General features: G+C 45.5%; 36 protein-coding genes and 1 tRNA gene. 10 read left to right on the forward strand and 27 right to left on the reverse strand.

The features are described 5' to 3' along the window. Nucleotides 1-222: 222 nt before the first annotated feature. The 3 genes from bicA to QUA90_RS22850 all read right to left on the reverse strand — a co-directional run bounded on the left by bicA (nucleotide 223) and on the right by QUA90_RS22850 (nucleotide 3,782). Complete coding sequence (bicA, locus tag QUA90_RS22840) at nucleotides 223-1,896, reverse strand: bicarbonate transporter BicA (protein WP_333447893.1); 1,674 nt, start codon at nucleotides 1,894-1,896, stop codon at nucleotides 223-225. 371 nt (nucleotides 1,897-2,267) lie between these two features. Further along, the gene (locus QUA90_RS22845; protein ID WP_333447929.1) at nucleotides 2,268-3,215 is read right to left on the reverse strand and encodes a glycosyltransferase; all 948 of its coding nucleotides are present in this window, start codon (nucleotides 3,213-3,215) and stop codon (nucleotides 2,268-2,270) included. Between the two features lie 96 nt (nucleotides 3,216-3,311). Beyond that, the gene (locus tag QUA90_RS22850) at nucleotides 3,312-3,782 is read right to left on the reverse strand and encodes a tetratricopeptide repeat protein (protein ID WP_333447895.1); all 471 of its coding nucleotides are present in this window, start codon (nucleotides 3,780-3,782) and stop codon (nucleotides 3,312-3,314) included. A gap of 76 nt (nucleotides 3,783-3,858) precedes the next feature. Between QUA90_RS22850 and QUA90_RS22855 the strand changes: the two genes are divergently transcribed. Further along, nucleotides 3,859-5,202: a glycosyltransferase family 4 protein gene (locus tag QUA90_RS22855; RefSeq protein ID WP_333447897.1), complete on the forward strand. Its 1,344-nt coding sequence runs from the start codon at nucleotides 3,859-3,861 to the stop codon at nucleotides 5,200-5,202. A 34-nt stretch (nucleotides 5,203-5,236) separates the two neighbouring features. Next, entirely contained in the window at nucleotides 5,237-7,159 is a 1,923-nt protein-coding gene (locus QUA90_RS22860) for a hypothetical protein (protein ID WP_333447899.1), read from the forward strand. Nucleotides 7,160-7,522: 363 nt separating this feature from the next. Here the strand turns inward: QUA90_RS22860 and QUA90_RS22865 are convergent, their stop codons facing one another. Next, nucleotides 7,523-7,669 (reverse strand): hypothetical protein, encoded by a 147-nt coding sequence (locus tag QUA90_RS22865; RefSeq protein WP_332946242.1) that lies wholly within the window; start codon nucleotides 7,667-7,669, stop codon nucleotides 7,523-7,525. Nucleotides 7,670-7,990: 321 nt separating this feature from the next. Then, entirely contained in the window at nucleotides 7,991-8,626 is a 636-nt protein-coding gene (gene upp, locus QUA90_RS22870; RefSeq protein WP_333084012.1) for a uracil phosphoribosyltransferase, read from the reverse strand. A gap of 610 nt (nucleotides 8,627-9,236) precedes the next feature. Here upp and QUA90_RS22875 point away from each other — a divergent pair. Then, nucleotides 9,237-9,809, forward strand: a complete 573-nt coding sequence (locus QUA90_RS22875) for a DUF4360 domain-containing protein (RefSeq protein ID WP_333447901.1) — start codon at nucleotides 9,237-9,239, stop codon at nucleotides 9,807-9,809. A 269-nt stretch (nucleotides 9,810-10,078) separates the two neighbouring features. Here the strand turns inward: QUA90_RS22875 and QUA90_RS22880 are convergent, their stop codons facing one another. The 5 genes from QUA90_RS22880 to QUA90_RS22900 form a co-directional block, all read right to left on the reverse strand. Continuing rightward, nucleotides 10,079-10,348 carry a hypothetical protein gene (locus QUA90_RS22880; RefSeq protein WP_333447903.1) on the reverse strand — a complete coding sequence of 90 codons (270 nt, stop codon included), beginning with the start codon at nucleotides 10,346-10,348 and terminating at the stop codon, nucleotides 10,079-10,081. Then, nucleotides 10,329-11,576 carry a URC4/urg3 family protein gene (locus QUA90_RS22885; protein ID WP_333447905.1) on the reverse strand — a complete coding sequence of 416 codons (1,248 nt, stop codon included), beginning with the start codon at nucleotides 11,574-11,576 and terminating at the stop codon, nucleotides 10,329-10,331. Before QUA90_RS22885 ends, QUA90_RS22880 begins: the two co-directional genes overlap by 20 nt. Then, nucleotides 11,573-12,655, reverse strand: a complete 1,083-nt coding sequence (locus tag QUA90_RS22890) for an adenylate/guanylate cyclase domain-containing protein (protein WP_333084008.1) — start codon at nucleotides 12,653-12,655, stop codon at nucleotides 11,573-11,575. Before QUA90_RS22890 ends, QUA90_RS22885 begins: the two co-directional genes overlap by 4 nt. A gap of 89 nt (nucleotides 12,656-12,744) precedes the next feature. Further along, the gene (locus QUA90_RS22895) at nucleotides 12,745-13,992 is read right to left on the reverse strand and encodes a GTP cyclohydrolase II (RefSeq protein ID WP_333390037.1); all 1,248 of its coding nucleotides are present in this window, start codon (nucleotides 13,990-13,992) and stop codon (nucleotides 12,745-12,747) included. 358 nt (nucleotides 13,993-14,350) lie between these two features. Then, complete coding sequence (locus QUA90_RS22900; RefSeq protein WP_333390039.1) at nucleotides 14,351-15,259, reverse strand: class I SAM-dependent methyltransferase; 909 nt, start codon at nucleotides 15,257-15,259, stop codon at nucleotides 14,351-14,353. 318 nt (nucleotides 15,260-15,577) lie between these two features. Between QUA90_RS22900 and QUA90_RS22905 the strand changes: the two genes are divergently transcribed. Both QUA90_RS22905 and queC read left to right on the forward strand, forming a co-directional pair. Beyond that, nucleotides 15,578-16,912: a cytosine deaminase gene (locus QUA90_RS22905; RefSeq protein WP_333447907.1), complete on the forward strand. Its 1,335-nt coding sequence runs from the start codon at nucleotides 15,578-15,580 to the stop codon at nucleotides 16,910-16,912. Between the two features lie 458 nt (nucleotides 16,913-17,370). Next, complete coding sequence (queC, locus tag QUA90_RS22910) at nucleotides 17,371-18,045, forward strand: 7-cyano-7-deazaguanine synthase QueC (protein ID WP_333447909.1); 675 nt, start codon at nucleotides 17,371-17,373, stop codon at nucleotides 18,043-18,045. Between the two features lie 140 nt (nucleotides 18,046-18,185). Here queC and QUA90_RS22915 read toward each other — a convergent pair whose 3' ends face one another. Both QUA90_RS22915 and QUA90_RS22920 read right to left on the reverse strand, forming a co-directional pair. Continuing rightward, nucleotides 18,186-19,664, reverse strand: a complete 1,479-nt coding sequence (locus tag QUA90_RS22915; RefSeq protein WP_333447911.1) for a hemolysin family protein — start codon at nucleotides 19,662-19,664, stop codon at nucleotides 18,186-18,188. A gap of 67 nt (nucleotides 19,665-19,731) precedes the next feature. Further along, on the reverse strand, nucleotides 19,732-20,421 hold the full coding sequence (locus tag QUA90_RS22920; RefSeq protein ID WP_333083996.1) for a hypothetical protein: 690 nt from the start codon (nucleotides 20,419-20,421) through the stop codon (nucleotides 19,732-19,734). Between the two features lie 185 nt (nucleotides 20,422-20,606). Between QUA90_RS22920 and QUA90_RS22925 the strand changes: the two genes are divergently transcribed. Then, a tRNA-Ile gene (locus QUA90_RS22925) sits at nucleotides 20,607-20,679 on the forward strand. Between the two features lie 392 nt (nucleotides 20,680-21,071). Here the strand turns inward: QUA90_RS22925 and pyrR are convergent. The 4 genes from pyrR to QUA90_RS22945 all read right to left on the reverse strand — a co-directional run bounded on the left by pyrR (nucleotide 21,072) and on the right by QUA90_RS22945 (nucleotide 23,943). Beyond that, nucleotides 21,072-21,605: a bifunctional pyr operon transcriptional regulator/uracil phosphoribosyltransferase PyrR gene (gene pyrR / locus QUA90_RS22930; protein WP_333083995.1), complete on the reverse strand. Its 534-nt coding sequence runs from the start codon at nucleotides 21,603-21,605 to the stop codon at nucleotides 21,072-21,074. Nucleotides 21,606-21,872: 267 nt separating this feature from the next. Then, the gene (gene cbiB, locus QUA90_RS22935) at nucleotides 21,873-22,952 is read right to left on the reverse strand and encodes an adenosylcobinamide-phosphate synthase CbiB (RefSeq protein ID WP_333329208.1); all 1,080 of its coding nucleotides are present in this window, start codon (nucleotides 22,950-22,952) and stop codon (nucleotides 21,873-21,875) included. Between the two features lie 108 nt (nucleotides 22,953-23,060). Next, a complete protein-coding gene (locus QUA90_RS22940) occupies nucleotides 23,061-23,462 on the reverse strand; it encodes a GFA family protein (protein ID WP_333329136.1) in 402 nt (133 codons plus the stop codon). Between the two features lie 37 nt (nucleotides 23,463-23,499). Beyond that, nucleotides 23,500-23,943: an Rrf2 family transcriptional regulator gene (locus QUA90_RS22945; protein WP_333077293.1), complete on the reverse strand. Its 444-nt coding sequence runs from the start codon at nucleotides 23,941-23,943 to the stop codon at nucleotides 23,500-23,502. 265 nt (nucleotides 23,944-24,208) lie between these two features. On the opposite strand from QUA90_RS22945, the gene QUA90_RS22950 reads away from it, so the two are divergent. From QUA90_RS22950 to QUA90_RS22960, 3 genes are all read left to right on the forward strand, one after another. Continuing rightward, entirely contained in the window at nucleotides 24,209-24,598 is a 390-nt protein-coding gene (locus QUA90_RS22950; protein ID WP_333060228.1) for an AbrB family transcriptional regulator, read from the forward strand. A gap of 108 nt (nucleotides 24,599-24,706) precedes the next feature. Beyond that, entirely contained in the window at nucleotides 24,707-24,871 is a 165-nt protein-coding gene (locus QUA90_RS22955; protein ID WP_333215706.1) for a hypothetical protein, read from the forward strand. A 406-nt stretch (nucleotides 24,872-25,277) separates the two neighbouring features. Next, a complete protein-coding gene (locus QUA90_RS22960) occupies nucleotides 25,278-28,943 on the forward strand; it encodes a PAS domain S-box protein (RefSeq protein ID WP_333329139.1) in 3,666 nt (1,221 codons plus the stop codon). A gap of 285 nt (nucleotides 28,944-29,228) precedes the next feature. Here QUA90_RS22960 and QUA90_RS22965 read toward each other — a convergent pair whose 3' ends face one another. Continuing rightward, the gene (locus tag QUA90_RS22965) at nucleotides 29,229-30,332 is read right to left on the reverse strand and encodes a site-2 protease family protein (RefSeq protein ID WP_333329142.1); all 1,104 of its coding nucleotides are present in this window, start codon (nucleotides 30,330-30,332) and stop codon (nucleotides 29,229-29,231) included. Between the two features lie 634 nt (nucleotides 30,333-30,966). On the opposite strand from QUA90_RS22965, the gene QUA90_RS22970 reads away from it, so the two are divergent. After that, complete coding sequence (locus QUA90_RS22970) at nucleotides 30,967-32,043, forward strand: DUF3616 domain-containing protein (RefSeq protein ID WP_333329145.1); 1,077 nt, start codon at nucleotides 30,967-30,969, stop codon at nucleotides 32,041-32,043. 140 nt (nucleotides 32,044-32,183) lie between these two features. On the opposite strand, the gene QUA90_RS22975 is transcribed toward QUA90_RS22970, so the two are convergent. The 10 genes from QUA90_RS22975 to QUA90_RS23020 all read right to left on the reverse strand — a co-directional run bounded on the left by QUA90_RS22975 (nucleotide 32,184) and on the right by QUA90_RS23020 (nucleotide 48,646). Then, nucleotides 32,184-33,821: an AAA family ATPase gene (locus QUA90_RS22975; protein ID WP_333447913.1), complete on the reverse strand. Its 1,638-nt coding sequence runs from the start codon at nucleotides 33,819-33,821 to the stop codon at nucleotides 32,184-32,186. A 188-nt stretch (nucleotides 33,822-34,009) separates the two neighbouring features. After that, the gene (locus QUA90_RS22980) at nucleotides 34,010-34,294 is read right to left on the reverse strand and encodes a DUF2470 domain-containing protein (protein ID WP_333447915.1); all 285 of its coding nucleotides are present in this window, start codon (nucleotides 34,292-34,294) and stop codon (nucleotides 34,010-34,012) included. 194 nt (nucleotides 34,295-34,488) lie between these two features. After that, nucleotides 34,489-35,853: a WD40 repeat domain-containing protein gene (locus tag QUA90_RS22985; protein ID WP_333447917.1), complete on the reverse strand. Its 1,365-nt coding sequence runs from the start codon at nucleotides 35,851-35,853 to the stop codon at nucleotides 34,489-34,491. Between the two features lie 102 nt (nucleotides 35,854-35,955). Continuing rightward, on the reverse strand, nucleotides 35,956-36,534 hold the full coding sequence (locus tag QUA90_RS22990; protein WP_333447919.1) for a ferric reductase-like transmembrane domain-containing protein: 579 nt from the start codon (nucleotides 36,532-36,534) through the stop codon (nucleotides 35,956-35,958). A 273-nt stretch (nucleotides 36,535-36,807) separates the two neighbouring features. Then, nucleotides 36,808-38,976, reverse strand: a complete 2,169-nt coding sequence (locus QUA90_RS22995; protein ID WP_333447921.1) for a flotillin family protein — start codon at nucleotides 38,974-38,976, stop codon at nucleotides 36,808-36,810. Between the two features lie 244 nt (nucleotides 38,977-39,220). Then, nucleotides 39,221-39,850: a response regulator transcription factor gene (locus tag QUA90_RS23000; protein WP_333329211.1), complete on the reverse strand. Its 630-nt coding sequence runs from the start codon at nucleotides 39,848-39,850 to the stop codon at nucleotides 39,221-39,223. A gap of 186 nt (nucleotides 39,851-40,036) precedes the next feature. After that, nucleotides 40,037-41,068 (reverse strand): response regulator, encoded by a 1,032-nt coding sequence (locus tag QUA90_RS23005; protein WP_333447923.1) that lies wholly within the window; start codon nucleotides 41,066-41,068, stop codon nucleotides 40,037-40,039. After that, a complete protein-coding gene (locus QUA90_RS23010; RefSeq protein ID WP_333447924.1) occupies nucleotides 41,065-47,547 on the reverse strand; it encodes an AAA family ATPase in 6,483 nt (2,160 codons plus the stop codon). Before QUA90_RS23010 ends, QUA90_RS23005 begins: the two co-directional genes overlap by 4 nt. 180 nt (nucleotides 47,548-47,727) lie before the next feature. Then, nucleotides 47,728-48,120: a hypothetical protein gene (locus QUA90_RS23015; protein WP_333447926.1), complete on the reverse strand. Its 393-nt coding sequence runs from the start codon at nucleotides 48,118-48,120 to the stop codon at nucleotides 47,728-47,730. Nucleotides 48,121-48,265: 145 nt separating this feature from the next. Beyond that, complete coding sequence (locus tag QUA90_RS23020) at nucleotides 48,266-48,646, reverse strand: CVNH domain-containing protein (protein WP_333447927.1); 381 nt, start codon at nucleotides 48,644-48,646, stop codon at nucleotides 48,266-48,268. Nucleotides 48,647-49,120: the final 474 nt, after the last annotated feature.

A 49,120-nucleotide genomic window follows, 5' to 3' on the forward strand; every position in this document is an offset into this window, starting at 1 on the left:
GCCGTTTTTATCAACAAGGTATGCGGGCCGCAACCCTTATACAGTCTATCTCGTAGACCTCTTTGTCACCCCCCCAGGCTTTCGGGACAACTGACTGTTTGGATACTTGAACAATACTGATGCAACCGGAAACGATAGGAAAGGGGCTATCGAGCCATAGAAATAGCAGGAGAAACGGACACTCCTGCTAAACCACTACTATTTTGGCGAATTCGCGCCTTGTTACGCCGGCACTCCCAAGGGAATTCCTTTCTTGTCAGCCACAGCGACCGCTTGTCGCAAGGCTGCGGTACGATCGCTCATGACATGCTCTGGCGCGATCAGATCCAACAATCCCAACTTCTGCAAGCGCTGCTGAATTTTCTCGCTGGCACCGACAATGTAAACCTGCAAACCCTTATCACAGGCATCGCGAATCGCATTTTCGATCGCTAGCGAAGCCGTCACCCCCAGCATGGGCACAGCACTCAAATCCATCACCAAAGCATCCGCATCCTTCATAGCATTGTGTTCGCGGGAGATCGCCTTTGACAACCCAAAAATCATCGGGCCGCTCAAGCAGAACAGCAACACGCGCCCCTTACCCTGATCCAAGAGTTGCTTCTCCTCCTGACTGAGGAGAACCTCATCATCCGTATCGGAAATCAGCTTCACTCCTGCAGACTGCAAACTACTCAACCGTTCGATAGTCAGGATATTGGCAATAAAGACGCCCACACCCACCGCCACAATCAGATCCACAAACACCGTCAAAAACAGCACCCCGTACATGATCAAGGAACCCTTAACAGATACTTTGTGCGATCGTTTCAGGAAACTCCAGTCAAGGATATCAATCCCCACCTTCAGCGCAATCCCCGCCAACACCGCCATCGGAATCGGTTCAGTTAACTTCGCCGCCCCCAAAACCACCACCAGCAACACCAACGCCCGAGTTAAACCCGACAACGCCGAAGTCGCGCCTGTTTGGATATTGACCACAGTTCCCATCGTTGCCCCGGCGCCCGGTAAGCCACCGCAGATACCCGATACGATGTTGCCAATTCCTTGACCGATCAATTCCTTATCGGACTTGTGCTCCGTCCGCGTCAGACTGTCCGCCACCACCGCCGTCAGCAAGGTATCGATACAGCCCAGCATCCCCAGCATCACCGCATCCACAAACATCACCGTGATTTGACCGGCGGAAAAAGTCGGCAATTGCAAGGGGGGCAGTCCCACCGGAATTTCCCCAATCCGGCGAATATCCGCGCCCTGAAACACAGTCATGGAAATTACCGTGCCGACAATCAGCGCTATCAATTGCGGGGGCACGATTTTCTTCAGCTTTTTGGGCATCAGGAAAATAATTGCCACCGTCAAGGCACCCAGAATTGCTTCCGGCGGATTTACGTTTGCCAGCAACTGCGGAATTGCCATAAAAGTGCCCAAAACACCGCCCTTGGGAGGGGCTTGACCCAGAAACGGTGCAATTTGCAGAATGATCAAAATCACGCCAATTCCCGACATAAAGCCGGAAATCACGCTGTAGGGCATCAGGGTGACGTATTTACCTAGCTTGAAAATACCAAAGATGATTTGAAACAGCCCCGCCAGCATCACAACGGTAAATGACATTGCTAGCCCTTGTTCGGGATTGCTGGCGGTGAGGGATGCGACGATCGCAGTCATCACCACAGTCATCGGCCCTGTGGGTTCAGAAATCAGTGTTGGGGTGCCACCAAACAGCGCCGCAAAGAAGCCAACGCAAATGGCACCGTACAGTCCCCCGATCGGCCCGACTCCCGAGGCGACCCCGAAGGCGAGGGCCAGGGGCAGCGAGACGATGGCAGCCGTGACACCGCCGAAGATGTCGCCCTGGAGATTATTAAAACTAATCCGATTAGTGATTGACATGAGTGGTGCATTAATAAACTAGACAGAATTTAACAATGCTGACTTTGAGCCCTTCACCAAGTCTCAGGGCCAAAGTTTTCTCGAATGGCATGATCGATAACACAAGCAGGGCAGACCCAAAAAAAGGTCTGTACTCGTGCCCGATCAATGTCAAACTCGTAAATACTTAATTTTTCAGTATTTCTTAATTTCTTAATTTAATGTAAAACGTGTCATATCGAATTTTTATTTTTTGCCAACTCTCGGAACAATCCCCGGCAAGTTCTTGCTCTAGCACAATCTGAGCAAATCTCAAGGCCAGACAAAACCCCGTACTGTAATTAAAATTAATATATTATCCGCTGGTGAGAATTAATAACTCTTATTGATAGTTATTTCATCAACTCTCGCACAAGCTCAAACGCCCTGGGACGCAACTCGACGGGCAGCAACGACAATCCCAAACCCGCCCACATTTTCGCCGCAGAAACAGACTTTCCCGCCCGCACCATCAGGCGCCCTTTTGCAGTTTCACCCACCTCAATCAGCCGCAAGCCTAACGCTAATTGAGTTTCGGCAATCCTTTTGAGCCTGACAGTTTCCAACTTCTCCGACTCAAACTCGTAGCCGGTCAAATAGCGCAATTTATCGCTTAAATACGGAATTGCCCGATCGACTCCTTGCTGTCCTGCATGAACTCGATACTCCATCAACAGCTCCGGCAAGTAATAGCATTTTTTGCCCGCAATCGCAAGTCTCACAAACAAATCGTTATCTTCGCAATTTTGCAAATTCGGCCGCAGAAATCCGACTTCTTCCAGGGCGCAGCGGCGAAACAAAGTTGCCCCTATTTGCAAACTCTGTCTCAGAAAAACTGTGGAGAGCAAATCTTCAATAATTCCAGCCGACAACTCGGTGCGGCCCCACCGCTGCGAATTGAGTTTCGTCTGGTTTTCGTCAATATAATTGTTAATGTCAATCACCCAGTGATCTGTACTGACAAAATCGATGCTGTGGTCTTTATCTAAAATAGCAGATGTCCGCTCTAGAAATTGCGCGCTCAGGCGATCGTCATCGTCAAACTTAATAAAATACTCACCCCTTGCTGCCGCAAAGCCCGATCGCATATTATTACTCTTGCCGATATTCTGCGGGTGGCGAATGTAGCGAATCCCGCGATCGACAAATTCCGACATCAACAGAGGAGTGCTGTCAGTAGAACCGTCATCACAGATAATTAATTCAAAATCTGTATAAGTTTGATCTAGCACGCTGGCGATCGCACTTGCCAACAAATGCACTCGATTGTAAGTAGGAATGCAAACGCTAATTTTCGGCACTACGACTATTTTCAATTTTAAATTGTGGAAAAAATTCGCACTTCAGTCCAGGAAAATAAACCACCAATGCCCAATGCCCTGTTTGGCCAATGTATTTTAACTCAAACGAGCCGTACACTCCAGAATTAACTTTTGATTCACCAAAGCAAAAGGTTGAATTTCCAAAGCGCGACGAAAAGCTTGAATAGCATTTAGGTATTCTCCCAAGGCAGCGTAGCACAAACCCAGACCGTGCAACGCCCCAAAATGTACCGGGTTGAGTTTGAGGACAATTTCGCAGTCGTCGATCGACTTTTTATAATTTCCTTGAGTATAGTGGAGTACGGCGCGTCGGTTCCAAGCTTCCGCAAAATCCGGCGCTTCCGCAATCAATTTCGTCAGCAAATCCAAAGCGTGGTGAACATCGCCTGCATCCAGCGAAACTTGCGCTCGCCTGAGAATTTGCATCCCATACTCACCCTTCTGGTTAAACCAAGTGCGCCAGAGTTCTGTAGTTGCCCGATCTCGCACGGTTTCGTCGGACTTTTTCAAGTCTTCGAGCAGCGCCTTAACAGATAATTCGTCCATAGGTGCGAAGATTGTTAAAAAGATTTTATCAATCAATTTTATCGCGCAAGCGGCAACTTTATTTCTTCCACATCCCATGAAGATTTTGATGCTTTCCTCGACTTTTCCCTATCCGCCAAGCCGCGGAGGAACTCAGGTGAGGACGTTTAATTTATTACAATACTTGAGCCAGCGACATGAGGTAATTCTCGGCACTGTACGATCGCCCGATGTCACCGATTCACAAATCGACACATTGCGCCAGCAAGTCACAGAATTGGCAGTTTTTCCCAACCCGCGAGAACCCCCCCAACCCCCCCTTGCTAAGGGGGGGCTAAGACTCCACCAGGAGACTGAGGAAGGATTCTTACCTCCCCCCCTTAACAAGGGGGGGACTGAGGGGGGGTTCTCTGAAATAATAGGAAAATTCCACAGATTCAGTCGATTTTTGTTGTCCGGGACACCTCCAAACGTACTCTCAAGCTACTCCCAAGCAATGCAGAATTGGGCCGACGAATTGGTAACAGCAGGCAAATGCGATGCTGTCACCTGCGAACACAGCGTTAACGAGATTTACGTGCGTCCAGAATGGCGGCAAAAACTGCTGACAGTGGCAAACATTCACAGTTCCGTTTGGGGAACTTGCAGGGAAATGTTAGCAACCGGCACCTCCGAAAAACCCCTGCGCGATCGACTAAATTTACCGCTACTCGCCCGCTACGAAAAACGCTACTGTTCCAAATTCTCCCGCATTGTTGCGACAACATCCACAGACAGAGAGCAACTCCTCGAATTACTGTTGCCTCCGGTTCGAGTGCGAGGAAAACAAGATTTTTTTGTACCTCCCATAGATGTAATTCCTAACGGCGTGGATTTAACTCAATTTCCCTATAGGCCGATCGATCCGGGAGGACACACCTTAATTTTTGCAGGCGCAATGAACAATTTGCCCAATATTGACGCGGCGCGGTTTCTCAGTTTGCAAATACTGCCACCTTTGCAGCAGCGCTATCCTGATGCTACCCTCACCCTAGTAGGGGCTTCGCCAGTCCCGGAAGTGCTCGCCTTGGGGGAACTTCCCGGAATTCAAGTAGTAGGCCGGGTGCAAAGGGTGGCAGAATATTTGCATCAAGCTGCTGTTTGTGTGGTGCCGATGCGGATTGGTTTTGGGATTAAAAATAAAACTTTGGAGGCGATGGCTGCGGGAACTCCCGTGGTTGCTAGCGATCGAGGTTTGGAGGGTTTAGCCGTCGATGGCGGCCCACAACTGATAAGGGCCTTGCGGGCGAACAAAGTTCACGAGTATGTTGAGGCGATCGCCAGTTTGTTTGAAAATCAGCAGCTAAGACAGGAGCTCTCTGTCAACGCTCGATCGCTCGTTGAAAGCCAATACACTTGGGATATCATAGGTCGGCAGTACGATCGGCTATTGCAATTTTAAACTCTAAATTCTAAAATCTAAATTCTAAAATGGCATGATGGAACACAAAATTAACCCCTCAAAAAATCGAGCCAAACCCCCAGAAAATCCCAAAGTTGCTCCTCCTCCGACAAGACGCCGGCGCCAAACCAGACGCCCCAAAAATCTTCAAGAGTCCCAGCGTCCAATACCTACTCCCCGAACTCGCGCCAGATATCCCTGGAAAAGACTGATAGCTAATTTGACAGCCCTCAGCGTCTTGGCTGGCTGTGCTGCTTTAATGGGAGGCGGCGCTTGGCTGAGTTATCAGCTCATCGTCGATCCCAATGGCAACAAGTTGATCTCTCAGTTTGTGCCTGAATGGTCGCGCCTGCCTACAGGTAGCAGAGATTCGATCCAAACTCTCGATCAAATCAAAGCCAGCATCCGCAAATTGGGATTCGTAACCGGAGAACCCCTGCCGCTTCCCGTCGATCAATCCCGCGATAATTCTATTTCCGATTTGCTATTGCCGGTGATGGTAGAAAGAACTGTTAAGGCTTCTACTGTTTGCAAAAATCCTTGTCGTCAAATTGTCGAACTTCGGGTGTACAAGCGGGTGCAGCTTCCCGATCGCAGTTCCGATAAAGAGCAGTATTTTCAGCTAGCAAGTTCTGTGAATCTAGAAGGCCCTGCGGAATCTTTTGTCATTGCTTCTTTAGCTGACTCTACATCTAACAATCAAGCCTCCAATCAGTCCCTACCCCTAACAGAACTGCGGCGATTTGACGGAAAGCCCCCCGCCTCCGGCATTTGGTTTAATGTCAGTGGTCAACTAAAGCAGGGCGAAAAGAAAATTCCCTACGGACAAGTCGTTCGCTACAACCCCAGCCAAAATCATTTAATGCCGCTGTTGGAGTGGGCGAGTGCGGCCGGACAACCGCCGAATTGGCAGCAAATTGTTAAGGGCGAAAACCCGCAGTTGGCGATCGACCAAACAGTTGGTTTAGAGCCACAATTTACCCTTTATCAAATTGGCCCGCGCAAATTTTTGCCGAACCCAGTTCAGTTAACGGCGATTTCTTTAGAAGAATTTGCTGTCAATGACGAGACTTACAAAAATGGGCTGCGACTTGCCAAAAGCGGCCTGTGGTCTCCAGCATTAAATGTCATGCGTGTGGCGAAGGGGAAAGCGGGTAAAAATTGGCCTGCTGTCGCGCAAGCTCAGCTAGAAACGATCGAATTTCACGCTAAAATTACTCGGGCTCAAGCGATCGCATCTTGGGCCAGTCCCGGTCAACAAGTTCTCGCAGAATTGATCGACGGCCGCTGGACCGAAGCTTTGCAAGTATTTGAAGCCGATCCGAGTAACAGTCACGAAATAGCTACCACCCTCAAAAATGACAGCGGGCGGATCTGGAACCGCATAGACGCCGCCTTGAGAGTGAATGCCGCTGACGCCGATGTCAAGGCTTGGGGCGCCCTGATTGTAGCGTCTCAAGACGGAACTCGCGAGGCGATGAATTGGCTCGACCAGCAATCAGATACTGACAGCGAAACAAGAACTCGAATTCGGAATTTGGTCAACAAACTTCAGGAAGCAGTTTCTCAGGCGGAAAGTTTAGAAGACCACAAGAGTCAAATTATGGGTTCTGCTACTTTAATTAACAGTGTCAATCCCGCTGAGTGGCTGGAACCAGAACCGAACAATGAGTTAAAATTGGCCGGAGAACAAGTTTGGTATCAGGTGCAGGTAGCGAGTTTTTACGATGGTAGTCGCTGGGTTAATTCGCCATTTTCTGATGTAGAAGTGAGCTCTTTTCCTGCTACTCAAGTCAAGTGGCTCTGGGGGCGGTTAGGATTACAGGCTGACCCCAAGATTAAAATTGAGGTAGCGATGGCTAACGGTCAACAAAGAGTTGCTGTAGGAACGGTGAAAGCAGTGCAGATTCAAGACGGAAGTCTGCGCTTGCTGGCGGCGGTTGACAAGCGATCGTAATCTGGCAGAAAGCATTCGGCAGATTGAACAGTCCCGGAGGCACTCTTGACACAAAGAAACCGGGGTTTTTTACCATAGATTGAACAGTCCCGGAGGCACTCTTGACACAAAGAAACCGGGGTTTTTTACCATTTCTGCCGATCGCAACAGAAGTATTTTCGTAAAAAAACCCGGCTTCCTTCCACCTGTACGTCCAAAACTAGGAAAAAGGAAAATTCTTTCTTTTGCCCCTCCCGCAACTCCGAAAGCAGCGCAATCTCAAAACTCTTCCCCTTACTCCTCTCGAACTCGGACAACAATGCAGACAAAAATTTTGTTAATTTAATTAATTAACACAACCTGTGCACAAAAAACCCAGAGATGTCAAATCGCGCCCTTTTTGGAGAGTGCTGCAATCATCTGCCGTTTCACTGCTTTAGCCCAAAGCTCAAACTCCAAACTGTTGATATTCTGAATTTTCACTTCCTCAACAGGCTGAGTTGGGGCTTCTTTCTGTGCTGTAGTCTCCATTGTTTTTTTCCCTCGTCAAAAAAATGTTAGTAGTTGATCGCAAACAGTTAGCATCATACATCTATTTTAATAACTAATTCTGTCAATAAATTAAACTAAAGGCATAGAATTTAACCATCAAATGCAGTAAATACATCTAGATCATGCAATTTACGAATTTAATGTAAGAAAACCCTACAACCATTGTTATATATAGGCTTTTCCTGACATTAAAATTTTACAATTTACATTGTATGGCACTATCAAACCAATGATTATGTTAGTAAACTTATTTTGAAATGAATGTATTGGCATATACAGCAGAAAATAATTTGATTGAATTCACATAGTGCCGTAAAGTCGATCGCCCGCATCTCCGAGTCCGGGTACAATATACCCGTGCTCGTCCAAACACTGGTCAACAGCAGCCGTATAAATCTGCACGTCAGGGTGTTGTTCGTGAAAGTGCCCCACTCCCTCCGGTGCCGCCAGCAAGCACAAAAATTTAATAGACTTCGGATTAACTTCTTTCAGCCTATCCACTGCCGCCACTGCTGAATTACCAGTAGCCAGCATCGGATCGACAATTAAAACATCTCGCTGTTCGATATCCTGGGGAACTTTGAAATAATATTCGATCACCATCCGAGTTGTCGGATCGCGGTACAAACCAATATGTCCTACCCTCGCAGACGGAATCAGCTCTAAAATACTATCTAACAGTCCCTGACCAGCGCGCATAATCGAAATAATCACAATTTTCTTTTCTGCAGCCAGCACCGGTGCATTCATTTTGGCGATCGGCGTTTCTATTAGTTCGTATTTTAGCGGCAAATCTCGCGTCACTTCATAGGCTAGCAGCATTCCAATCTCTTTCAGCAATTGACGAAATTTGGCCGTGCTCGTTTGAGTTTGCCGCATCAGAGTTAACTTGTGCTGTATCAAAGGATGGTCAATGACAGTAACTTTAGCACTCATTTTTTTGAATAATTAATTAGCTTTATTCTAACTTATCAGCCATCAACGCCTTCTTGACGAAAAAAAAATCGGTTTCTGTGACCCCTGCATCCAGGACTACTTATATCAAACCTGTATTGAGAACAGGAATACCGCGCGAATAAAATTCGCTTCTACACTTGCCTTTTTTCCGCGCAGCGCGACACTAAATATGCGAGGTTTGAAAATACACAAATATGTCATTCTCTCGTTTCCTCTCCTTCCGGCCCTCTGCCTGGGAACGCATATCCGGGGACAAAAGCCTCCCGACTTGTCTCGCTCGCTTTCTCGCGAGCCGTCCAAGCCTGTGAACACAGATCCGGAGTTTCGCACCGAAATCTTCCGGAACTTTTAGGAGCAGACATGAATCATAGAAAGTATCAGCAGAAAACCTATTTTTTCGATTAATTCACTAATTGAAAAAACCTGAGAAGGAACTTCACATAAGGTCATAAGCTTAGCTGTAATGGCTTTTCATCTTTCCACATGAAAGCCGTTACATCCCCGTCTAAAAAACATTACCTAAATTCAGTTCCAATTTTTTAGGGTGCTCCTAACACACAACTTTACTTATGAAGTAAGGAGAACATCCATGAAGTTTGTAAAACTATTGCTAGCTACGGCATTAATGACTGCTTCTATCAGCCCCGCCTTGGCTAATCCTGCCGTTCAAATTTTAGGTGCAAGCTACGGCGGTAGCGGTTGCCCAGATCGCTCCGCCAGCGTCAGCGTCAGCCCAGATGGTCAAGAACTGACCATCCTATTTGACAAGTTTGCAGCCCTGGGAAATGTCTCAGCAGAAAGCCGAAAAAGCTGCAATCTGAGCATTCCCATCAAAGTACCCCAAGGCTTCCAAATTTCTATCTACGATGCTGATTATCGCGGCTACGTGGCTCCTAAAACCACAGGCAACCTGCGAGCCGAATACTTTTTCGCTGGAACTCGCGGCCCAGTTTTTAATCGGAATCTCAGTGGCGAAACTAACTACAATGTTCGAGATAGCTTAGCCACTATAGCGAATGTTTGGTCTCGCTGTGGTGATAGTGTAAATATGAGAGTAAATGCTGCAATGACAGCCCGCGGTGCCGGCATGGCCACCGTTGACTCTTTCGATTTGGCTCATCGCGGTTTAGTTTATCACGTCAAATATCGCACTTGTCGCTAAGCAGCTTGTTGGGAGTGTAGTGTGAGGTATAGTTTTCAGGCTTGAATTTTGAATTTTAAGTAGGAAGAGGGGATAATTTTCCCTCTTCCTTCTTGCTTCTTCCCTCTTCCTTCTTCCCTCTTCTTGACATCCGTTACATCTGATATTTTGCACCATTGTCAGCAACAGGCTTTCCGGCCTGTTCCACAAGAAAACTTATATTTTGTGGAACAGGCCGGAAAGCCTGTTCATAAAAAGCTAATTGAGAATGGTGCAACATATGAGTTACATCAGTTACATCCGTGGAGCGAATCCGTTGCCGAACTTCCCTCTTCCCTCTTCCTGACATCCGTTACATCAGTTACATCCGTGGAGCGAATCCGTTGCCGAACTTCCCTCTTCCCTCTTCCTTCTTCCTTCTTCCTGACATCCGTTACATCCGTTACATCCGTTACATCCGTTACATCCGTTACATCCGTTACATCCGTTACATCCGTTACATCCGTCGAGCGAATCCGTTGCCGAACTTCCTTCTTCCCCCTAAAACACAGTGCCGTCACTTTCAATCTGAATTGGTGGCACTCCACCAGCCCTCAATTCGCCCGCAATTTTCCGCCCCGCCGCCCAAGTTCCTCCTTGCAAAATCTTCACCAGCGGCAATTCTGTCGCAGTCAAGTGCAGCTTTTCTCGAATAGCTGCGGCAATTTTATCTAAAAGATTCACAGTCAGCGATCGCCATTCTACTATAACTTCCGAACCAGGCAAGTAACTCTGCTCAAAAATAGCCGAATCTTTTGCCCGCAGCAGCCCGATATCCAAACATAAACCGCCGTTGCGGTACTCCGGTAATCCCGTTAACTCATCCAATCCCGCGACTTCTAAACCAAGTTCTTGCAGCGGTTCCAACAGCGAATAAGTCAACCACTGCGACAGTTTGTGAAACGGCACGAATTCATCTCCCAGATTTTCTCCTGTTAAAGCCGGATGCCGCCAAACATCGCCTAAATTAACGCCACCAATTGCATATCTTCCCGGCCAAATTTCCCCAAAACCTGTCAAAACAGCGCTCAATACTTCAGAAGCATTCACAGTTTTGCCTCTCGAAACCCCACTGTTGAGCAAGTATGTTGCCAAATTGCCTGGACGCGGGTTTTCGCTGCCAAATAATAATGGATGCTGGCAAATCGCATTTCCCAAACGCTGCAGTAATTCTAATCTGCCTGTTAAACCAACTAGCGGATTGTCTCGACTTACCTGAAATCCAGCAGCTAAGGTTTCTAGTTTTAATTGAGAAAGCCCCCGATAATCAGCTTGCCAAGGAAAATCGGGATTGCTGGAAAAAACACCTTGACAAAACATCCGCAAGCTGGCTATTGCTAACCCTTCAGAACGGCGGTAAACCTGCCCGGTTTCTGGTTCACAATACTGCCAATCTGCACCAGCACCGGCATCGAGCAAAACGCTGACAATTGCTAAATCAAATTTTATCTTAGCTTTTTCAACCGGTGCAAATTCTGCTAAAGCTGCATCTAATTCGGGGAGTCGCGACAAGTTGCCAGCTTCAAAATGTCGCCAGCGACTGTGAAAGGGAATGTTAAAATCGGGATAGTGTTGGCGCGTTGTCTCAATTACATAATTTGCTGCTTTGTCGAGTTGGGATAAATCGACGCGGAAGTAGCGAAGTTTGTCTTGGCTGGCTAAATCAAAAAGCCGATCGCACTTTTGGCGAATAGCAGCCGGCGTTCTCAGATATTCTACAATCTCAAGTTCAATATTGTGCAACTTCATACAACCAAACAGCGGTAAACATCGTTTTCTTGAAAAAAGTCAAACTGACTGTAATCTAAAAGATTATCTAAAATCGCATTTTTATCGATTTTGATCAGCTTATATTCCCACTTCGACCCACTGACTTCGCGTTTTATTTGATCGGAAACTATCACCGAGTTTTTTTCTTTCCCCGGAGATACTATTTTACTTAAATCTTCCAGCCTGTCGGCTATGTGAATATCTTTTCCGTAAGTGCAAGACCTAAATATATATAGATTTCCTTTCGCAACTCCCACGGACAAGCCACAAGGTATTTGATTGGCGTCAATAAAAAGTTTCCAATTCTCGCACAGACTTTCCATTGCCGCTAAGGCTGAGTGAGCTTCCGGGAAAGTCAACAAATGCGAATCCCCAACAATACTGCGAATTGTGCCACCGTATTCTTCACAAATTGTTTTTTCAAAAGTATCAAAGTTGGTGAGCAAATATTCCACATCTTTGATAGAATTAGATTCTTGATAAGCAATAAAACCTCTCAAATCTGCTTTAATTATTGCTTGATTCTTGATGATTCGCGTTTTGTAACTTTGGTCAACTTTGTATACTTTTTCAGGTTCGCTCATCCCTTTCAAAGAAAACTCGTTGACAAAAGACGTTTGCACTTCTGCTTTGTTGAGCGCCAGCCAGGCTGCTTGGGACAAATATATTTCATCCGGCGGAGTTACTGATTCTATGCGCGCTGTTAAATTCACCGTATCGCCAAAGATATCTTTATCTTGATGCAAGACATCTCCTAATGTAATAGACACGCGAATAGCCAATCGTTCGTCGTTCGCCTTGCTAGATTGTTGCGCTCTCAATTCTTGCTGCATTTCTATGGCTGCTACCGCCGCTGCTGTGACGCTGGGAAAAATTATCCAAAATGAATCACCTTCCCCTTTGATCACGCTGCCTTCATTTCTGGCGCTAATATCTGAAACAAAAGTTTTATGCTCGTTTAACAAACTACTTAAGTCCGACTGAGATAATTTTTTGACTCTGGCGGTATATCCACAAATATCTGTTTTTACGATCACACTAGAACGCAAATTAGCCATAACCTACCCTGACTGATCAAAAACCAGCAATAAATTTCATTTAGCAAAGACGCGATTGTTCGCGTCCCATCGGTCGCGTCTTTGCCCTCTTAATCTCCTAAATCGCGTCCGATCGCTTCTGCAAGAATTGTAGCATCTGGCACAGGGTCAGGCGTGTAGTAGCCGGCGGCTTTTTTGGCGACGATTTCGACTTGTGCATCTGCGGGAATCCAATCTTCAGGAATAGGGATGCGATCGACCACCTGAATGCCAGAATTGATAATCGCATTGTATTTCATATCGCTCATCGAAACTAAACTGTCTATTCGAGAGATCCCCAACCAGTGCAGCACGTCTGGCATTAGTTCTTGAAACCGCATATCTTGAACTCCCGCCACACATTCAGTGCGTGTAAAATAGGCATTAGCGCGATCGCCGCCTTCCTGCCGTTTTCTGGCATTGTACACCAAAAACTTAGTCACTTCCCCCAAAGCTCTCCCTTCCTTACGGAAGTAAACAATTACCCCAGAACCGCCTGATTGTGCCGTTTGGATGCAAATTTCCATCCCGTGTACCAAATAAGGGCGACAAGTGCAGATATCGGAACTGAAGACATCAGAACCGTTGCATTCGTCGTGTACCCGTACCGCCAACTGCTTATCCGGGTCAGAAATATTCGCGACATCGCCAATAATATAAACCGTAGTTCCGCCAATTGGTGGCAAGAAAACGTGTAAGTCTGGCCGGGTCACTAAATCCGAGAACATTCCCCCTGTTTGCTCGAACAGGACACGGCGGAGAACGCTTTCTTGAGCCCCAATCCGCCGAGCAATTCCCGGCAAATACCACACCGGATCGATCGCAACTTTAGTTACTGCTAAATTGCCACCTGCTTTGACTATTTTGCCATCAATTTGCACTCGCCCCTTAGCGATGGCATCTTGCAATTCCGGCATATTAATGTGAGCTTTAGTGACAGCAATTGTCGGTCGAATATCATATCCCTGCTGGATAAATGAAGTATAAACTTCGCTGACCAAACCCCCAAAGGGATCGAGAGAAACAATCAAATTGCGATCGCCCCAACTCGCGTGCGGCCCGATGTGTGCGGCCGGAGAGGTGTTGGTAAAATCGGGGCGGTGATCTGCTTGGAGTGCGCCGGAAGCAACTGCTAGCGCGCGATAAACAGAGTAGGAACCCGAATGAGTGCCGATCGCATTCCGGTGAGACGATTTGGTAAGGCTGCCAATCACAGGCCCCCGTTTCAGCGGATCGATTTCTCCCCAGTGGATGGGATGAGGTTTTGTGCCGGATCTGTCGGGATGGGATGTTAAAACTATATGCTTGGGTTTTGACACAGTTGTTTTTGGCTCTTACTATGGATGCTGCTGTTAGTTGAAAGTGAAATTGCAATTTGAAGCAGTGATTTATGATACCAACAGTACACACCTCCAGGGTTGAAACAATCGCGCTACCCACACACAACCTTTTCTCAGCTTGGGTTTCACGATAACAGGAGGTTTTCGTCGGATTTGATATAAGTCCAGAGTTCAATCTTTCCCAGTATAGCCAACACCAAAGCCAGCACAACTGCCAAACGCCAACTTTGAAGTTTTAAGATATGTGCGAGAAAAAAAGATTTGAGATTCTGAGCCGCCGACGTGCACTCAATCTCAAATCTCAAATCTCAAATCAAATACTTTTGGTAAAAACGTCTTAATCCAGGCTTTGAGGGTGACAGAATTCCATTATAATTCCCTCACCTTCGCCGCGCGAGTCCAATTCCTTCGCCATGCGATCAACACGTTCTTCAGAAAGGAAGAAGCGGGTAACTTTGTGCGGTACAAACCACCGATAGCGCAGCCACAAACAGATAGAGTAACGAAGGCTATCCGGCAAAGAGTATGTGTAATTTCGCTGAATTGCCAAACCTGCCTTTTCGCCGGCTAGAGCCAAGGTTTTTGGAGTGTAACCGATCAGATTGTAAGGATAATCGGTGCTGTGCCAGCGCCAGCCCAGTTGCCGCGCGTATGGGCTGTCTGCGTTCGGTACAGCCACCCAAATGTAACCGTTTGGAGCCAGCAATTGCCTCATGCAGTCGAGTGTTTCTGCAGGCAAAGGCGTTGCTCCCAAAACGTGTGAACAGAGTATGACATCAAACTTTTCGTCAGTACCTTTTTCTGCAACGTATTCTTCTACAGTGCCAGTGAAAACATCGATACCGCATTCCCTGGCTGCTGCTGCTGCTGAGGAGCTAGGCTCAATTCCTGCCACCTCAACTCCGAGTTTTTTGAAGACTTGGATAATGGAACCTCCCCCGCATCCTACGTCTAACAGCCGCTTGCCTACAGGGATAGGAATGTGTCGGTATTCATTGAGTTTTTTGGCTTCTTTTACTACGTCTTCTTCGTCTGGTACGTAAGTATTGTAGCACTGCCAGCCCTCGGGGTAATAATCGCTCAGTTCATCCCATGTCGGGCGGGGATTTACGAATACTAAGCCACAATCTTCGCATCCGTAAACTGACCATTTAGGAGCCTCTTTAGGGTGGCGTGCTGTCCCCGCTGTGTACAGGAAGCTGATTTTTTGGGAGCTGCAAACTGGGCAATTTGTAAATTTTTGCATGGTTCAGTTTCACGATTTGTACAGTTGCTAAGGGCAGTGGAACGACCACAATTTATTACCATTAGCTGAGCTGGTAGAGTACACCCATGCAAGCAGATCGAAAACTAGGTTTATTGGCAAATCAGTGTTTGTAGATGCTCGGCTTGTTGGCGCTCGACCCCCGATCGATCGGCGCTGTACAATTTTATGTCTAAATGGTTAGACTGAGAAGGTAGCATTTGTTACCGATAAGAAAACTGACGATCAACAGACAATGATTGTCGGTAGCGTTTTTGCGGTTGCGCTAAATTCTTAGGAAAATACTAACTCACAAAATTAATGTTGCCAAGTACATCTAATTATTTGCTCAAAAATGCTCGCGTGCCCGCGTCTCTTCTAGAGATGAAATCGATCGCGCCCTCAGCTTCTACTGTGGCGACAACGGGGAGTGAGAACAATTTTTGTTTGGTGGATTTGGAAATTGCAGCAGGGACGATCACCCACATTACTCCAGCAGGTACAAAACCTGTATCCTCCTCTGGAGATATCCCAGTTATAGATTTGCAGGGCGGCTTAATCTGGCCTTGTTTTGTGGATATGCACACCCATTTAGACAAAGGTCACATTTGGGAACGATCGCCCAATCCCGATGGAACTTTTGCCAGCGCGATCGAAGCGGTAGGCGCTGACGCTCAAAAAAACTGGAATGCAGACGATGTTTACCGGCGAATGGAGTTCGGACTAAAGTGCAGCTACGCCCACGGAACCAAGGCTATCCGCACTCACATCGACAGCGCGGGCGAACAGGGAACTGTTAGTTTGGGAGTATTGGAAGCGCTGCAAGCCGAATGGGGCGATCGGCTGATCTTGCAAGCAGTTTCCCTGGTTTCCCTCGACTATTACCTGACACCCGCCGGCGAAAAATTAGCCGATCGCATAGCCGAAATCGGCGGTATACTCGGTGGCGTCGCCTATATGAATCCCGACTTAGACAAACAACTCGATCGAGTTTTTGCCTTAGCCAAAGAACGAAATTTAAACCTCGACTTCCACACCGACGAAAACGACGATCCAGAATCAGTCACATTGCGGGAAGTCGCAAAAACCGCCATCCGCCATGAATTTGGGGGTCAAATAATCTGCGGACACTGCTGTAGTTTAGCGGTACAACCCTCAGATTTAGTAACAGAAACTCTGGAATTAGTCAAGGAAGCAAATATTGGCGTTGTCAGCTTACCGATGTGCAACCTTTACCTGCAAGACCGAGAATCTCAGCATACACCGCGCTGGCGGGGAGTGACGCTAGTGCACGAACTCAAAGCAGCCGGAATTCCCGTTGCAGTTGCTAGCGACAATTGCCGCGATCCGTTTTACGGATTTGGCGATCACGATGTTTTGGAAGTTTTTAATATGGCAGTCCGCATCGCTCATTTAGATAGGCCTTATGGAGACTGGCCATGTGCAGTGACAAAGACTCCAGCAGATTTAATGGGATTGCCGAATTTAGGGAAAATTGCCGTTGGTTTACCTGCTGATTTGATTTTGTTTAAGGCGCGGAATTTCAGCGAATTGTTATCTAGATCGCAGGGCGATCGCACAGTTTTGCGGCAGGGCATTAAAATTGATACAACTTTGCCCGATTACCGAGAACTAGACGACTTGTTAGCAACTTAAATGTCCGTAAGGTGCGCATTGCGCACCCTACATTGTCAGTTAGCAACTTAAATGTCCGTAAGGTGCGCATTTCGCACCCTACCTTGTCAGTTAGCAACTTAAATGTCCGTAAGGTGCGCATTTCGCACCCTACATTGTTAACAGGCTTCTCTTCTCTTCTCTTCTCTTCTCTTCTCTTCTCTTCTCTTTTCTTCCTTCGCATCCTTGGCGTCTTCGCGGTTCGTTAAGTAAGGTGCGCATTGCGCACCCTACATTGTCAGTTAGCAACTTAAATTTCCGTAAGGTGCGCATTGCGCACCCTACATTTTCAGGCTTCTCTTCTCTTTTCTTCCTTCGCGTCCTTGGCGTCTTCGCGGTTCGTTAAATATTTTTTTAACAAGCATTTAGCATTGCTATCTTGTCAATTAACAATAGATTTGATATAAATATAAAAGCTAATTTTATTGAGGATGTTTTAAGTGAAAGCAGTTATTTTATTGTCGGGAGGGCTGGATTCCTCAACAGTTTTATATCAAGCCAAAGCCGACGGCTGCGAGTGTTACGCTATTTCCTTTGACTACAAGCAAAGACATCGGCGGGAGTTGGAATCAGCAAGGGCGATCGCACTTGCTGCAGGTGTTAAGGCACATCAGATAGTAAACTTTGACTTAACACTGTGGGGCGGTTCGGCTTTGACGGATAATGAGATGAAATTACCGATCGATCGCACTCTGGGAGAAATGTCGCAAAACATTCCCATTACCTACGTTCCTGCTAGAAATACGATTTTTCTCAGCTTTGCCCTCGCCTACGCAGAAACTCTAGAAGCCGATCGCATTTACATCGGTGTCAACGCTTTAGATTATTCCGGCTATCCCGACTGTCGCCTCGATTACATCCAAGCCATGCAGGAAGTATTTCGGTTAGGAACAAAGCAGGGAAGGGAAGGAAATGCTATTAATATTGTCACACCTTTGATCGAACTTAAAAAAACCGAAATTATTGAATTGGGTAACAAATTGGGAGTGCCTTGGGAGCAAACTTGGTCTTGCTATGCAGGCGGAGAAAATGCCTGCGGCGTTTGCGATTCTTGTCGGCTGAGGCTGGCGGCTTTTGAGGAATTGGAATTGAAAGATCCGGTGTCTTACGCTTAAACAGTATTCCGACTCGGCGGTTGAAAGCGATCCTCCATAAACTCTCGTCCCTCTCTAAAAAACTCAAGAATAAACGGGGTTGCTAACTCAGATTTGGGAGAAAAAGTTGCGCTATTTTGAGCGCCCTTTTCATCCAAATCTTAATGAGAAAATTTTGCCACACTACTCACCCCGCTATTCTTTCGCCCTTTCCCCACAACTTCCTCATCCGCTGCTGCAACTTCACCTAAAGCTCGATCGCCCGCCGCCTCTGACAACAAGTGAATTTGAATTTGATCCAACCGCGGCCCGCACACAGAAACAACCGTAAGTTCCACATTTTCTCCGCGCCAAACTTCCCCCACTGCCGGCATTCTTTGCAACTGATAACTCAGAAAACCTCCGATTGTCTGATATTCGTCAGTTACTGGCAGATCCACATTCAATATTTGATTCACATCATCTAAATTTAACTGCGCTTGAACTAAATAAGTGCGATCGTCCAATACTTGCAAAGCAATTTCTTTGCTGTCGGGTGACTCGTAGCTGCGGCCGATAATTTCGGCTATCAAATCCCGCAATGTCACTAACCCGGAAATGCCGCCAAATTCATCAACTACGATCGCAATTTCTTCCGACGAACTTTGCATCAAAGGCAGCAGTTCCCCCAGCAGCATCATCTCTGGCACAAACCTCACCGAACCCATCCAAGGTAAAATTGGCGTGTCGGGAGATAGCAAACCTTCAGCTAGGGGTTTTGCAAGTTGTTTGAAGCCAATAATCCCAATAATGTCGTCTAAAGAATCTCCCGTCACGGGATAGCGGGAATGGTGAGAAATAGCCATTTCGTCGAGCAAAGTTTGAAAGGTTGCTGTCTTGGGAAGTGCGACAATGCTAGGCCTCGGTACCATTACTTCTTCTACCCAAACTTCGCCAAATTCAAACACGTTGTTGAGCAATTCTCGCTTTTCTGCTTCCAAGCCGCTGGATTCGCTGGAAGTAGCTATAATTAATTGCAGTTCTTCGGGAGTAACCGGGCGATGCCTTAGATCGTATTCGATGCCCGCAAACCGCAAAAGCGATCGAGTAGATTGATTGAGAAACGAGACAAAGGGCTTGAACACACGGGCAATCAATAAACTCGGAGGCCCTAAACTTCTGGCTAGTTGTTCGGAATGCAGCAACGCTACAGATTTGGGAAAAAGTTCGCCCAGTACGATTTGCACGTAAGCTAGCAACAAAAAAGTTACTATTGATATGCTAAAAGAATGGGCGATCGCCGACTTGATGTAAATTGGCAGTGGCAAATAGCCGATCGACATTCGGACTAGCACGGCGATCGTACTTTCCCCAATCCAGCCGAGAGCTAAACTAGAAAGAGTGATTCCCAACTGCATTGTTGAGAGCAATCGCTCGATACTTTGCTGCAAAGATTGCACAGTTAAAGCTGCAACGTCGCCAGCATCCACTAACTGATTGATGCGCGATCGGCGTACCGTCACCATCGAAAACTCAGCCGCCACAAAAAAAGCATTGATCGCAATCAGCAACAGCACTGACAGCAACCGCGACAGCACCTCTGTCCAACTCATCGCGGGTAAATCAGATATCTCCTGCACTCTCGCCCCTAAAAGTGACACAATGCTCCCTAAAAAAACTTTCTCGATCAAACGTGAGAATCCCTTTCGAGGTTTTGCTCCTTTTGTTTTACTTCGCCACTGGAATGCCAGATATTTGCAACTGAAGTTTTTGACCTGGATAATCTGTCAGCGTCAGTGAAACTTCTTTAGCGTTTTCCAGCAAAGCTGTGGGAATACTCACCGTACCGTAAAACACCTGCCCGTTGGGGGGCAGTTCCGACGGCAAATCCTCGGCAGTCGCGCTCAGGGCCCGGCCACGATCGTCAGTGACGTTCAAGAAACTGTAGAGAAACCTCACAGCTTGCGAGCCTTCATTTTTCATGCTCACGTCTAGCAGCATGGAATTGTTGCGCTGACTGGCCGCGCTCACTTCCAGGGTTATTCCTCCGTCGCGACTGTTCAGGGGAAACTTGGCGCTAGCATTTTGTGCAGCCGGTTTTTTGGCCGCGGCTGGTTTAGAGCTTGCCTTCTCTGTTTTAGTATTTGCCCCGGCCGTTTTTTCGGGATCGCGACCTTCTACCCGTGCTTTGACGGTTGTGAGAATGTCTTTTTCTTTCAAAATGCTCACTTGGTCTTTACTAGCCGTCTTTCCAGGCTTGCCGCTGCCAGCATTGTTGCTGGGACGAACATCGGGTTGAGTCGTTCCTTGCAAGGCTTCGCGACCTATAGTAAATCCCCAAACAGAACTCGTCACGCCTGCTCCAAACATGAGAGCGAGCAGAATTAGAGTCAGAACTACCGTCGAATTCACTGCCATTGCCTATAAGTTTATGCCGAGTCCTAGAAACTGCTTTGCCCGGTCGATCGGCTTGCCTAACATTGGCTAACAGGCGATCGGGACTCAGCAGATCTAAAGATTTTGATTTTTGTTCTCTAGTTCTAGCACGGACTGAGAAATTATGTTATAATTCATTTTCAGTTAGGTCGAACAAATCGATTTAACGGCAGTTGGCCGAGCGGTTTAGGCAGCGAACTCATAATTCGCCCCAGGCAGGTTCAACTCCTGCACTGCCGATTTAAAATCAATCACGACGCTCCCCCCGTGAACCCAAAACCGGGTTGCTTCCCTCGACGCATGGGAGGCGAGAAACCTGGTTTCTCCGAATTTTTACGTTGAGTAACGATAAATATACGTAGAAACCAGGTTTCTGAGGTCGCAAGTGCGATCGCTGCAAACTAGACATTCGATCGATCGACTCCTTGTGGAGATATCTTGGCTCCGCGCGCGTCGATCGCACTTGCGACCTCAGAAAATTATGATTCCGATGCCAACGGAAACGATAAGTAGATCCACCTAATTAAACGAAAAATACGGATCGCGCTCAAGCTTGCTGTGTAAGTCTTCTTCCTTCTTCCTTCTTCCTTCTTCCTTCTTCCTTCTTCCTTCTTCCTTCTTCCTTCTACTTATCAACCCTTAATTAACTCCACTCCGTCGCGCCCGTCCAGATCTTGAACGTAAACCTTAACTTGTTCTTCCTTTGCAGTCGGCAACTTTTTACCCGTAAAATCCGGCTGAATCGGTACTTCTCGGTGGCCACGATCGACTAATACCGCTAACCAAATTTTCTCCGGCCGCCCGTAATCGTTTACCGCATTCAAAGCCGCTCGACTCGTTCTGCCTTTATATATAACGTCATCTACCAACACCACAGTTTTGCCCGTTAAATCGAAAGGAATTTCGGTTTTAGCCGGTGTCCGCATCGCAACTCGATCCAAGTCATCTCGGTAAAAGGTAATATCCAAAGCGCCCACGGGTACTTTGACTTGTTCGAGGACTTCAATTTGATCTGCCAAAATTTGAGCTAAAGGCACTCCTCTACTATGAATGCCCAACAGCACTAACTCCGAGGGATTCCCTGATTTTTCGACAATCTGGGAAGCGACGCGGGTGAGAGTGCGCCTCACTTCATCAGGGGATAAAATTTCGATAATTTTAGTCATGGGTTGCTGCGAGCTAATTGTTGGCTGTTGGCATATCGAACAATTGGAGATTTGAGATTTGAGATTTGAGATTGACTTGACAGAGGAATCTGGGGGTTTGAACAAAGGTCAAAACTTTTTTTTGCTTTTGTCGGTGGCTGATCTCTGTCTTCTGCTGGACTTAGCCCGAATGGATGAAAAGCAGATGCTGCGATTGCTTGCAAGCGGGCGAACAATGACAGAAATACGTTATTTATGTCTCCTGGACTGTTCGGGTGAGGTCATCAGTTAGCGGCTCAAACATAAGAAGGTATAAAAAAGCAATGATAGTCCCAACCAAATCAGAAAGCAATACCGAGTTAATTGCAATGCTTGGCAAATTAGCGGCGCTGTGATAGGGTGATCCGGCTCGCCTAACAGCGGTTTGTGTTTGAGAACTCCGCGATAGGAATTAGTACCTCCTAGTTGTACTCCCAAGATGGCGGCGTAAACGCACTCGCTCCAACCGGAATTGGGGCTGGCATCTTTAACAGCATCTCTCTGACAAATTTGCCAAATGTAAATCGGTTTGCCCGATATAACGGCTAAAGTAATCACTGTTAGCCGACAAGGAATCCACGTCAGCACGTCTTCTAGTTTGGCGCTAAACCATCCTAAATCTGTGTATGGGGCTTCTTTGTAGCCGATCGTAGAATCTAATGTGCTGGCTGCTTTGTAAGCGATCGCCAAGGGGACTATAGCAGTCGCCCACATCGAGTTAGGATCGATCGGCGAACCGGTAACACTTAATAATAGATGCGGCAGAGCGAACCCAAGTAAGGCATAAAATAGCGGTGCTGTCACGCCATCGACTGCATTCTCTGTTACAGTTTCTAACAATGCTCGCAGAATTTCTGGCTCGGATAAGTTTTCGGTATCCCGGCCGACGTAAAGGCTCAACCTTTCTCGCGCCTTGACTAAATCTCCAACATTTAAAGGTGCTAGCACATCCTCTGCAGCCGCCCTCAAACTGCGACCGGCAAAACAGCTTGCCAGCAAAATGGTCTGTATGGCAATACCTAAAAGAGGATGTACCCAACTAGCAGCTTGGGCGATCGACCAACTGACAGTATAACTGCCTACAATCAGCCCGATCGCTAGTATTGTACCAGCACATCGTAGCAGCAGTTTGTGCCGCTCGCCAGCGGGACGATTCTCTGCTTCAGGCATTTTGCCTGCGGGATTATTCCATATATTAAAGACAAGTCGAGTATAGCGGTCGATCGCCCAACCCATCGCCTGCACCGGATGTGGCCAACCCCAAGGATCGCCGATCGAATAATCCAACACCGCAGCTAAAATCAAAACAGGAAATTCATCCGGCATCATTATATATTTTGTCAAACTTGATAGTCCGTCCGACCAGGAGCGATCGCAATGGTAGCGCAGGTTTTAACTGCTGCTACCTTTGGGGACTTTAATTTTTTAGCAGCAATTTTAACTGCTGAGATTACTTTCGTCGCGGAGCAAGTGTACGTTCTCCTCCCAATTAACACCGTCAAAGGGTAGTATCTGAAAGTGTTTGATGGCATCGTCGTCAAGACAGCGGACGTTGACATCGAAATGATCGGGATGCGATCGGGGGCGATAGAACGAGTGAATGCCGCAAATTCCGCAGAAAGTATGTTGAGCAGTTCCTGTATTAAATGTATAGGTGGTCAAAACATCTTGGCCACTGAGCAAGGTAAAACGTTCCGGCGGCACAATGAGGTGCAAAAATCCCTTCTTTTTGCAGATAGAGCAGTTGCAATCTGATGCTTCGTGTTTGTCAACGGCGACACGGAAGCGGACAGCTCCGCAGTGACAGCCACCAAAGTAAGTAACAAGTGTTGCGTCCATGTGTGCTTGCTGGCGATCGAATGAATGAACTTACCATTTAAATGATAAAGCTAGTTTCTTCCCCAAGAGCCGCTTGCCAACTGCGGACATCATAGTATAAGTCTTCGAGGGAAATACTGTACAGCGCTTCGGCAAGTTTTTTGTGCAATCGGTTCCACAAACTGAATGTTACCCAGTCCTCTGCTTGCGTCGCGTCGGGAAAATGTCGAGGTAAAGGTTCAATAGTTTCACCTACAGCCTCTAAGATTTGTCCTAAAGAGATTTGAGCGGGCTGGCGGGCCAATTGATATCCTCCTTGGGAACCCCGAACAGATTGGACTAAACCGGCTCGTCGCATTTCAATCAGCAATTTTTCTAGATACGGAGCAGGTAACTCCTGTCGCTTCGCTATCGATTTCACCGATGTCGGGCCATAGCGAGGTTGCAAACTTAGATCCAGTAATGCTTTGACACTGTAGTGTCCGCGTGTGGTTAACTTCATGGGATTTTAAGAGCGGGGCAAATATTCAGCTAGCTGATAGCTGATAGCTTATGCTACCGAGTTTAGAGATTGCTCGCATCGGTTGCAGCTACTCCTCAAGAAATACTGCAGGTTGTTAAAAATATTTAGATAATAGTGGTTAACAATTGAGCCGATCGGTGTAATATAGTTTTACGACCAGCTATAAAGCTAAAGTTTCTTGGTCAAACCAAAAACCAACCGAGAAAAAATCCGTACACCAGTTGAATATTTCAGGACTCAGTAAATGGCTAAAAAGAAAAATATCGAACCCCTTGAAGGCGAAGATCTGATCAAAAAGGTCAAAGACCTAGAGAACCTTACCAAGGAAGAAAAAGCTAGAGCCTGTGGCTACTACACCGTTACCAAGAACGGCGTAGAACGGGTCAACATGATGAAATTCCTGAATGCGCTGATTGATGCAGAAGGCATTCAGCTAGACGGGAAGCAAAACGGCAATGGACGTGGCGGACGCTCTGCCAGCTATCGGATTAGCGTTCAATCTAACGGCAACTTACTGATTGGAGCTGCCTACACCAAACAGATGGAACTCCAGCCAGGAGATGAATTTGAAATCTCTCTGGGACGCAAGCACATTCACCTGCGCCAAATTGATCGAGAAGAAGAAGTAGCCTAGGCCTTTACGACTTGCTTTGACTTCTTGCTTGAACAGGTTGGTTTGACTTCAAGCATTGACTGCAAGCAGACAATTGGCTCTGAAATCTTTCTGTGAGCCTCAAACAGTATGGCTTCTATAGATGGCAATGGCTCGACAACAGCCACTGCCACTACTTTATATTTTCCGAGAATACCTATTCTCGCCCCTCGCTCTATCCGTTTGGACAAGCGGGGGATTTTCCGCGTAGCTGTTAAAGAGAAGTTCGGCAACGGATTGTGCTACCGGATGTAATGGATGTAAGGCATGGATGTTCACCAAGGGATTGTATAGCGGATTTAACGGATGAATGTTGAGTTTCGATGGTCGAGGTTCCAGGCAAGAAGCAGGTTTGGTTGAGCTAGGAAACTCACGAAAGCAAGAAAATGGCGGAGGTATTCTCAGCTAACAGTGCGTCATACCCGTTGAAAACAAGAGTGCAACTGTAGCGAAGCTCGAAAGCAAGAGCTTCATCATTCATTCGGAATTATTTAATCTAAAATCTAAAATCTAAAATCTAAAATTGTATAAGTCTCGTGCTTGCTCCTGATTTGTGTCTGTATGCGAGGGGTTTTGAGGGCAAGGAAACACCTCGATCGCCCGTGAGTGAAATTACAGGCTGGAACAGTTAAAGTGTTAGGGAGCAATTAGTCATCAGCCTATGCCGTTGCCCCGATTCGCGAGTAAAACTTCTCAACACCAAACAAAAATCTCCCTGCGTCGCCTTCTAGTTGCCTCTTTTGTGCTGCAAATTGTCGCCGTAGTCGGGATTGTCGGGTATCTGTCCTTTCGCAACGGAGACAAAGCAGTCGAAGAACTCGCCGATAAATTGATCGCGGAGACGGGAAAGAGAGTTGAAGAAAAGCTGATTTCTTTTCTCGAACCTACCCAGTGGGTAAATAAACTTAACGCTGAAGCGATCGAGCGCGGTGAATTAAACTTACAGTTAGAAAAGCCGCAGCCTCGGGGAGAGAAGTTCCTTTGGCAGCAAATGCGATCTTTTAAAAGCATTCAATGGATATCCTTCGGTGCTGCAAAATCAGGAGAATATCTCGGCATTTGGCGCAACCCCACGGATAACAGCTTGCAAATTGTCGCGGCGAACAAGTCTAGCAAGTCTCAGAACATATACTACGCTACAGACGGCCTAGGAACTCGCACCGCTAAATTAAAGGTAGAACCCGGAACCTACGATGCCCGTCTCCGCCCCTGGTACAAAGAAGCTGTCGCAGCTAACAAACCGATTTGGACGAGCATTTATCCAGGTTTTACTCCTGGGACTGTTTTTATTGCTGCCAGCCAACCGATTCGCGATCGAAATGGTAAATTGCTGGGAGTTAGTGCAGTAAACTTTTCGCTCTTGGAACTTCAGCAATATCTCCATCGCATCAAGTTTAGCAAAACGGGACAAATTTTCGCGATCGAACGATCGGGCTTGCTGGTTGCCAGTTCGAGTCAAGAATCACCCTTTAGAAAGATGTCGGGAAAGCAGCAACTGCAGCGGGTGAATGTTTTAGACAGCCAAACTCCTGTCATTCGCACCGCAGCTAAATATTTGTACCAACACTTCGGGGGCTTTGGCGACATTAAGCAGCGGCAGCAACTGAAATTTAGCCGAGACGGGCAGGAATATTTTGTGGAAGTGCTGCCGTTTTCTGATGTTTACGGTTTGAACTGGCTGATTGCGATCGCAGTTCCCGAATCCGATTTCATGGGGCAAATTAACAAAAATACGCGCACTACAATTTTACTTTGTTTGGTGGCGCTACTGCTATCGACAATTGCTGGAGTGCTGACAGCGAGGTGGGTAACGCTGCCGCTGCTGCGGCTCAACGAAGCAGCTAAAGATATTGCCGCCAGAGACTTCGATCGCGCTGTTAGTGTCAGTAGGCTGGAGGAAGTCGGCGAATTAGCCGAGTCTTTCAACGAAATGGCAGCTCAACTGAAACAGTCTTTTCAAGCTTTGGCAGAAAGTGAAGAAAAATTTGCCCAACTGGTAGAAAATTTGCCTGTTGGAGTCTCGGCGATGACTCCGGGCGGCGCAGTTATTTTCATGAATTCGGCGGGTGAGCAGATATTGGGTAGGGGAGAAATGCCCGATGCTACTGCAACAGAGCTAGCAGAAGCTTATCAAACTTATATAACAGGAACCGATCAACTTTACCCGGCCGATCAAATGCCGTTTGCACGGGCGTTGAGTGGCTTCGAGGTGATTGCGGAAGATATGGATATTCGCCGAGACGGGAAAAATATTCGTTTGGAAGTGCGAGCACTGCCGGTGTTTGACGGTGCGGGGAATATCCTTTATGTTCTTACTGTTTTTAAAGATATTACGGCTCGCAAACAGGCAGAGCAAATATTGGCTGACTACAACCGTACTCTGGAAATTGAAGTAGTCGATCGCACGATCGAGCTAGCCTCGATCAATGCCCGCTTGCAGCTCGAAATTGAGGAACGCAAGCAAGCTGAAAAAATTATCCGTCAAGAGCGCGACTTTAACTTAAAGATTATCGAAAATTCTCCGATTTTTTTTGTGGCGATCGACTCTGAGGGTAAAATCCTGCTGGCGAATAACAGTATCCTGGAAGCGGTGGGCTATACTGCCACAGAAGTTGTAGGCAAGGATTACTTAGCGACATTTGTACCCCCAAGCGATCGAGCCGGATTACATTCAATTTTTACGGGCGTAACAGCGCGGGAGCAAACGGTTAACGAACATCGCATTCTCACTTCTGACGATCGGACTTTGTTAGTCGAGTGGCACGGCACACCGGTTCTCGACGAAGGTGGCCGCCTGGATTTCTTGTTTGGATTTGGGATTGATATTGGCGAGCGCAAACAAGCACAATTAGCCTTGCAAAAAAGCGAAGCTCTGTTTCACAAATTAGCGAGCACTGTTCCCGGAGAACTTTACATATTCGTGCAGCATCCCGACGGCTCAGTCAAGATGGAATATATCAGTCCTCGATGCCGAGAAATTCAAGAATTAGAGCCGGAGGAAATCCTGAACAACTCTGCTTTACTCTACGAACAAATGCACCCGGACGATCGATCCAGTCACTTCGAGGCAATTGTCAAAAGTGCCACTGATCTAGAACTATTTTCCCACGAGTGGCGGATTGTGACAGCATCGGGAAAACTCAAATGGCTGCAAGGTTATTCTCGACCAGAATTGCGCGAAAATGGAGATATTGTCTGGCACGGCATAATCATTGATACGAGCGATCGCAAACAAGCAGAACAAGAACTCAAACAAGCCAAAGAAGCCGCAGAAGTTGCCAACAAAACTAAAAGCATCTTTCTCGCCAACATGAGCCACGAATTGCGAACCCCCCTCAACGCCATTCTCGGCTTCGCTCAATTAATGGAACCCAGCGCTAATTTAACTTTGCCGGAAAAAGAAAATATCACAATTATTCGCCGCAGCGGAGAGCACCTGCTTCAGGTGATCAATCAAATCTTAGACTTATCTAAAATTGAAGCTGGGCGCATGACACTCAACGCCAAACTTTTTGACTTGTACCGCTTGCTGGGGGACGTGCAAAATATGTTCCAAATTCCGGCAAAAAATAAAGGATTGCAATTAATTATTGACTGCTCTCCCGATGTTTCCCAATACGTGGAATGTGATGATATTAAGTTGCGACAAGTGCTGATTAATTTATTAGATAATGCGGTTAAATTTACCGAAACTGGTTCAATTTCAGTCACAGTAGGGCAAAAGCAATCAGGAATAATTAAGCCTACAACAAACGCTGTTTTAAATGTTGGAAAACCTCAAAAAACAGTTTTTATTTGCTTTGAAATCTCCGATACAGGAGTGGGAATTCCCCCGGAACAATTAGAAAGCATATTTGAATTATTGGTGCAAACTTCATCCGAAAAGAAAGTTCAAACAGGTACGGGTTTAGGATTAAACATCAGCCGCGAGTTCATAAGATTAATGGGCGGCGACATTACCGTCGAGAGCGAAGTGGGACACGGTACAGTCTTCAAGTTTGACATTCCAGTTGTTATCGCAGCGGGTGCTGGTGAAGTCATCAATAAATATGTTGAAGTTAATGATTTATCGAAGAGTTCAAGTATGGTACAAGAAAAACTATCTGATAGTGCTGCAATATTTACGCTGAACTCCAAGCCGAAAGTTTCCCCAGAATGGACGATCAATCTAAAACAGGCAGTTCGTGAGGCTGACTTCGACTTGATTGCCACAACTATTGAGGAAATCGGCAGCGATAATGATGTTTTTGCGGAAGTTCTGAGGAATCATCTATATAATTTTGATTATCAAAAAATACTAGATTTGATTGCTGAAATTGAGCTGTAGATTGCTGAGTTTTCGGGTGCGGCTAAGCTCACCTTATCTATAAACTAGCTGTTCTGCATTGATGCTCCCAGAACAGTTATTTGAGCGACTGCCACAATAGTCATGATAGGGCATAAAATCCTCGCTCAGATGCTCAATACACTCCGATAATTATCATGCTTGATTTGCTGCTAATAATTGAGTGTTTGACTTGACTTTTTTCAAGCTAGAGTTAACCCCCCCGATCGCCCTTTTGGTAAGGGAAATCGAGGGGGTTAACTGTTATTTGTCAAGTATCTGAGGATATCAAGCAGGGTTGGCTTCGGCTCGTCTTTGTAACAGGCGGGCAATTTCAGCTTTTTCTACAAGTCCTACGAGAACGCCGTTTTCGCGAATGACGGGGAGTTCTTGTACTTTGAGTTGTTCTAGGAGGGTGACGACTTCGAGGAGGGATAATTCCGGTTTGACGGTGGTGGAAAATTCGATCGGCTTCAGGAGTTCTTTGACGAAAACTTGGGGCCAAGTTCCGGTAGGAATGGTTTTGAGGTCGTCTAGGTCGATCGCCCCTACCAATTGTCCGGCATCATCTGTTGCCAGGAACCTGCGCCAGGTTTGAGTGCTACCGATCACGTAGTTGTTGGCAAATTCTCTGAGGGACAAGTCTTGGGAGACGATCGGACTTTCGGGGGTAACAGCATCTGCGGCTGTCAGGCCTGCCAGTTGATTTTGGACTGTGGCATATTGGGCAGATTGACCGGCATTTTGTAGTAAGAACCAACCGATTACTAGATTCCAAATGTTGCCGAATACGCCTGTAGCAATGGCAATCCAACCAATTATTTGACCGACGCGGCTAGCAAAAATTACACCTTTGTAAGGGTTGCCAGTAATTTTCCAGACAATTGCTTTGAGGATGTTGCCGCCGTCGAGGGGCAAACCGGGAATTAAGTTAAATAAGGCTAAAACTAAGTTGATGGAAGCTAAAAGTCCGACGATGGCCGCTGCGGGGCCTGTGAGACCAGCACCGATGCCGATCGCTGTTAACAAACCGGATAACAATAAGCTGACCAACGGGCCTGCAATGGCTACCCAAAATGCTTCTGCGGGGGTTTTAGATTCTCTTTCTAAATTAGCCAGTCCGCCAAACAGAAATAGCGAAATCGATTTCACGCCAATTCCCTGTTTAATGGCTACCCAACTGTGTCCTAATTCGTGGGCTAAGACGGAAGCAAATAACAGTAACGCTGTGAATAATCCCAGCATCCAGGGCGCTACGGGGCCCAACGTGGGGAACAGGGCAGCTAGTGCACCGCCGTACTGCCAGGTTACTAAACCCAGAACTAAAAACCAAGATGCGTTGACAAAGAAGGGAATCCCAAACAGGTTGCCGACGCGAAATGTACCGTTCATAATGGCTACCTCTGATTTTACGAATGAGAGGTTTTTCTCTCTGTCTCCTTATCGTAACGAAACGTAACGGCGATGTTAATGCTTCCATTAGGGTGTTATCCGTCTGTGGAGGTTCGGTTTGCGGAATAATCACCGGTGACTGCGGTTGGGGCCGCCTGGGGTGAAAAATCCCTATCTGAAAGCGGAATCCCTCGCTATCAGGCATGAGGAGGATATTTTTTTAATTTTATGTTTTAGTTTTGAGTCGGTTTTAACTAAAATGTTGCACTTCTTTCATGAACAGGCAAGATGCCTGTTCCACGACAGATGAATTTTCTTTTTGCACCTCTGTCATGAACAGGCAAGATGCCTGTTCCACAACAGATGAATTTTCTTTCTTGTGGGGTGGGTACGCGAACAGGCAAGATGCCTGTTCCACAAAAATTAAATTTTCTTGTGGGGAGTAGGGGTTGGGCTTCTAGCCCGCCCATAAAAGCTTTATTGAGAATGGTGCAACATCTCAGTTTTAACTGAATGCAAGCTTTGAGACGGAAAATTAATTCCCGGCGGACTATTACACCTGTAGCAAGATATCAGTTTCAAGCAGCTTTAGCTATAATGACTGACCATAACAATACTTTTGATTCTAATAATTATGCCAGAATCCTTTTTGCTCGGCCGGCTGATGCTGCAATTAAACAGCGAAGCGGCTGATATTATTACAGACTTATCCGCTGTTGCTTTAACTCCCGATGGCAATTTGTGGGTGGGTTCCGATGAAACGACTTCGATCGAGCGTTTGTCACCTGTAGCGCCTCATATTTTTGGAGAACATCAAAAATTTGCGATCGCGGATTTTATCGATCTACCTGGAAAATCCGAAATCGATATCGAAGGAATGGATTTCAGCGGCGATTATCTGTGGCTGATGGGTTCTCACAGCACAAAACGCAAAAAAACTAAAGGCAAAGACGCAGACAAAGACATTGAAAGATTAGCACAAATCGAGACTGAGGTCAACCGCTATTTGCTGGCGCGCATTCCTATGAAAGACGGGATTTTGTGCGAGTCAATTTCCCCTTCAAACAATCCCGAAACCCAACTGAAAGCGGGATGTCTTCAGCGGACAGAAACAGGCAATTTGCTGACAGATGCGCTCAAAGATGACAGCCACATCGGCTTGTATTTATCTGTGCCGATTCCGAGTAAAGAAAATGGCTTTGATATTGAAGGGTTGGCGGTGCGCGGAAATCGCATTTTGCTCGGTTTGCGGGGGCCGGTGCTGCGGGGTTGGGCGATAATTTTAGAGATAGAAGTTGAAGAGGCCCAAGCGGGAGTTTTAAGGCTTAAGGAAATTGGGGAAGGAGGGAAATTGTACAACAAACATTTTGTTGATTTGAACGGTTTGGGCGTGCGAGAATTGTGCTGGAACGGGGAAGATTTGATTGTTTTAGCCGGGCCGACGATGACTCTATCTGGGGCGACGAGGGTTTTTCGGTTAAAGGGGATTTTAGGGCGATCGGGCGACAGTATTACTGGGCAAGATGGGGGAGATTTGGAGGTATTGTTTGACTTGCCTTTTAAAGTGGGTACGGACAATGCTGAAGGGTTGAGCCTGTTTCCGTATTTGGGGGAGCAGAATTCGCTGTTAGTGGTTTACGATTCGCCGGATGCGGGGAGAATGGTTGAGGAAAGTGCTATTCTTGCTGATGTTTTTAAATTAGGTTCGTAGTAGTATGGTGCGTCATAACGGGAGATATTTGGGATAATTAATCAGCCATGAAGTGACGCACCATGCGATTAGGAAGATGCGTCAGGTGTAATTGTTTCGAGAATTAATTAGACATTAACTGACGCACCCTAGAAATTAAGTTAATTGTCGATCGCATCCCTTCGCCGCTGGCTGTAGCGTTTCAATTCATCAATTAAGTGAGTATCGTTAGATGCAGTTCTCGCGCCCGCTTCCGCCGCCCAGCGCTTCAAATCTTCAATTTGCGATCGCGCGATCGCAGCTAAAGGTACTGTATCCTCGATCGACCTCAAAATATCCTCGGTCATCAAATCCCGGCGCTGTCCGTTGACAAAAGTGCCAAAGGCTCGATACAATCCATCTATTACGACTTGTTCAATTTCTGCACCGCTAAAATTCTCAGCGCACTTCGCCAAAACTGCCAAATCAAACTCGCGCAATCTAGTCGGCCGCAAACGCTGCAAATGCACTTTAAAAATATCTTGCCTTTCCGATTCTGAGGGCAAATTTAAAAAGAAAATTTCATCAAACCTGCCTTTTCTGAGCAACTCTGCCGGCAAAATCCTGACGTTATTTGCAGTGGCGACAATAAACACCGGACTGGTTTTTTCCTGCATCCAAGTAATCAAACTGCCGAATACCCGGCGCGAAGTTCCCGAATCGCCGTCGCCACCGCTGATAATGTTGCCGAAGGCTTTATCTATTTCATCGATCCACAAAACGCAAGGTGCGATCGCCTCTGCTAATTGTATCATTTGCCTGACGCGGCTTTCGCTTTCCCCGACCACGCCGCCAAACAATCTCCCAGTATCCAATCGCAACAGTGGCAAACGCCATTCTGAGGCTATTGTTTTCGCAGATAAAGATTTGCCAGTGCCTTGAATTCCTACTAACAAAACTCCTTTCGGATTCGGTATGCCGTAGCGACGCGCTTCGTCAGTAAAAGCATCTTGCCGCATCTTTACCCACTGTTTCAAATTCTCCAAGCCGCCCACACTTTTTAGGGATTCTCTGGAGTTAAAAAACTCTAAAATGCCCGTTTGTCGAATTGCTTGCTGTTTTTCCTCCAAAACTCCGTCAATATCTGACTCGTTAATTTGCTGTTTGGCGGCCAAAGCTTTAGCCAAAACCCGCCCGATTCTAGCACGACTCAAACCCTGACAAGCTTTAACCAACTGTTCCCTTGCTAAACCGCTAACTTGCAACTGTTGCGGCTTTTCCACAACGTGGGAAATTAAACTGTCGATTTCTTGGACGTTGGGCAAAGGAAAATCAATTACTGTTACTTCTTCTTTCAATTCCTCCGGCAATTCCAGCGTATGAGAAGTAAGAACTATAGTTTTTTTGCTACGCTTCAATTCCCGCGTTAAATTCCGCAATTCCCGCACTACCGCCGCATTTTTTTCGGTGTATGGATATTTCAAAATAGGGTGCAAATCCCGCAGTACAAATATGGTATATTCTTCAACAGCGGTTTTGCTGACGCGATCGAGCGCCGCCATTACCGAACCTTTCCCAGAACCGTTATCCTCCCAGCCCCGCACAAGATCCCAGAACAACACCCGGCGCGCGGGAGTTACTTGCAGCGCTACTTGGGCAATTACGGCTTCGACCGGTTCTTCCTCCGCGCCAACAATGTACAGCAGGGAATAGCGGGCGCGAATCATCAAATCTAATCGCTTTACCAGTGCCTCGAAATGGTTATTTTTACTGCCCTTGACGACATCTAATTCTTTGGGGTTTGGGTAATTTTCTGTCATTTTAGTGGAAATTTTAGAGTAAAATTAAACTTTATTAAATATTTTTTTGGCAGTACGGACTTTAGTCTTTAAAAAAACTTAACCTAACTAAAGGTTTTCACTAAGGACTTGAGTCGTTAACAACTATTTAACCAGACTAAAGTTCGTACTGCAAACGTTAAAATTATAACAGAATAGTAGGCAATTGACTACTTAGCAACTTTTCGAGCTTGTTTCACCATATCAATGAGAGTGTGGTGAGCATCTTCGGCGTCTTTTAAAGTGCGATCGAAATTTACTCTGACGGGCACTGTTTCGTCGTTGACTTTAGCGGTTAAATCCATGCCGTTGGCATCAATAGCGAGCATTTGAGCTTCCGTTGCCTCTGGTTTGCCGCCAAATGCTTGAGCGTACAGCACTACAGCACTAGCGTGGTCTTCGTTCATGTGAGCGCAGATGCGGTCGCTAATCTCAGTGGAAAACTGTTCGGACATGGGGAGATTCCTCAGATGCTATATCGATCGATTGTACTGCGATCGGTACAAAGATTTCAAGAGCGATGAATTACCTCAAGAGTTATGAGTGAGAGAAAAGGAGGAATAAGCAAGAACCAGAAGACAATTACATCGAGTCTTTCAGTAATTAATTAACTCCTAATTAAACCTAATTAGCGAGATAATTAGTAAGATTAATTCCACCCTTGCCACGGGTTAACTTCAAGCACCCCAGAGGGTTTGAACACTACCTGAAATTGACTAAAAAGCTTTGGTTTACGAGCAGCTTTACGAGAGGAAGGAAGAGAAGTTTCTGGGAGAAAATCAACCGCTTCGTGGTTTAGTGGCTGATAATCTATAATTGCCCCTTCTTCATTCACGGTAACGCGATAAACTAATGAAGTGTTGAAGGTGGGAGTCGAGCGCCAATTGTTGTCAATTTGGTCGTAAAGTTTCCGGTTCAACTGTGCCATTTCACCGGGCGAGATAATTTCCGAAGGTGTTGCCTCTACCTCTGGCGCTGGAGAGTTAACCTGAGTCGCAAGCGGGACAGGTACAGGCCAAAGCTTAATAGTTTCATCTCCGCTGCCGCTGGCTAAGACAGTAGCTTGAGGACTAAAAGCGACTGACCAAACTGGCTTAGAATGAGCCGCAAAATTTGTCATAAGTTCACCTGTGTTAAAGTTCCACAGCTTGATAGTTGTGTCGTAGCTGCCACTAGCTAAAGCCTGTCCATCCTGGCTAAAAGCAACTGAGAGCACCGGGCCGGAATGCCCTGTTAATGTATGCAGAACTTTTCCATTTGTAAACTGCCACAGCTTAACAGTTTTATCCGCACTGCCACTCGCTAAAGTTTTGCCGTCAGGACTAAAAGCAACTGATTCCACCGACCCGGAATGCCCCGTCAGCGTGTAATTGCCGCCATCATCAAGCCACCAAATCTTGATAGTTCCATTCTCGCTGCCGGTTGCTAAAATTTTACTGTCCGGACTAAAACCGACAGATTTAATCCAGTCTGTATCTGGAAGTGTGCGGAGTAGTTTCCCATCGGAAAAATTCCACACTTTTACAGTTTTGTCGGTACTTCCAGAAGCGAGTAACTTTCCATCAGGACTGATACTTATTGCCTTGACATCATCCGCATGACCTTTCAACGTATTGATGAGTATGCCAGTTTTGAGGTTCCACAATTTAATCCGGTTATCCCAACTCCCGCTAGCCAGAAGATTGCCGTCAGGACTAATGGCGAGGGATTCAATTGCATCGGTATGTGCTTTTAAGGTGTAAAGTAATTTGCCGGTTTGCAAGTTCCAGATTTTGATAATGCCGCCATAACTCCCGCTGGCTAAAGTTTTGCCGTCTTGACTGAGTGCGATCGCATAAATCCACCCTGAATTATCTTTAAAACTGCGAGAATATTGAGTGAACAGCCCCGATTTAAACTGCGATACAGTTGTTTTCAATTCCGCAAAATACCTATAGAAGCCGATGCCAGCCGCAGTTACAACCGCTGTTAATGTCAAGGCTAAAGTTTTCCATTTAACTGCTTTTGATATCATAAACATGACCTCCAAAACTCAGTTTGTGTAAAATAAACTTCCCGATTTCAATTCCACAAAATTATCGCGGAGGTTTCGGCTGCATTCTCACTGGGAGAAATCCTATCCAACACTTTTATTTAGCACTGTTACTTTGTCGGCGGTTGGCTGATGTTTTTGTGGTCTAGATTGGCGCTGAATCCAGGTGCGACAGAGGAATAAAACTATTATGGCGGTTATAGCTGCAATTCCAACAGGCGTTAAATATGTCCAGTGATCGGCCATTTTATCCCAGATATGCCAGGTTACTAAAAACATAGCAAGGTAAGTGAGACTCTGCAATTTTTTCCAATTTTTCTTGAGCCTTTTCACACTCCAATCGTTAGAGGTGAGAGCCAAAAGAGTAAAAATAATGAATGTGGCTACTCCCTGGAAGTAAACAAAATAAGTTTTGATATCAAAGATATCAAAGTTTCTTTGTTTGAAAAATATGAATCCGTGAGCTACAGCTAAAAAGAAAGAGAGGAGACCAATGAAACGGCGATATTTCAGCAGCCATTTCGGAAAGCCAGTTGTTTTTGTGAGAGGGAAAACAATTATCAAATTTGTGGGAAGCAGTGTGAGAATATAGGCTGTTAAGGCAGCGAATCCCAGGAGACTCGCATGAGAAAATGTATCTAAATTTATCGTTGAAAATTGCATAACTTACCCTCAGTGCTAAGTAGCTAAACTCCAATTGAAGCTAGGCTAGCCTTTTGAAATTGCAATGTCAATTAAGTTTTAAGCTTATAACACTCATTCGCAAAGAGAGCTGGTTAAAAGTTGAATTTTTAGCTATAAAAAAAGGTCAGAATTAGCTGACCTTGGGTTGAGGAGATTACCTGAACTTTTGGCTAGGTATCGCGCCAAACTACAAACGGGTAAGACGCCCTTTCAATAACAGAGGACTGAATTTCTGGCTACAAACGGCACAGCCTAACTAAAAGATCGATCGTCAAATGGCAATTCATCAAACAGCGAATCAATATCAGACTCTGCAACACCCTCAGACTTCGCAACGGTTGACTTTGCTGAATGCACCTTTGCTACTGGTAACTTTGTCGCAGATTCCAAAACAGTCGGCTCGGATTTCTGTAACTTAACTACAGGTAATTCTCCTCCATTTTCTCCATTTTTGCTCGTTTGATTCCACATCATCATCCCCAGCAAACCATCAACCAAACCGCCACCGCTACCGTTGCCTGTTACCGCAACATCCGGCACAACTCGCACGTTGCGATCGCCTATAATTTGCATTAACTGCAAAGCCGTATAACCGGAACCTCCCAAAGCCACAACACCCGCGCGATAAGCTTCAGCTTGAGCATTTCCCTTGACCCGAATCGACTCAGCTTCACCTTGAGCTTGTTTAACCTGAGAATTCGCTTTTAACTCAGAAATCTTCACGCCTTGTTCCGATTTCACCATCTCTTGTTGAATCTCAGCCAGCGCCGTTTCCCGCACCAATTGTTGCCGCTGAGTTTGTGCTAATTGCTGCACCTCATAAGTCTTGCACTGTTCCTCAGCAATTTTGCGATCTGTTTGAGTTTGCATCAACTCTGCAGGCGGCAAAATATCCCCGATTAAAGTATCAATTGCCTGCACGTCGTAGGTACGCAAAGCTGCTTTGATATACTCGGCTGCTTCCGCTTGCCTGCCGCTTCTTGCCGAGAGAAAATCTAATACAGAATAAGCTTGAGCAGAATTGCGGAAATAATTGCCAATTGTAGGCTGCAAAACATGGTCAACTAAATTCTGCATCGAACCGACGCGAGAGATAACTTTCGGAGCATCCAAAGCGCCAACATGAATAATCTGAGCTACTTCTAAATCAAAGGCAAAGCCGTCTTGAGAACGCACGGTTAAAGACGAAAGTTGAGAGTCGTAACTGTGCCTTTCTGTTTTACCAGACCAATTCAATACTATATTAGTAGTCGGCACTAACTCTACTTTCAAAATGCGAGTATTCAGCGGATGTTTCCCCGGATAAAGGGGAGTCACCCACACCCCTTTGTTTCCGACATTTACTAAATTTCCGTGAGTGAAAGCAGCACCACTCACATCTTCTGAGGTTTTGCCGACATAAGAAATAACCGCGCCGACATAGCCGATCGGGATTTCGGTCATCGGCACTTGGTCAACCCCGACAAACCAAGGATTTAAGTTCCACGAGCCGGAAAGCAAAACCTGTTCCTGCAAACCGCGTCGCCCGCCAGCGGTGATAAATTTTTGCGCGTTTTGGAAGTTGTCGTGATTCGGAATAATTGGCCCTGCAATTTCGCCATCTTGGATCGGAACGCCGTCATAAGTTGTCACAACTCCCACTTTATCGGGAGCAATTTTGTACAGTTTCAACTGTTCCGCTGTCATCCCGTGTTTGGGAGCATTAGCTGCTGTAATTACCGTAAATAATGCCGTATTTATTCGATAGCTGCCCCCCGTCAGAATGCCGAGTTGGCGACCTTTTTCTCCACCGCTTTTAAGAAATTTGCGAGCATCTTGAAAATTGTCGCATTCTGTGATTTTGCCGAGGATGCGCTGCGGCGGAATCGACTCGCCGGCGGCGGCGATAATTAAAGCAATTTCACCTTGGGGAACTACAGTTAGAGACTCTTTGCGAACGTTGTACTGCAAAGGCCAATAACCCCAGTGCCAACCGGGGGGCAAAGTATCAGCTTGATATCCAGCTTCTCCGTTTAAGGCAATTAAATCTCCGGGCGGTAAAGACTTGCCGCCGAAGCTAAACTTTTTACTGACAATTCCGACTTCGCGAGCGCCAATTACTACCAATCCGCCAAAAAATAATGGCAGCACCAGAATAATTATCATACCGCCGATCGCGATCGGGATAAATCCGCCCGGATCGAGCTGCATTGTCTGCACGGGAACAGTGCTGCGTAACTGCCCTAGCTGCAAGCTAGAATCAGGTTTTGCTGCTAGCTGAGTCGAGGTTTGATTTGCGGGGGGGATATGGCTAGCCGCTAATACCGACGAGGGTTTCACACTGGTTATTGCACTAAGAGCTAAAGACGCCGAAATAGCGGCTGCAAACTGTTTTAAAACGCGGGCTTTGACTTGAGACTTGGACAAAAATGAATAAAGCATTTTTTTTTAGGTGGGCTAATTTGTCCTAGGAGTTCCAGCTTAGCCTTACTAAAAAGTTTTTACATAAAACTTAAGATATTATGTATCATTATGTGTCGTCATAATAGTCATATAGCAATCCTTGCAGGAGTCGTAAACTTTTTACCCCACCCCAACCCTCCCTTTATCAAGGGGAGTCCGTAAGAAATTCACAAATGATGTAGGATTGCTATATTTAGCAGTAAAAAAAATACTCCTCATTAAACTACAGGCTGACAATCCCCCGTTTTAATGCGGAAATCGCGGCCTGCGTGCGATCGCTAACTCCCATTTTGCTCAAAATATTGTTGATGTGAAACTTGACGGTGCTTTCACTGATGTGCAAAACTTCACTAATCTCGTTGTTGCTTTTACCCGCGACTATGAGGCGGATGACTTCTAATTCGCGAGCGCTCAATTCAGGCCCACTCAAGCGATCGGCTAACTTAACACCCACTGCCAGCGGAATGTACTTTTTACCCTCAAAAACAGCCCGAATTGCTGCTAAAAGCTCCTCTGGTTCCGCATCCTTAAGCAGATAGCCCTTAGCACCAGCTTGCAATCCGCGATAGATGTTTTCATCGCCATCATAAGTCGTCAGCACCACAATCCGGGCACTGGAAAACTCCCCACAAATCGCAGTAATGGCCGCGACTCCATCCCTCACCGGCATCCGCAAATCCATCAGCGTTACATCGGGCTGATGTTCGCGGAACATTGTCACAGCTTCCTGCCCGTTGCTGGCTTGCGCCACAACTTTAACATCTGATTCCTGCTCCAGCAGCGCCACTAAACCTTGCCGCACAATATAATGATCGTCGGCAATTAAAATGCGAATAATATTTGATTGGTTAATCATGTTTACCCTGTTAATTTTATCAAAAAAAACTGAACATCTCACTACCAACTTACTATGTATAGCCATCCTAAATCATTTGTGAATTTCTTACTCCCTCCCCGATGCCTTGGGGAGGGTTGGGGTGCGGTAAAAAATTTACGACTTATTTAGGATTGCTATATGGTGCGAAATGTGCACCTTACTTTACTGGCGATTAACTGAAACTATAACTTCTGTTCCGTTTCCAGGGCTGCTGTTTACTGTTAGCTGCGCGTTAATGCGATCGGCGCGTTCTCTCATCCCCAATAAACCAAAGCCATTCCTAAAACCGAAACTTTCCGTATCAAATCCCTGTCCGTTGTCTTGCACCCGCAAAAAAAACTTGGATATTTCGTAAACCAACTCAATTTTTATCGCCGTAGCTTTGGCATATTTGAAAGCATTTGTTAATGCTTCCTGCCCGATCCGCAACAGGTTATTTTCTACCTCTAATGGTAGGGAATATGCCGTGCCAACCACTTCAAAAGTAGTGCGCGTATCAGTATCTGATGACATTTGTTTAGCAATTTGGTTGAGAGCGCTATACAAATCGCCATCTTCTAACAGTTGCGGGCGCAAAGATTCTACGGATCGCCGCGCTTCAGCAAGTCCAGAGCGAGCCAGTTCGCAGACTGTTTTCATGTGTACTTGTGCTTGTTCTGGATTTGCTACTATTACCCGTTCAGCAGATCCCAAATGTATGATAATGCCTGCAAAAGTTTGCGCTAAAGTGTCGTGAATTTCCCGCGCCATGCGGTTGCGCTCTTCTAAAATATTTTGGTCTAGGAGTTGTTTAGACATCCTTCTCAGACGCAATTGATTTTCGACGCGCACTAAAACTTCTTGTTGTTGAAAAGGTTTTGTAATGTAGTCTATTCCGCCCACAGAAAATGCTTTTACCTTATCGAAAACTTCTTGCAAAGCGCTGATAAAAATTATTGGGATATTTTGAGTTTCAGGAGTAGCTTTGAGCTGCTGGCAGACTTCATAGCCATCCATGTGAGACATCATAATATCCAGTAAAATTAAGTCTGGTAAGTTGGCATTGATAAAGTTAAGAGCTAATTTCCCACTGGGAGCCAGGTGAACTTTATACCCAGCAGCCGATAGTATCCCGCTTAAAAGTTTTAAGTTCTCAGGACAATCATCAATAACTAAAATACTTTCTTCGCGGGTAAAACTGAGGTTTTTGTTCATGTCTCATCCCTTAATGTGTGTATTAAATTTAGCAACTGTTCGTACTGAAAATTTTTAATGCAAGCTGCGCTTGCCCTAGCTAAGGGCTGATTGATTTCGCGAATTTGACTGATGACTATTTGCATCTGTTCTAAATCGAGATTGCTAATGGCTTGTTGAAGATTGGCTACTAACTCAGGAGGTAATTCAGAAAAAGCGGTTTTTGTCAATACATTTACTTCATTTTCTGTGAAACTGGGGGCAGCATTTAGTTCTTCAAAAACGAATTGCACCCCGATATGTTTGTGTAGAGCATCAAATATGTTTGCTTCTCTAAATGGTTTGCGAATAAAATCATCGCAGCCGATAGAAAGGACAACGGCTTTCTCTTCCTCAAAACTACTTGCTGTTATAGCAATAATTGCTGTCTGGGGTAGGCACGGGGGCACTACCCCTACAAAATCCTCGTTTTCCGTAGGGGCAATCCCCCTGTGGTTGCCCTCTTTAATTTGTTTGGTGGCTTCATACCCATCCATCACCGGCATCCGCATATCCATAAAGATTAAGTGTGGTGAATATTGCTCCCACTTTTCTATTGCTTCTCTCCCATTTTTGGCTTCGTAGACTTCAAAACCGATCGCGGAAAGCAGTTTAACCAGCAGTTGGCGGTTGTCAAAAGCGTCGTCTGCAACGATAATTCGATAGCGGGGTTGATTCGGTGCGATCGCAATAACTCGTCTGGTTGGCTGTTCCCGTTGGCGATCGGCACTTTCAACTGAATTAACTTTAATGTCAAATTTGAAAATAGTACCGCCTCCCGCACGAGAACTGACTGTCATTTCACCTCCCATTAACTGCACAAAAGAACGTGCGATCGTTAAACCTAATCCTGTTCCTTGTTGCGATTCTTCCCCTGTTTTAGTTTGCACAAAAGCTTCAAATATCTTGTCTAATTCACTAACATCAATTCCCGCTCCCGTGTCTTCTATCTCAAAGCAGATTTGCTGAGCCAAATCCTGATTTTTAATTTTCACATAAATGCCGCCTTCCGATGTGAATTTAATCGCGTTAGAAATGAGGTTAATCAAGATTTGGCGCAATTTTATTTCATCAGTCCGCACATATTGGGGAACGTCTACCATCCGCTCTACTAATAACTGCAATCCCTTCTTTTCTGCCGGAAGTTGGAACATATTTTCGATGTCGTCCAGTAGGCGGTGGAGGTCAAAATTGGTCTCGTTCAGAGTCGTGCGTCCTGCTTCTATTTTGGACAAATCTAATACTTGGTTAATCAGTTCAAGCAAATGTTCTCCGCTGCGGGTGATAATACTCAGGTGTTCTTGCTGTTCCTGCAATAGGTTAGAAGAACGATTCATTAATTGGGAAAAACCCAGAATTGCATTGAGGGGAGTCCGCAATTCGTGGCTCATATTTGCGAGGAATGTGCTTTTTGCTCGGTTGGCTTGTTGTGCCGCGTCTTCGGCTCGTTGTCGCTCGATGATTTCTCGCTGGAGTTCGAGAGTGCGATCGCTCACTTGCTGTTCTAAAGTGCGGTTGTAATCAGCTAAAACTTTTTCGGCTTGTTTGCGATCGGTGATATCTTGAAATGTGGCGATCGCATAATTAATTTTACCTGTTTCATCCACAATTGGTGTGCTGGAAACTTCCAAGGAAACAATCTTATCAGGTCGGTGGAACTCGATATCATCTACTTTGACAGTTTCACCCCCCAAAGAACGCACGATTGGCATTTGTGCGGTGGGATATAACTCGTTAGTTCCCGCGAGATAAAGTTGATAAGTTTCTGCTAATTTCTCAGTATTGGCTTCGGGGATTGTGGGAATGGCGCTTAGTTGATGTGCTGTCTGATTTGCGTAGGTAATTTGTCCGGTGGTGTCATGCACTGTTACCGCGATCGGCATAGCGTCGATAAATTGAGTCAGTCGGTTTTCGCGTTCTTTGACTTCCGCGTAGAGTTTAGCATTGGTAAGTGCGATCGCCGCTTGTCCCGATAACAATTGTAAGACTTCCAGGCGATCGGGCGTAAAAGCTTGTGTAGTGAGGTTATTTTCGAGATAAACAATAGCACTGAGTTGACCTTGATTCATCAAAGCGGCACACAAAATAGACTTAGGCTGACGTGATTTGATGTAAGGATCATTCGTAAAGTTACCTTCACGAGTGGCATCATTTAACACCACATTTTCTTTGGTTCGGGCGACATAATTGATAATTGTTTCTGAAAGTTCCTGGCAATTTTCAACTGGTTCAGATTGCAACACAGTTATGCGTTCGTCATAGATTGCGCCTTTAGCTTCAATCAGCAATTTTGTCTGGTTTTCTAAAATTAAGTACCCTTTTTGAGCGCCGACATTTTCAATCAAAATCTTCATCAATTTGGACAGTAATTTATCCTCTACAATTTCCCCAGCAATTGCCTCGGAAGCTTTCATGACTGTAGCGATATCCAAGGAAGAACTAGAACGGCTACCCGTAGTTGATGTAGTGGTTGAGATTTCTTGATTTTTCTGCTGATTTATCACAAATAACTGGGGATATCGCGTTTCTAAATCTTTAACTTTAGCCGCCGCACCCCAGAGTTGATAGCAGTAACGAGCTTCCTGCATATAAGCTTTAGCTGTTAGTTCTTTACCTATCGATAAATAAAACTTAGCTGCTAGTTCATAAGCAAGGGCGGCTTCCTGGATGTATTCATTTTCTTTGGCTCCTTGAATAGCGCGATCGTAATAGTCTATTGCTTCTAATTTCTGTCCCAAAACCCGACATTTTTCGGCTGCTACTAAATCTACCTTATGCTGATGATTCATAGGGGCATATTTTGCCCAGTGCTGTTGCAGTTCTGTTTGATTTTGTTCCACCTGCTCTAATGCTTCTGATATCTCTTCAGATTCTGGGGTCAACTGTACTAGAATACTCAAAGAATCATAAAAATACAACGGCGGTTCATTAGTCAGTCCAGCAGTAACGATTAAATGGCGTCTGCACTCAACGGCATGGCTTTGAGCTGATTCACTCTCTCCAAACAGATAGCAAAGTATCAGCTTAAATAAATAGAATACAGACACGTGATACATATTATGGGGAGACAACCATTGAGGTAGGAATTCAGATTCTCCGAAAGGTTCTCTAGACAGCGTAGTAGACTGCTCCCTAGCTCCCAATAAACTTGAGATAAATTGCCAAAGAAGCCGACACCCATTAGCTGTTGACACTTGATTCAATTGCATCAAAATCTTGTAGTATGTGCGGGTTTCCTGCTCCAAAGTAACAAGGGGCTGACCGCACCAAAAAGAATTGGCACACCACTGACTTACACTATATCCTGCAACCTCATAATTTCCCACTTCTAGGGCATTTCTATAGCTCTCTTGCATAAGTTTTAATGTTTCTTTGATGTGGGATTGGCGATGTAAAAAATGTAATTGCGTTGCCAGCAAAACGTGCGGTTTTAAAACTTTATCATTCAGTTTACAGGCGACTTGGAGTGCCAAACAACTAAATTTTTTCCCTGTCTCCACATCTTTTAAAAAATTACAAAGAAGTACGCCATACTGCACATAAACTAAGGCTGAAGCCGATGTGTTTCCGTATTGAATGGATAGCTTAACTGACATGGAAACTAATAAGGGAAATAAAGGAGAACCAGATAAGTAAGTCACTGACATGAGACTACTAGCAATCTGCATAATGGCAATTTTTTCGCCATCCGTCATCTGAGGGAGGCGAGCTAAATCTTCAATTTCTCTGTCTCCCATCAGTTCTCCTACCTGTGCAATTCCCTGTTGAATATCATGCGGTGCAGGTTGGTCAGGAAAAATAATACCCAACTGTTGCAAGAATTGTCGAGCAATGACAAGAGCTTTACTCAAGTTATTTCGGAAAATAATTGACTGAACTCTAATTCGGTAAACATTGACCTGTTCTGGTAACGATCGTACCTGGGCAATAACTGTGTCAACGATCTGTTGCATTGTATCAAAGTCACCACAGAGCAAAGCCAATTCAGCCGCTAAGTTATGGAATGATAGAGTCATTTCATATTGTCTAACCCAAGCATTTTCTCCCAGCATTGATAGTCCTGTGCTAGCGTATTCACGGCCCGCTTGATAGGCGGCAGCACTTCTGGCTTTGCGACAGGCAATCAGATTGAGTTGGGCTAATTCATCTCGCTCTGTTTGTGAGGTAATTAAAGCTGTTCCATAATTTAATTGATTGATGATTCCAAAAATGGCATCTTCTCTGGCTTCTGGCGAAGTTTGTTGTAGCAGTATTTTTCCGATTTGATAATGGGTAGCGGGTTTTTGGGTATCGGGGATTAAAGAATAAGCAGCTTGCTGAATTCTGTCATGGACAAACTTGTATTCTACGGATTGGCTACTGGGTAATTTTCCTGCAATTTCTAATTCCACATCTCCCATATTCCCCAGCAACACGACTAAATTTTCTGCTACGGCTGCGTACAAATCATCCGCCGTTTTTCCCACAGATTTTTCGCAAAGTGAGGCGAGGGTTTTCAGGTCGAATTGATTGCCAATGCAGGCTGCTATCTTTAACGTTTCCTGCGTATTATCAGGCAGTCGTTGAATTTTGCCAGCCATCAACTCGACAACATTATCAGTGAATCCCCTCGCTTGAATTTGGTCTAAATCCCATTCCCAACTGAAAGCGAGCGAATCAAATTGTAACAAGCCTTCTGTATAAAGCGATTTGAGAAATTCATTCATAAAGAAAGGATTCCCACCCGTTTTGAAAAAGACTAACTCGGCAAGGGATTTGACTCTTGATTCCGGGCAATTCAGGGCATCGGAAATCAGTTGAGTAACAGAGGATAAATCCAAAGGTGACAGAAAAATGCGATCGACTTTTGCCCCATTTTTGACAATCTCTTCAATTGTTAGCATTAACGGATGACCTGCGGAAACTTCGTTATCCCGATACGCCCCAATTAAAAACAGTCCCGCTGGCGAAGCATTCATCAGCAGTTGCATCAGCTTCAGGGATGCCCCGTCAGCCCACTGCAAATCATCGATAAATATTGTCAGAGGATGTTCGGGTTTGGTAAAAACTTTAATGAAGTTTTGAAACACAAAATTAAAGCGGTTTTCCGCTTCTGCGGCGCCCAATTCTGGCGGCGCAGGTTGCTTGCCGATAATTAATTCAATTTCAGGAATTACATCAATCATGACTTGACCGTTGATTCCCAATGCGTCTAATAATTTTTTCCGCCATTCTTTGAGATTTGCTTCGCTTTCTGCTAACAGTTGTTTGGCTAAATCCTGAAAAGCGTTGACAATGGCGCTGTAGGGAATGTTGCGCTGATATTGGTCAAATTTGCCGGAGATAAAATAACCGCGCTGTTGAGTAATCGGTTTGTATAATTCTTGCACCAAAGCTGATTTGCCGATACCAGAATATCCAGAAATCAGCATCATTGAGCTTGTGGCACAGGCATCTTGCCTGTGATTGCTTGTGGGACAGGCATCTTGCCTGTGACTGCTGACTGTTTCAAAAGCTGTTAGTAAACTATCAATTTCTCGCTCTCTGCCGTAAAGTTTTTGCGGAATTTGAAAGCGGTCAGAAATATCTTGACTTCCTAGGGGAAAAACGGATATATTGTTATTGCTGTGCAGTTGATCCAAACATTCTTCTAAATCCGCTTTAATTCCGATCGCACTTTGATAACGCTCCTCAGCATTTTTCCCCATCAACTTCATCACAATATCGGAAACAATTTGCGGAATTTCGGGATTCACCTGAGATGGAGATAACGGCTGTTTAGCGAGATGACTGTGTACCAATTCCAGCACATCACTGGTGTCAAAAGGCAATTTGTTTGTCAGCAGTTCGTAAAAGGTAGCACCCAGGGAATAAAAATCTGTGCGGTAATCTAAACTTCTATTCATTCTGCCAGTTTGTTCCGGCGACATATAAGCAAGAGTTCCCTCTAAAATGTTGGGATTTTTGATGGTGTAATTCTCCCGCGTTAACTGCGTGGAAATGCCAAAGTCGATAATTTTGAGTTCGCCACTAGCTGGATTGAAGACAATATTTGAAGGGTTAATGTCTTTGTGAATGATGTGGGCGCTGTGAATTTGTTGTAAACTTTCTGTGGTGGCGATCGCAATTCGCAAGAATTCTTCAATACTAAATTTTTGCTGCTGCATCCAAATTTTCAAGGATTCACCGCCAAAATCCTCGACAAACATCACCAGCGTGTTTTGATATGGCTGCAAATCATAGGCTTTTATACAGCCACTCAGCTTCAGAGATTGTGTAATTTTATACTCTGTGCGATAGCGGGCGAGTTCTTGGGGTGTGGGATAATTTTCTTTAAGGATTTTGAGGACGACGGGAAGACTGTCGGGTTGTCGGAATGCTCGGTAAACCAGGGAGTTTGCGCTTTCGTAGATGAGCTCTGTGATTTCAACGCCCGGAAGAGTCAGCATATTCATACCGCTGTCAACTTTGCAGTCGAACATAGCATAAATTTGCTCCCCACACCAGAGGTGCGTGAGCCATCAGTCGATTTTAGATTTTAGATTTTAGTCTGCGACTATTTTTCAGCCAAAACAGGTTTCCGAGTCAATACAGCTTGTTCGATAATGTCAGCGGCGCGCTTGACTCCGCCCGATCGCACTGTATTCAGAATAGTCCGCTAATTAATTTTGAGCTTCCGACTTATTCAAGACACTTATAGCAGAAACAAATACAAGGGTAATAACACCATAAAGTAGTGAATGGCTCAGAAAGCTTTCCCCTCCTAAAAGTGTATCTAAAATCCCTCTAATACCACTCAAACTTACAGCAAATATAGTTAACAAGGTAACAACAAAACCGACTAAGACTTTGAGTTTTCCTTTGACCAGCCAACTGCAATATATGCCAACGAAAAGTGCTCCTAAAAATGTAGCCAAAGGAAAAAAGGGATTTCCCTTAGGGCATCCAGAAGCAAAAGCACAAAGAGATGTACTCAAGACAAAAGTACATAAATTTATAGCAGTACCGACAAAAAAGCTAGTCTTGTTAGGATAGAGTTTCAAAAATTCAAACATAATTGCCCCTAATTTCAGGATTTATTGAGAGTACAGGGTGGCGATTTCCCCCCCTCGCTACAGCTTGCTGAGGAGAGGAAGTTTTGGGGCGTTCCTCGATCGGCTTTACAACCAGACTAAGTAAGCGCTCGCCCAACTACACTAACTAATAGGTTAGGTTGCCATCGTTATTATCAATTCCTAGTAATGTGACAGAAGATGGCTGATTTCCACCGCGGCAATTGGCAGACAGTTCGTCTCCCTTTATGCTGATGCCTGTGCAAGTTCGGTTGAACGTACTTTGTTCCTTAAGATTACCTTGCACGAGTTGTCCATTTTGATTATGAACGCCTTTAATAGTAATGGAAGTGCGCTGAGTCGTACCATTTTTCTTGTTACAAGTTGCATATAATTGAGCGCCATTGATTGAAATGTCCGTGCAACTGGTAGCAAAGGTACTTGCTTTTTGAGCATGGCTTGGCTGCTGAAAGATGGAGAACGATAGTACGATTGAAGCCGATAATCCAGACAATTTAATTAAGTTCATGGTTTTTTTTCTGGTTGGTTTACTATTTTAAGCGTAAGATAACAACCCTAAAAAGTTTCTAGCTTTTAGTTGAGTATGAACTTAGCCAAATAGTCAGCTTGCAACTCAGCGTCTGCGAGGAAAAATCCTAAACTTTTGGCTAGGTGTAGCCCTCAAAAATAGGCTGTTATCGCTTGGAGAAACTCAGGAATCGGACGCATATTTTAGTCATTGCAATAGAGTGTTACCAGTATATAGTTGTATGCGCTCTGGGATACCTAGCCAAAAGTTTAGGTGATCTCCTCAACTAAAGGTTAGTTCAAGCTAGATTTTTTTTATAGCTTCAAAACTCAACTTTGAGCTAGCTACTTTAGCCAGGGAATTTTCTAAACTAAATTTACGCATAGGCCAGCCATAGCCTAGTACAGCTCGGCGTAAATACACAGACTATTAAACAGCCAAGACTTTACCCTTGTATGTCCACTTAAAAGGTTT

The sequence above is a fragment of the Microcoleus sp. D3_18_C4 genome (assembly GCF_036702355.1).
Classification (GTDB): domain Bacteria; phylum Cyanobacteriota; class Cyanobacteriia; order Cyanobacteriales; family Microcoleaceae; genus Microcoleus.

Excerpts from the sequence above, each read along its gene's own strand:
- QUA90_RS22875 (WP_333447901.1), top strand. The coding sequence starts at position 9,237 with ATGAAGTTTGTAAAACTATTGCTAGCTACGGCATTAATGACTGCTTCT.
- QUA90_RS22970 (WP_333329145.1), top strand. The coding sequence starts at position 30,967 with ATGCCAGAATCCTTTTTGCTCGGCCGGCTGATGCTGCAATTAAACAGC.
- QUA90_RS22900 (WP_333390039.1), bottom strand. The coding sequence starts at position 15,259 with ATGCAAAAATTTACAAATTGCCCAGTTTGCAGCTCCCAAAAAATCAGC.
- pyrR (WP_333083995.1), bottom strand. The coding sequence starts at position 21,605 with ATGACTAAAATTATCGAAATTTTATCCCCTGATGAAGTGAGGCGCACT.
- QUA90_RS23015 (WP_333447926.1), bottom strand. The coding sequence starts at position 48,120 with ATGTTTGAATTTTTGAAACTCTATCCTAACAAGACTAGCTTTTTTGTC.
- cbiB (WP_333329208.1), bottom strand. The coding sequence starts at position 22,952 with ATGATGCCGGATGAATTTCCTGTTTTGATTTTAGCTGCGGTGTTGGAT.
- QUA90_RS22860 (WP_333447899.1), top strand. The coding sequence starts at position 5,237 with ATGATGGAACACAAAATTAACCCCTCAAAAAATCGAGCCAAACCCCCA.
- QUA90_RS22950 (WP_333060228.1), top strand. The coding sequence starts at position 24,209 with ATGGCTAAAAAGAAAAATATCGAACCCCTTGAAGGCGAAGATCTGATC.
- QUA90_RS22855 (WP_333447897.1), top strand. The coding sequence starts at position 3,859 with ATGAAGATTTTGATGCTTTCCTCGACTTTTCCCTATCCGCCAAGCCGC.
- QUA90_RS22890 (WP_333084008.1), bottom strand. The coding sequence starts at position 12,655 with ATGGCTAATTTGCGTTCTAGTGTGATCGTAAAAACAGATATTTGTGGA.
- QUA90_RS23020 (WP_333447927.1), bottom strand. The coding sequence starts at position 48,646 with ATGAACTTAATTAAATTGTCTGGATTATCGGCTTCAATCGTACTATCG.
- bicA (WP_333447893.1), bottom strand. The coding sequence starts at position 1,896 with ATGTCAATCACTAATCGGATTAGTTTTAATAATCTCCAGGGCGACATC.
- QUA90_RS22945 (WP_333077293.1), bottom strand. The coding sequence starts at position 23,943 with ATGAAGTTAACCACACGCGGACACTACAGTGTCAAAGCATTACTGGAT.
- QUA90_RS23005 (WP_333447923.1), bottom strand. The coding sequence starts at position 41,068 with ATGAACAAAAACCTCAGTTTTACCCGCGAAGAAAGTATTTTAGTTATT.
- QUA90_RS22865 (WP_332946242.1), bottom strand. The coding sequence starts at position 7,669 with ATGGAGACTACAGCACAGAAAGAAGCCCCAACTCAGCCTGTTGAGGAA.
- QUA90_RS22965 (WP_333329142.1), bottom strand. The coding sequence starts at position 30,332 with ATGAACGGTACATTTCGCGTCGGCAACCTGTTTGGGATTCCCTTCTTT.
- QUA90_RS22885 (WP_333447905.1), bottom strand. The coding sequence starts at position 11,576 with ATGAAGTTGCACAATATTGAACTTGAGATTGTAGAATATCTGAGAACG.
- QUA90_RS22975 (WP_333447913.1), bottom strand. The coding sequence starts at position 33,821 with ATGACAGAAAATTACCCAAACCCCAAAGAATTAGATGTCGTCAAGGGC.
- QUA90_RS23010 (WP_333447924.1), bottom strand. The coding sequence starts at position 47,547 with ATGTTCGACTGCAAAGTTGACAGCGGTATGAATATGCTGACTCTTCCG.
- QUA90_RS22980 (WP_333447915.1), bottom strand. The coding sequence starts at position 34,294 with ATGTCCGAACAGTTTTCCACTGAGATTAGCGACCGCATCTGCGCTCAC.
- QUA90_RS22850 (WP_333447895.1), bottom strand. The coding sequence starts at position 3,782 with ATGGACGAATTATCTGTTAAGGCGCTGCTCGAAGACTTGAAAAAGTCC.
- QUA90_RS22990 (WP_333447919.1), bottom strand. The coding sequence starts at position 36,534 with ATGCAATTTTCAACGATAAATTTAGATACATTTTCTCATGCGAGTCTC.
- upp (WP_333084012.1), bottom strand. The coding sequence starts at position 8,626 with ATGAGTGCTAAAGTTACTGTCATTGACCATCCTTTGATACAGCACAAG.
- QUA90_RS22955 (WP_333215706.1), top strand. The coding sequence starts at position 24,707 with ATGGCTTCTATAGATGGCAATGGCTCGACAACAGCCACTGCCACTACT.
- QUA90_RS22995 (WP_333447921.1), bottom strand. The coding sequence starts at position 38,976 with ATGCTTTATTCATTTTTGTCCAAGTCTCAAGTCAAAGCCCGCGTTTTA.
- QUA90_RS22940 (WP_333329136.1), bottom strand. The coding sequence starts at position 23,462 with ATGGACGCAACACTTGTTACTTACTTTGGTGGCTGTCACTGCGGAGCT.
- QUA90_RS22985 (WP_333447917.1), bottom strand. The coding sequence starts at position 35,853 with ATGATATCAAAAGCAGTTAAATGGAAAACTTTAGCCTTGACATTAACA.
- QUA90_RS22920 (WP_333083996.1), bottom strand. The coding sequence starts at position 20,421 with ATGGCAGTGAATTCGACGGTAGTTCTGACTCTAATTCTGCTCGCTCTC.
- QUA90_RS22905 (WP_333447907.1), top strand. The coding sequence starts at position 15,578 with ATGTTGCCAAGTACATCTAATTATTTGCTCAAAAATGCTCGCGTGCCC.
- QUA90_RS22960 (WP_333329139.1), top strand. The coding sequence starts at position 25,278 with ATGCCGTTGCCCCGATTCGCGAGTAAAACTTCTCAACACCAAACAAAA.